At 48.0% G+C, this 56,061-nt stretch carries 61 protein-coding genes (2 of these 61 only partly in view); 14 read left to right on the top strand and 47 right to left on the bottom strand.

The window, feature by feature from the left end:
* The 3 genes in view from GWK09_RS12435 to GWK09_RS12425 are tightly spaced (at most 3 nt apart) and all read left to right on the top strand, a layout consistent with a single transcriptional unit that may run on beyond the window.
* A protein-coding gene (locus GWK09_RS12435) for a 3-hydroxyacyl-ACP dehydratase FabZ family protein (RefSeq protein WP_163693788.1) crosses the window boundary here: on the top strand, positions 1-421 show its 3' portion. Its footprint begins 35 nt before the window's first position; the window shows 421 of its 456 coding nt (coding positions 36-456); the start codon falls outside the window, past its left edge; the stop codon is at positions 419-421.
* Positions 414-1,688: a beta-ketoacyl-[acyl-carrier-protein] synthase family protein gene (locus tag GWK09_RS12430; RefSeq protein ID WP_163693787.1), complete on the top strand. Its 1,275-nt coding sequence runs from the start codon at positions 414-416 to the stop codon at positions 1,686-1,688. The genes GWK09_RS12435 and GWK09_RS12430 overlap by 8 nt, the downstream gene beginning before the upstream one ends.
* A 3-nt stretch (positions 1,689-1,691) precedes the next feature.
* Complete coding sequence (locus GWK09_RS12425; RefSeq protein WP_163693786.1) at positions 1,692-1,940, top strand: acyl carrier protein; 249 nt, start codon at positions 1,692-1,694, stop codon at positions 1,938-1,940.
* 453 nt (positions 1,941-2,393) lie between these two features.
* Here GWK09_RS12425 and GWK09_RS12420 read toward each other — a convergent pair whose 3' ends face one another.
* From GWK09_RS12420 to GWK09_RS12410, 4 genes are all read right to left on the bottom strand, one after another.
* Positions 2,394-3,356 carry a TerC family protein gene (locus GWK09_RS12420; RefSeq protein WP_163693785.1) on the bottom strand — a complete coding sequence of 321 codons (963 nt, stop codon included), beginning with the start codon at positions 3,354-3,356 and terminating at the stop codon, positions 2,394-2,396.
* Between the two features lie 69 nt (positions 3,357-3,425).
* Entirely contained in the window at positions 3,426-4,628 is a 1,203-nt protein-coding gene (locus GWK09_RS12415) for a multidrug effflux MFS transporter (protein WP_163693784.1), read from the bottom strand.
* 34 nt (positions 4,629-4,662) lie between these two features.
* Complete coding sequence (locus tag GWK09_RS14975) at positions 4,663-4,800, bottom strand: hypothetical protein (RefSeq protein WP_204260446.1); 138 nt, start codon at positions 4,798-4,800, stop codon at positions 4,663-4,665.
* A gap of 9 nt (positions 4,801-4,809) precedes the next feature.
* Positions 4,810-5,748, bottom strand: a complete 939-nt coding sequence (locus GWK09_RS12410; protein ID WP_163693783.1) for a DUF6268 family outer membrane beta-barrel protein — start codon at positions 5,746-5,748, stop codon at positions 4,810-4,812.
* A gap of 114 nt (positions 5,749-5,862) precedes the next feature.
* On the opposite strand from GWK09_RS12410, the gene GWK09_RS12405 reads away from it, so the two are divergent.
* From GWK09_RS12405 to GWK09_RS12390, 4 genes are all read left to right on the top strand, one after another.
* A complete protein-coding gene (locus GWK09_RS12405; RefSeq protein ID WP_163693782.1) occupies positions 5,863-6,240 on the top strand; it encodes a DUF7009 family protein in 378 nt (125 codons plus the stop codon).
* Between the two features lie 9 nt (positions 6,241-6,249).
* Entirely contained in the window at positions 6,250-8,565 is a 2,316-nt protein-coding gene (locus GWK09_RS12400; protein WP_163693781.1) for an FdhF/YdeP family oxidoreductase, read from the top strand.
* Between the two features lie 70 nt (positions 8,566-8,635).
* Complete coding sequence (locus GWK09_RS12395; RefSeq protein ID WP_163693780.1) at positions 8,636-10,315, top strand: tetratricopeptide repeat protein; 1,680 nt, start codon at positions 8,636-8,638, stop codon at positions 10,313-10,315.
* A gap of 96 nt (positions 10,316-10,411) precedes the next feature.
* The gene (locus GWK09_RS12390; RefSeq protein ID WP_163693779.1) at positions 10,412-11,764 is read left to right on the top strand and encodes a transglutaminase-like domain-containing protein; all 1,353 of its coding nucleotides are present in this window, start codon (positions 10,412-10,414) and stop codon (positions 11,762-11,764) included.
* A gap of 9 nt (positions 11,765-11,773) precedes the next feature.
* Here the strand turns inward: GWK09_RS12390 and GWK09_RS12385 are convergent, their stop codons facing one another.
* The gene (locus GWK09_RS12385) at positions 11,774-12,034 is read right to left on the bottom strand and encodes a hypothetical protein (protein ID WP_163693778.1); all 261 of its coding nucleotides are present in this window, start codon (positions 12,032-12,034) and stop codon (positions 11,774-11,776) included.
* 196 nt (positions 12,035-12,230) lie between these two features.
* On the opposite strand from GWK09_RS12385, the gene GWK09_RS12380 reads away from it, so the two are divergent.
* Complete coding sequence (locus tag GWK09_RS12380) at positions 12,231-12,638, top strand: hypothetical protein (protein ID WP_163693777.1); 408 nt, start codon at positions 12,231-12,233, stop codon at positions 12,636-12,638.
* The gene (locus GWK09_RS12375) at positions 12,631-12,972 is read left to right on the top strand and encodes an SdpI family protein (RefSeq protein ID WP_163693776.1); all 342 of its coding nucleotides are present in this window, start codon (positions 12,631-12,633) and stop codon (positions 12,970-12,972) included. The genes GWK09_RS12380 and GWK09_RS12375 overlap by 8 nt, the downstream gene beginning before the upstream one ends.
* A 467-nt stretch (positions 12,973-13,439) precedes the next feature.
* On the opposite strand, the gene GWK09_RS12370 is transcribed toward GWK09_RS12375, so the two are convergent.
* The 12 genes from GWK09_RS12370 to GWK09_RS12315 all read right to left on the bottom strand — a co-directional run bounded on the left by GWK09_RS12370 (position 13,440) and on the right by GWK09_RS12315 (position 22,349).
* Positions 13,440-13,949, bottom strand: a complete 510-nt coding sequence (locus tag GWK09_RS12370; RefSeq protein ID WP_163693775.1) for a DUF7486 family protein — start codon at positions 13,947-13,949, stop codon at positions 13,440-13,442.
* 184 nt (positions 13,950-14,133) lie between these two features.
* A complete protein-coding gene (locus GWK09_RS12365) occupies positions 14,134-14,580 on the bottom strand; it encodes a toxin-antitoxin system YwqK family antitoxin (RefSeq protein WP_163693774.1) in 447 nt (148 codons plus the stop codon).
* Positions 14,577-15,542: a TolB-like translocation protein gene (locus GWK09_RS12360; RefSeq protein WP_163693773.1), complete on the bottom strand. Its 966-nt coding sequence runs from the start codon at positions 15,540-15,542 to the stop codon at positions 14,577-14,579. The genes GWK09_RS12365 and GWK09_RS12360 overlap by 4 nt, the downstream gene beginning before the upstream one ends.
* Complete coding sequence (locus GWK09_RS12355; RefSeq protein ID WP_163693772.1) at positions 15,523-16,155, bottom strand: GntR family transcriptional regulator; 633 nt, start codon at positions 16,153-16,155, stop codon at positions 15,523-15,525. The genes GWK09_RS12360 and GWK09_RS12355 overlap by 20 nt, the downstream gene beginning before the upstream one ends.
* 101 nt (positions 16,156-16,256) lie before the next feature.
* Positions 16,257-17,459, bottom strand: coding sequence for a PQQ-dependent sugar dehydrogenase (locus tag GWK09_RS12350; RefSeq protein ID WP_163693771.1), 1,203 nt, complete (start codon positions 17,457-17,459; stop codon positions 16,257-16,259).
* Between the two features lie 158 nt (positions 17,460-17,617).
* The gene (locus GWK09_RS12345) at positions 17,618-18,355 is read right to left on the bottom strand and encodes a hypothetical protein (RefSeq protein ID WP_163693770.1); all 738 of its coding nucleotides are present in this window, start codon (positions 18,353-18,355) and stop codon (positions 17,618-17,620) included.
* Between the two features lie 94 nt (positions 18,356-18,449).
* Positions 18,450-19,367: an EamA family transporter gene (locus tag GWK09_RS12340; protein WP_163693769.1), complete on the bottom strand. Its 918-nt coding sequence runs from the start codon at positions 19,365-19,367 to the stop codon at positions 18,450-18,452.
* Between the two features lie 76 nt (positions 19,368-19,443).
* Positions 19,444-19,956, bottom strand: a complete 513-nt coding sequence (locus tag GWK09_RS12335) for a hypothetical protein (RefSeq protein ID WP_163693768.1) — start codon at positions 19,954-19,956, stop codon at positions 19,444-19,446.
* 29 nt (positions 19,957-19,985) lie between these two features.
* Complete coding sequence (locus tag GWK09_RS12330; protein ID WP_163693767.1) at positions 19,986-20,501, bottom strand: DUF4251 domain-containing protein; 516 nt, start codon at positions 20,499-20,501, stop codon at positions 19,986-19,988.
* A 52-nt stretch (positions 20,502-20,553) separates the two neighbouring features.
* Positions 20,554-20,748, bottom strand: coding sequence for a lipopolysaccharide assembly protein LapA domain-containing protein (locus tag GWK09_RS12325; RefSeq protein ID WP_163693766.1), 195 nt, complete (start codon positions 20,746-20,748; stop codon positions 20,554-20,556).
* A 20-nt stretch (positions 20,749-20,768) separates the two neighbouring features.
* On the bottom strand, positions 20,769-21,596 hold the full coding sequence (locus GWK09_RS12320) for a GIN domain-containing protein (RefSeq protein WP_163693765.1): 828 nt from the start codon (positions 21,594-21,596) through the stop codon (positions 20,769-20,771).
* A 51-nt stretch (positions 21,597-21,647) separates the two neighbouring features.
* Positions 21,648-22,349, bottom strand: a complete 702-nt coding sequence (locus tag GWK09_RS12315; protein WP_163693764.1) for a hypothetical protein — start codon at positions 22,347-22,349, stop codon at positions 21,648-21,650.
* Between the two features lie 197 nt (positions 22,350-22,546).
* Here GWK09_RS12315 and GWK09_RS12310 point away from each other — a divergent pair, with 197 nt between their 5' ends.
* Complete coding sequence (locus tag GWK09_RS12310) at positions 22,547-24,739, top strand: amino acid permease (RefSeq protein WP_163693763.1); 2,193 nt, start codon at positions 22,547-22,549, stop codon at positions 24,737-24,739.
* On the opposite strand, the gene GWK09_RS15135 is transcribed toward GWK09_RS12310, so the two are convergent.
* The 12 genes from GWK09_RS15135 to GWK09_RS12250 form a co-directional block, all read right to left on the bottom strand.
* Positions 24,731-24,973: a helix-turn-helix domain-containing protein gene (locus tag GWK09_RS15135; RefSeq protein WP_394367581.1), complete on the bottom strand. Its 243-nt coding sequence runs from the start codon at positions 24,971-24,973 to the stop codon at positions 24,731-24,733. The genes GWK09_RS12310 and GWK09_RS15135 overlap by 9 nt on opposite strands.
* Complete coding sequence (locus GWK09_RS15045) at positions 24,868-25,539, bottom strand: hypothetical protein (RefSeq protein WP_239530928.1); 672 nt, start codon at positions 25,537-25,539, stop codon at positions 24,868-24,870. The genes GWK09_RS15135 and GWK09_RS15045 overlap by 106 nt, the downstream gene beginning before the upstream one ends.
* Positions 25,540-25,614: 75 nt before the next feature.
* Positions 25,615-27,465: an adenylate/guanylate cyclase domain-containing protein gene (locus tag GWK09_RS12295; protein ID WP_163693760.1), complete on the bottom strand. Its 1,851-nt coding sequence runs from the start codon at positions 27,463-27,465 to the stop codon at positions 25,615-25,617.
* A 41-nt stretch (positions 27,466-27,506) separates the two neighbouring features.
* Positions 27,507-27,974: a hypothetical protein gene (locus GWK09_RS12290; RefSeq protein ID WP_163693759.1), complete on the bottom strand. Its 468-nt coding sequence runs from the start codon at positions 27,972-27,974 to the stop codon at positions 27,507-27,509.
* 35 nt (positions 27,975-28,009) lie between these two features.
* A complete protein-coding gene (locus tag GWK09_RS12285; RefSeq protein WP_163693758.1) occupies positions 28,010-28,492 on the bottom strand; it encodes a hypothetical protein in 483 nt (160 codons plus the stop codon).
* A 271-nt stretch (positions 28,493-28,763) separates the two neighbouring features.
* Positions 28,764-29,219, bottom strand: a complete 456-nt coding sequence (locus GWK09_RS12280) for a cold-shock protein (protein WP_163693757.1) — start codon at positions 29,217-29,219, stop codon at positions 28,764-28,766.
* A 282-nt stretch (positions 29,220-29,501) separates the two neighbouring features.
* Positions 29,502-30,257: an SDR family NAD(P)-dependent oxidoreductase gene (locus GWK09_RS12275; RefSeq protein ID WP_163693756.1), complete on the bottom strand. Its 756-nt coding sequence runs from the start codon at positions 30,255-30,257 to the stop codon at positions 29,502-29,504.
* 158 nt (positions 30,258-30,415) lie between these two features.
* Complete coding sequence (locus GWK09_RS12270) at positions 30,416-30,982, bottom strand: hypothetical protein (protein WP_163693755.1); 567 nt, start codon at positions 30,980-30,982, stop codon at positions 30,416-30,418.
* A gap of 234 nt (positions 30,983-31,216) precedes the next feature.
* Positions 31,217-32,110: a DUF4382 domain-containing protein gene (locus GWK09_RS12265; RefSeq protein ID WP_163693754.1), complete on the bottom strand. Its 894-nt coding sequence runs from the start codon at positions 32,108-32,110 to the stop codon at positions 31,217-31,219.
* A 145-nt stretch (positions 32,111-32,255) separates the two neighbouring features.
* The gene (locus tag GWK09_RS12260) at positions 32,256-32,672 is read right to left on the bottom strand and encodes an OsmC family protein (protein ID WP_163693753.1); all 417 of its coding nucleotides are present in this window, start codon (positions 32,670-32,672) and stop codon (positions 32,256-32,258) included.
* A gap of 31 nt (positions 32,673-32,703) precedes the next feature.
* Positions 32,704-33,537, bottom strand: a complete 834-nt coding sequence (locus GWK09_RS12255; protein WP_163693752.1) for a dienelactone hydrolase family protein — start codon at positions 33,535-33,537, stop codon at positions 32,704-32,706.
* A gap of 54 nt (positions 33,538-33,591) precedes the next feature.
* The gene (locus GWK09_RS12250; protein ID WP_163693751.1) at positions 33,592-34,710 is read right to left on the bottom strand and encodes an alkene reductase; all 1,119 of its coding nucleotides are present in this window, start codon (positions 34,708-34,710) and stop codon (positions 33,592-33,594) included.
* Positions 34,711-34,887: 177 nt separating this feature from the next.
* On the opposite strand from GWK09_RS12250, the gene GWK09_RS12245 reads away from it, so the two are divergent.
* Entirely contained in the window at positions 34,888-35,478 is a 591-nt protein-coding gene (locus GWK09_RS12245) for a fasciclin domain-containing protein (RefSeq protein WP_163693750.1), read from the top strand.
* Positions 35,479-35,523: 45 nt separating this feature from the next.
* Here GWK09_RS12245 and GWK09_RS12240 read toward each other — a convergent pair whose 3' ends face one another.
* Complete coding sequence (locus GWK09_RS12240; protein WP_163693749.1) at positions 35,524-36,774, bottom strand: NAD(P)/FAD-dependent oxidoreductase; 1,251 nt, start codon at positions 36,772-36,774, stop codon at positions 35,524-35,526.
* Positions 36,775-36,892: 118 nt separating this feature from the next.
* Between GWK09_RS12240 and GWK09_RS12235 the strand changes: the two genes are divergently transcribed.
* Positions 36,893-37,255 carry a DoxX family protein gene (locus GWK09_RS12235; RefSeq protein ID WP_163693748.1) on the top strand — a complete coding sequence of 121 codons (363 nt, stop codon included), beginning with the start codon at positions 36,893-36,895 and terminating at the stop codon, positions 37,253-37,255.
* On the opposite strand, the gene GWK09_RS12230 is transcribed toward GWK09_RS12235, so the two are convergent.
* The 15 genes from GWK09_RS12230 to GWK09_RS12160 all read right to left on the bottom strand — a co-directional run bounded on the left by GWK09_RS12230 (position 37,252) and on the right by GWK09_RS12160 (position 52,555).
* A complete protein-coding gene (locus tag GWK09_RS12230) occupies positions 37,252-37,617 on the bottom strand; it encodes a DoxX family protein (RefSeq protein WP_163693747.1) in 366 nt (121 codons plus the stop codon). The genes GWK09_RS12235 and GWK09_RS12230 overlap by 4 nt on opposite strands.
* A gap of 62 nt (positions 37,618-37,679) precedes the next feature.
* Entirely contained in the window at positions 37,680-39,155 is a 1,476-nt protein-coding gene (locus tag GWK09_RS12225) for a membrane dipeptidase (RefSeq protein ID WP_163693746.1), read from the bottom strand.
* Positions 39,156-39,208: 53 nt separating this feature from the next.
* Positions 39,209-41,320 (bottom strand): elongation factor G, encoded by a 2,112-nt coding sequence (locus GWK09_RS12220; RefSeq protein ID WP_163693745.1) that lies wholly within the window; start codon positions 41,318-41,320, stop codon positions 39,209-39,211.
* Positions 41,321-41,584: 264 nt separating this feature from the next.
* The gene (locus GWK09_RS12215) at positions 41,585-42,199 is read right to left on the bottom strand and encodes a protein-L-isoaspartate(D-aspartate) O-methyltransferase (protein WP_239530927.1); all 615 of its coding nucleotides are present in this window, start codon (positions 42,197-42,199) and stop codon (positions 41,585-41,587) included.
* A 143-nt stretch (positions 42,200-42,342) separates the two neighbouring features.
* Positions 42,343-44,220: a CocE/NonD family hydrolase gene (locus GWK09_RS12210; protein WP_163693743.1), complete on the bottom strand. Its 1,878-nt coding sequence runs from the start codon at positions 44,218-44,220 to the stop codon at positions 42,343-42,345.
* 143 nt (positions 44,221-44,363) lie between these two features.
* Entirely contained in the window at positions 44,364-44,957 is a 594-nt protein-coding gene (locus GWK09_RS12205) for a hypothetical protein (RefSeq protein WP_163693742.1), read from the bottom strand.
* Positions 44,958-44,962: 5 nt separating this feature from the next.
* Positions 44,963-45,451 (bottom strand): RNA polymerase sigma factor, encoded by a 489-nt coding sequence (locus GWK09_RS12200; RefSeq protein ID WP_163693741.1) that lies wholly within the window; start codon positions 45,449-45,451, stop codon positions 44,963-44,965.
* Positions 45,452-45,594: 143 nt separating this feature from the next.
* Entirely contained in the window at positions 45,595-46,686 is a 1,092-nt protein-coding gene (locus tag GWK09_RS12195; RefSeq protein WP_163693740.1) for an amidohydrolase family protein, read from the bottom strand.
* Positions 46,683-47,288 (bottom strand): nucleotidyltransferase family protein, encoded by a 606-nt coding sequence (locus tag GWK09_RS12190; RefSeq protein ID WP_163693739.1) that lies wholly within the window; start codon positions 47,286-47,288, stop codon positions 46,683-46,685. Before GWK09_RS12190 ends, GWK09_RS12195 begins: the two co-directional genes overlap by 4 nt.
* A complete protein-coding gene (locus GWK09_RS12185) occupies positions 47,285-48,304 on the bottom strand; it encodes an XdhC family protein (protein ID WP_163693738.1) in 1,020 nt (339 codons plus the stop codon). The genes GWK09_RS12190 and GWK09_RS12185 overlap by 4 nt, the downstream gene beginning before the upstream one ends.
* Positions 48,301-49,503 carry a molybdopterin molybdotransferase MoeA gene (locus GWK09_RS12180; protein ID WP_163693737.1) on the bottom strand — a complete coding sequence of 401 codons (1,203 nt, stop codon included), beginning with the start codon at positions 49,501-49,503 and terminating at the stop codon, positions 48,301-48,303. Before GWK09_RS12180 ends, GWK09_RS12185 begins: the two co-directional genes overlap by 4 nt.
* A gap of 75 nt (positions 49,504-49,578) precedes the next feature.
* Positions 49,579-50,676, bottom strand: coding sequence for a HesA/MoeB/ThiF family protein (locus GWK09_RS12175; RefSeq protein WP_163693736.1), 1,098 nt, complete (start codon positions 50,674-50,676; stop codon positions 49,579-49,581).
* On the bottom strand, positions 50,673-51,293 hold the full coding sequence (gene mobA, locus GWK09_RS12170) for a molybdenum cofactor guanylyltransferase (RefSeq protein WP_163693735.1): 621 nt from the start codon (positions 51,291-51,293) through the stop codon (positions 50,673-50,675). The genes GWK09_RS12175 and mobA overlap by 4 nt, the downstream gene beginning before the upstream one ends.
* 17 nt (positions 51,294-51,310) lie before the next feature.
* Positions 51,311-52,294: a GTP 3',8-cyclase MoaA gene (gene moaA, locus GWK09_RS12165; protein WP_163693734.1), complete on the bottom strand. Its 984-nt coding sequence runs from the start codon at positions 52,292-52,294 to the stop codon at positions 51,311-51,313.
* A 15-nt stretch (positions 52,295-52,309) separates the two neighbouring features.
* Complete coding sequence (locus GWK09_RS12160; RefSeq protein WP_163693733.1) at positions 52,310-52,555, bottom strand: MoaD/ThiS family protein; 246 nt, start codon at positions 52,553-52,555, stop codon at positions 52,310-52,312.
* A gap of 215 nt (positions 52,556-52,770) precedes the next feature.
* Here GWK09_RS12160 and GWK09_RS12155 point away from each other — a divergent pair, with 215 nt between their 5' ends.
* Entirely contained in the window at positions 52,771-53,868 is a 1,098-nt protein-coding gene (locus tag GWK09_RS12155) for a vWA domain-containing protein (RefSeq protein WP_163693732.1), read from the top strand.
* 176 nt (positions 53,869-54,044) lie between these two features.
* Positions 54,045-54,212, top strand: coding sequence for a hypothetical protein (locus tag GWK09_RS12150; protein ID WP_163693731.1), 168 nt, complete (start codon positions 54,045-54,047; stop codon positions 54,210-54,212).
* 22 nt (positions 54,213-54,234) lie between these two features.
* On the opposite strand, the gene GWK09_RS12145 is transcribed toward GWK09_RS12150, so the two are convergent.
* Both GWK09_RS12145 and GWK09_RS12140 read right to left on the bottom strand, forming a co-directional pair.
* Positions 54,235-55,740 carry a M14 family metallopeptidase gene (locus GWK09_RS12145; RefSeq protein ID WP_163693730.1) on the bottom strand — a complete coding sequence of 502 codons (1,506 nt, stop codon included), beginning with the start codon at positions 55,738-55,740 and terminating at the stop codon, positions 54,235-54,237.
* Position 55,741: 1 nt separating this feature from the next.
* Positions 55,742-56,061 carry the end of an N-acetylmuramoyl-L-alanine amidase gene (locus tag GWK09_RS12140; RefSeq protein ID WP_163693729.1) on the bottom strand. It continues 355 nt past the right edge of the window, so the window shows 320 of its 675 coding nt (coding positions 356-675); the start codon falls outside the window, past its right edge; its stop codon occupies positions 55,742-55,744.

Here is a 56,061-nt window from a genome sequence, read left to right as displayed (position 1 = left end):
CTATGCATATCCCTTCCTCTTCGTGGATAAAATCCTGAGCATGGACGAAGAGGGGTGTGAAGGCACCTATGTTTTTAAGAAGGATCTCCCGTTCTATCAGGGCCACTTTAAGGAGAACCCGGTAACACCGGGTGTTATCCTCACAGAATGCTGCGCGCAGATCGGACTGGTGTGTCTCGGACTCTTCCTTTGCAGAGATGGAGACCCCCATACCATGAAAAAAATGATGGTCGCCCTGACGAGTACGGAAATGGAATTCCTTAAACCCGTCTTTCCCGGTGAAAGGGTCAGGGTGCATTCCGAAAAGGTCTATTTTCGGTTTAATAAATTAAAGTGCAAGGTTGCCATGTTCAATGAGAAGGACGAATTGATTTGTAAGGGGCTGATCGCGGGGATGCTTAAAACAGGATCCGATGAGTAAGCGTGTGGTCATTACAGGCTTGGGCGTATGTGCTCCGAATGGAGTTGACCTGAGGTCCTTTACCCGTTCCCTGAGGGAAGGTAAGAGCGGCATCGCATTTCAATCAGAACTTAAGAAATTAAATTTTGGTTGTCAAATTGCTGGCAAACCAACGGTTGAAACAAATTATTTAAATAATTACTTCACGTCTTTAGAGCAAAGGGGACTCAATTCAAGCGGCTTGGTCTATGGGGTGATCTCCGGGATGGACGCCTGGAGGGATGCCGGATTGGAGGCGACCTCGGCGGAAGAAACCGACTGGGAAAGCGGGATCATTTTTGGTACCGGGATCCTGGGGGTAGACAAGTTCAGAGAGGCCATACACCTGGTGGACGAAGGGAATACAAGGCGACTGGGCAGTACTACCGTCATTCAGACCATGGCCAGCGGCATTAGCGCTTTTCTGGGGGGTAAACTGGGGCTCGGGAATCAGGTGACCACCAATTCCTCGGCTTGCACTACAGGGACCGAGGGTGTACTTATGGCTTATGAGCGAATCGCTTCCGGAAAGGCCAGAAGAATGCTGGCAGGGAGTTGCAGTGATAGCGGCCCATACGTCTGGGGAGGATTTGACGCCATGAGAATCCTTCCCCGAAATTTTAATGAGGATCCCGAACGAGGGAGTCGACCTATGAGCCAAAGCGCTGCGGGATTTGTTCCGGGGAGCGGGGCAGGAGCCCTTGTACTGGAAAGCCTGGAGAGCGCCCAGGAACGCAAGGCCCACATTTATGCGGAGGTCCTCGGAGGTGCGGTGAATTGCGGAGGTCAGCGCAGTGGAGGCACCATGACGGCACCCAATGATATCGCAGTGCAGCGCTGTATCAGGGAAGCCCTGGACCACAGTGGGATTGCAGCCGGGGAAATCGACAGTATCAATGGCCATTTGACGGCCACTGCTAAGGATCCTGTGGAGATCGATAACTGGTGTAAAGCCCTGGGTCTCCAGGGAGGAGATTTTCCATATATAAATTCTTTTAAGAGCACGGTAGGTCATTGCCTGGCAGCTGCAGGTTCCATTGAATGTGTGGGTACCGTCCTTCAATTTGCAGAAGGCATGGTATTCGGAAATGTCAATTGTGAGGACATACACCCCGATATCCTACAGCAGATACACCGCACAAAAATTCCACAGGAGACCCTGAAATACGCTCCTAAAGTGATCGCTAAGGCCAGTTTTGGTTTTGGGGATGTGAATGCTTGTATTATTTTTAAGGAATACAAACCCTGAACCATGACCAAAGAAGAGCGATACACAAAATTACAAGAGATCATCAAGCCGTACCTTCCCGAGGACAGCAGGTTGGAAGCCATAAAACCAGAAAGCCACCTTATCAATGAGCTGAACATAAACTCAGCCAATCTCGTGGACATCGTACTGGATGTGGAGGACGCCTTTGATATCACCCTGGAGAACGAGGACATGGACGAGATGCAAACCGTTGGTGACGCCATGAAAATCATTGAATCGAAACTGAAATAACCGATTCCTGCGCGTCCTAGTCCTTTCTTCGCCAAAATTCCTTTTTCGGCAGGTGTCGAATCCGTTAAAATTTCGTATCTTATAGGGTAGAGTCATCTAACTTGTCCTAAAAGTCATGAATGCCCCGGATACCACCTATAAAAAGGGCAGAGAAAACCCTTCAAGACTACATCTGCACTACCTTGAAAGGCAGCAACGGGATCTTATGGCACTATCCCGACAGTTGAATTCCTACCAATGTGTTCCGAAAACTGAGATCCTCCATGAACAAATGGAAAGGATAAGGACCGCTTTAAATCGGCTCGTGAAAGAAAATGCATCCCTGATAAATTCTTTCCGGGAATCCAGCGAAAGCGCGCAGCAACATTTTGATTCGTGCGAAACCCAGTTCCAAAAAATGCTTCGATTGGAAAGAGAGGTCCTGACGTATATCGGCAAGGCCCGTGTACACGGTTAGTCCAGGCTCTGTGGATCCGTATTGATTTTTTCGGGAATTAAGAGGGAAGTAATAATTCCGGATGCCAGGGAGACTACGATCACCAGCAGGGATATCCATTCCTCTACATGCACGAATTCCGAGCCAAGCATTTTCAAACCCACAAAACCCAGAATGACCACCAGGCTGTAATTGATGAAACGGAATTTGGACAGCATCCTGGAAACCAGAAAATACATGGACCTCAAACCCAGGATGGCCATGATGTTGGAGCTGAAAACGATAAAAGGATCGGCAGTAATAGCAAGAATGGCCGGAATACTGTCAAGGGCAAATAGGATATCCGTCAATTCGATAACGATCAGGGCCACGAAGAGGGGTGTAGCGGCCTTAATCCCCATTCTCTTTATAAAGAAATGCCGACCGTTCATATGGTTCGTCAGGGGATAGATCTTTCTGAGGTATTTGAAGACCAGAGAACGCTTAGGATCGAATTTAATGGAATCCGACTTGAGCATTTTAAAGGCAGTGTAAAGCAGGAATACTCCGAAGACATAAATGGCCCAATCAAACTGGTTGATCAGAGCAACCCCGAAGATGATCATCAATGCCCTGAAGATGATAGCCCCCAGGATCCCCCAGAAAAGGACCCGATGCTGATACATGGGCGGGATAGAAAAGGCCGAAAAGATGACCGCGATCACGAAGACGTTGTCGATGCTCAGTGAGAGTTCTATGAGATACCCGGTGATATAGTTCAGTACGGCTTTGTTAGGGGTCATCCCCGTAGGATTTGCCATCAGACCCTCGGAGAACAACCAGTAGATAACACCACTGAAGCTAAGGGCCACAGTTACCCAGAGGGCGGTCCAAAGGCTTGCTTCCTTACTGCGAATGACATGGTCCCTCTTGTTGAAAACGCCGAGGTCCATGGCTAAAAAGACTACAATTAGGGAGATAAATGCAACCCAGATCAGCATTCCAACTTCATTAGGAGTCAAAGATAAGAATCCTGTTAAGATTGTTTCAAAAGAAGGGGTCCAATTTCTCTATGTTCCAAATCTTTTGGAGAGATGGAAATATCCCAGTAGGAGATAGGCGATGGTCCCGCAAACCAGAAAACCCAAAAAAATGGGTTGGATGGAGTCCTTGACAAAACTGCCTATAAAAGCACTGATAGGCACCGCCATGACCGTAGCTATGCATCCGGTGATGGCCGACCCAATCCCGGCAATATGGCCCACAGGCTCCATGGCCAGGGCCCTGAGGTTTCCGAATACAAAACCGACCGCAAAGAACTGCATGCCAAAAAAACCTAGTGCCACCCACCAGACCGGATTAGTGCCCCCAAAGAAAAGCAGGAGATAGAGCAGGGGTACAAGGATGTAGAACCCTAGGGCAACCGTTACCAGGCGTAGCATCCCGAATCGGAGTACGAGAGTGCCATTGAGGAGGGTAGCCGTGCCAATAGTGATGGCTAGACAGGCGAAGATGTAGGGAAAGGACTCCTTCATGAGATACTGGTTTTCAAACACCTGTTGTGCCGTGCTCAGGTAAACCAGGAATGAACCTGTGATGAACCCCCAGATAAAGGTAAAGACCATGGTCTGACGGTAATTCAGCAATTCCTTATATCCTTTAATGAAGACATTAAATCGAAAGGAGTTTCGCTTCTCCGGGACCAGGGTCTCAGGCTGCCGCTTCCAGAACCAGATGGCCACCAGGATCCCAAAAATGACCTGGACATGGAAAATTGCTTCCCAACCCATTAAATCGAGGATCCATTTACCTAAGGTAGGGGCCACGATGGGGACAAGGATGAATACCACGACCACAAAAGACAGGATCCTGGCCATCTGGTCGCCACTGTAGCGGTCGCGTATCATGGCCACGCTGATCGTCCTTGGGGCGGATAAGGCAATTCCCTGGAGGATCCTCCCTGCGATCATGGTCTCAAAATTTTCTGAGAACACACAGAGAAAACTCGCAAAGACAAAGAGTCCGAATCCTACATACACCACGGGTTTCCTTCCCACACTGTCCGAAACGGGACCAAAGAGCAGAGGTCCCACACCAAGTCCGAGGAAAAACAGAGTAATGAGCAACTGGTTCTGGGCAAGACTTGTCGTTCCTATATCCTGCCCTATGATATCGAGAGCGGGCAATAAGGCATCCAGTGCCAGGGCAGCAATGGACATCAGGGCTGCCATGAGCCCCACGAATTCCAGTTGGGACTTCCTTTGGATTTTCATCCGCCAAAAGTAGGGCTTTCCGGCAGATTATCTCTCAGAATACCTGGAAGACATATCCCAGCAGCCAGTAGAGGATGAGGAAAACGAAGATCGTACCGATACAGCCACAGCGGCCACCGCCGATCTTCTTAGCCCCGTAACCGGCGAGAATGGCTCGAATGAGATTTTTCATAGATATGGATTATGGTTGCTGTTTGTTCGACTTAAAATGAAAACGGTAAACCATTTCCATCTTGAACTGGAAACTGTCACGTATATCCTGGTTGAGGATCTCCCTATTGTCTCCAAAGAAGATCCCGACCAGGGACAGGCCTATCTTATCATCGTTTTCATACACCTTAAAATTACGAAAGAAAGCATATCCCAGTTTCGCCCTCAGCAGAATATTCCGGGTAACGGCAAGTTGTGCGTAGGTGTACAAGTCATTGGAAACCCGGGTCACATAGTGATCCTGGAATCCAGGGTTCTGTATGCTGAAGGAGGAACCTAGTCCGTCAAAACGGAGGCCTGCGGAGGTGCGTTGGCCAAGCCCAAAATTTAGGTCGATCCGTGCCGGTGCAAAGACATCGGCTTCAAACCGGTTGTTCGGACTTTTGTAATACACCCCCAGAATGGGTACGAGCAGCAGGCCGAACTCCTCTTTGTTTACGTAAAACCCGTAGGAATATTTCAATCGCTCATGCTTTTTGAAGGACAGCAGGGCGACAGCCCCTATCTGGTTTCCCTTACGGAATCCACTGGTGAAATCGGAGGCCACCTTGGGGATAAGGAGAAAGGTGCCTGTCCATTTCTCGGAGAAAACCCGGTTGATCCCCAGCCTTAAATTAATGGAATAAAGCTCCGTCGCAGGTTGGGGGGAGGGAATGAGCTCTACATCGATCTTGTTGCTTCCCAGACCGAAAATTAGGGCTGTTTCCTCATCGAGGACTAAAGGGAGGTCTACATTCAGGCTCCATTCCTGAATGGAGGTATCCCTGTCTTCATCCAGCACATTGCTATTGAAGGAAGTGGTGTATGAAAACGAGGCCAGGTCTAGATATTCCTGTGCAGAAGCGTAGGGGCAAAATCCCAGCCCCAGGAAGAGGAGGGAGATGCACCTGCTTAAGCTGATCCGTTTCATCGGCGCCAAGATACTTCTTTTGAAGTAGTGGGGTGCAAATAAAAATAAACGTTTTCCAGACTTGTTGTAAATTAGGATACTCCCTAATTGGGATGAAACTAAAAGTGTACGGTCATGAAGATCAGGATAAAAGGGGATTCCATCCGCTTCCGACTCACAAAATCAGAGGTAGAAGCGCTCTGTAACTCAGGTGAATATCGGGAAGAGACCCATTTTAAGTCGAACTCCTTTACCTATGCGGTAAAAAAATCTCCCACCTCCGGAATGAGTGCAGGCTATGCAGATAATTCCATTACCCTGTACGTGTGTGATCGACTGCTGGAAGGGTGGGCGGAAAACGACACCGTTGGCTTCGAAGAGGTGGAGCGCATCGGTGACCGGTCTTCACTTCATCTTTTACTGGAAAAGGATTTTGTTTGCCTCGACCATCGCCTGGAGGACCAGTCCGATAATTATCCGAATCCCAAATTACAAAAAGAAGGTCTCACCTAAATCCGGTAAATGTCAAAGCAGGAAACACCCAACATGAGAAATGTGTCCCACCGGGGGCCCGATGAATTTTCAGAGCTGAAGATAGGCGAACCGGTGCGCATTGCAGCGGGTACGCAGGGTGTGTATCAGGCCTTAAAGCACAGCTTTAAAGAAATGGGCGTATTACGATCCATACCAGCTCTTTTTAAAATGAACCAAAAAAATGGTTTCGATTGTCCCAGCTGTGCCTGGCCCGATCCCGAACACCCTTCCCCCATAGCAGAATACTGCGAGAACGGGGCCAAGGCCCTGGCCGATGAGGCCACTACTTCCCATATTGGGGCCGATTTCTTCAGGAAATATTCCGTGGAGGAATTGTCCCGGTTTACGGATTACCAGATCAACGCCTTTGGAAGGTTGACAGAACCGTTGATACTCCGCGAGAACAGTATCCATTACGAGCCTGTTACCTGGGAAGAGTCTTACGATCTGATCGCGGAATATCTGATGAGTCTCCGACATCCGGATGAAGCCATTTTTTATACCTCAGGGAGGTCTAGTAATGAGGCCGCTTTCCTGTACGGGATGTTCGCAAGGGCTCTGGGAACCAATAATTTGCCGGACTGTTCCAATATGTGTCACGAGTCGAGCGGTGTAGCCCTTTCCGAGACACTGGGTATTGGGAAAGGTTCTGTAAAACTGGAGGACCTGTATGAGGCCGAGGTGATCCTTATCGCCGGACAGAACCCAGGTACCAATCACCCCCGCATGTTAAGTGCCCTGGAAAAATGCAAGGCCCACGGAGGAAAGATCGTCAGCATCAACCCCCTGCTTGAAAGCGGACTCGTCAATTTCAGGAATCCCCAGTCGGTCAAGGGTATGCTGGGTGGAGGCACGCAACTCGCCGATGTGCACCTGCCGGTAATGATCAATCAGGACATACCGCTGGTAAAGGCGATTATGAAAAAACTGGCCGCCCTGGATAAAGAGACCGGTGATGTCTTTGACCACGACTTTATCCGCGATTACACAGACGGGTACGCAGAGTTGATGGAAGATCTGGACCGGTATGATCTGGCTGAACTCATCGGGCAGACCGGAGTAGGAGAAGAGGCCATAGACGAGGTGGTAAGCTATCTGGCCGGGGCAGAAAAGATCATCGTATGCTGGGCCATGGGGCTTACACAACACAAGAATTCAGTAGCCACTATAAAAGAATACGTGAACCTCCTGCTGTTAAAAGGGGCTATTGGAAAACCGAACAGCGGTACCTGTCCGGTTCGCGGACACAGCAACGTGCAGGGTGACCGGAGTGTGGGGATCATGCATTATGTGAATAAAGGGTTGAATGAGCGGATAGAGAAACACCTTGGCTTTACCCCTCCGGCCCATTCCGGAGTGGATGTCGTCGGCGCTATGCAAGCCATGCATGACGGAAAGGCTAAGGTCTTTATGTGCCTGGGCGGGAACTTCCTTATGGCAGCGTCGGATACGGATTATACGGCCGAAGCGATCAGGAACTGTGAACTCACGGTGCAGGTCAGCACCAAACTCAACCGCACCCATCTGGTGACCGGGAAAACCGCCCTCATACTGCCTACACTTGGCAGATCGGAAAAGGATGTCAGGGACGGGGTAGAACGGGAGGTGACCACGGAGAACAGCATGGGAAGGGTGAGGGCCTCCAAAGGGGTCCTGAAACCGGCTTCCGCTTCTTTGAAAAGCGAGATCGAGATCGTGGCGGGAATCGCCAATGCCTATTTTAGAGAAGGACATCCAGTCAATTGGAAAGCCATGGGAGAGGATTACGGCCTGGTACGGGAAAAGATAGACCTGGTGGCCAAGGGGTTCGAAAAAACCTCGGAGAGGGCCAAGGGTACAGGATACTACCTCCCCAACAACGCCCGGGAAAGGGATTTCAGCAAATTACCCAATGGCAGGGCAAAGATCACGGTTAACCCCCTGCCGGACCATCACCTGGCAATGGATGAATTCATGTTGATGACCGTCCGTTCCCACGACCAGTTCAACACCACGGTCTATGGGATGGACGACCGTTACCGCGGGATCTACAACGAGCGCAGGGTCCTGTTCATGAATCCGGGGGACATGCAGGAGATCGGTTTGAAAAAAGAGGACGTGGTGGATCTGACCAGTGAATATGACGGGATACTCAGGAAGGCCTACAAGTTTAAAGTCGTGCCCTATGACATTCCTTCTCGCAACCTGGCCGCGTATTTTCCTGAGACCAACCCACTCGTCCCTCATAACCACTTTGCCGAGAAGAGCCGCACGCCCATCAGCAAGTCGATCCGGGTTCGGATAGAGAAAAGGACGGACATTTAGATGCGCTGAACTGTAACAATTTGCAGGATCCTGTATCTTATTGATTAAGACAACCTAAAGAATTGATCAGATGAAGATCCCTGCCGTTTCTTTTAAGAACCTCATTTTCGTATTTGCTTTATTACTCCCTGCCTTCGGTTCATTTGCCCAAATGGGCATAACGACAGAGCAGTACAGGGAAGACCTTTTGTTCCTTCAAAAGACCGTGCACGAAGCGTATCCATTCCTGTTTAAAAAGACCACTGCTGCCGATTTTGACAAGGAAGTAACCGCCCTCTATGAAGCCATACCTGATTTGGAAGATCACGAAGTGTTGGTGGGTCTGACCAGGCTGGTGGCTTCCTTCGAATACGGACATACGGTACTGGGATACTGGGAGAATGTGATCCCCATCCATCAGCTACCAATTGTCCTGTATCATTTTGATGACGGCGTCTACCTGCAGGGGGTCCATAAGGACTATGCCGGGGCACTTGGCACCCGCCTACTCGCCATAGAGGATATGCCCATAGAGGAAGTTTTGAAACGAATGCGGCCCGTGGTCCCGGCTGAAAATGACCAGTTTGTAAAGGCCTACGGCATACATTACCTGACCTTTCCTGAATTCCTGCACGCCCAGGGAGTCCTTAAAGAAATGAACACCACCGTAAAGGTCACCATTGAAAAAGATGGAAAACAAATTAAACAGGAGATCAGGGCAGTCCCCATGAAGCGCTTTCCACGGCAATACGGCATGGTCGTTCCGGATGGTGACTGGCTCGAATCACGCGATCAGAGTGCCACCCCTCTCTATCTTAAGAACCTCGACAAAATCTATTATTACGAATACCTGCCTGAACAAAAAGCTGTCTATGTACGCCAAAGCCAGATACAGGATGATTCCCTCCAGTCCATACCCGAGTTTTACAAGGAGGTGTTCGACTTTATCGATCGGAATGAAGTGGATAAGATGATCCTGGATGTAAGGCTTAACGGAGGAGGGAACAATTACAAGAACAAACCTGTGGTCACCGGGGTGATCGCCAACAAAAAGATCAACCAGCCCGGCAAATTCTTTGTGATCCTTGGTAGGCGGACCTTCTCGGCCTGCCAGAACCTGGTCAATGAACTGCACAACTACACCAATGCTATCTTCGTGGGGGAGCCAACCGCTGAAAATATCAACTTCTATGGGGATAACCAACCGGTGATACTTCCCAATACCCAGCTGAAGGCATATCTGTCTTTTGCCTGGTGGCAGGACAAACCCCAGTGGGAGAACAAACCGGCCCTGTATCCCCAGATCGCCACCGGACTCACCTTTGAGCAGTACCGTACTAACCAGGACCCGGCCCTGGAAGCCGTGCTTTCCTTCAAAGGGGATACTTTTATTACAGATCCTATGGGATACTTTACTGAATTATTTACCAGCGGACAGGCCGAGAAGATCTTGCCTGAAGCTCAGAGAATGCTCAAAGATCCTGTGTATGCCTTTTTTGATTTTGAAAGGGAGTTTAACCAGGCAGGCTATAACCTGTTGGGGCAGGAATCTTTCCAGGAAGCTATTTATGTCTTCCAGCTTAATACTACACTTTTCCCGGAATCTGCCAATGCCTGGGACAGCCTGGCGGAAGCCAACTGGAAGTCCGGGAACCTCGAAAAAGCCCGGGAGTTTTATTCCAAGGCAATTTCCCTGGATCCGGCTGGCCCGGTAGGGGAGAACGCACGTGCCATGCTCGAAGAAATGGTTAAACCCACGAAAAAGGATTGATTACGATATGAACTGACCTCTCAGGGGATGCTTATCAGCACTTGGGGAAACTGTGGATTTATTGTATTTTCACAGGTGCGAAAATTCCACGAGCCCATGAACTATTTCAAAGCCCTGATGTTTCTGATACTCACCTTGTCTATAGGATGCAAATCAGATAATAAAGAAAAGGACAGCGATCTGGCCTCCATGGATGTTCCTTTGGTGGTTACGGCCGATATAGAGGAAGGCATTAAGGCCAACATCGCCCAAAAAGTAGAAGAGGGGGGAGGGTACTTTCATTTGCAGACCGAGGAAGAGGAATTACGCCTCCAACTGGTTAGGGTACATACGGAATATTTGTCCAACTTAGGCCCCAGGCGGCATTTTGCCTGTGTGGATCTGGCCGATGTAAGTGGGGATGTCTATGACGTGGATTTCTTTCTGGAAGGCGATCCGGGCAATATGCAGGTCACCGAGACCACCCTCCACAAGCTCAATGGCAAACCCTTTTATACCTGGAAGCAACGCAAGGATAAGACCTGGTATCGCCTCCCATTGGAAACCGCATCCAACGATCTGCTCGGGATCATAGAAGGGGAGGACCGATTTCAATTCAGGTATGAGGTGACCTTACCTGAAATAACAGAGAATGCAAAGATCTGGATCCCGATCCCACAATCAGATACATGGCAAACCATTGGTAATGTTAAGATTAACGCTCCTGTAGTGTATCAGTACGCGAAGGAATCAACATACGGGAACAAGGTGGCTTTTATGGCCCTGACACCGGCGGAAAGCGGGGAGAAGATCGTACTGGAATACAACGTGGTGCGAAAGGAGAAGAACCCCTATGAGGATGATTCTTTTGTGGCCGACTATCTGAACCCCAGTCTGCTGATGCCGGTAGGGGATCGTTTTCAGGTGCTGGCCGATTCCATTATCGGGGTGCGCGGAGCAGAGGGTGAGATCATGAAGGCCCGGGCTTTATACGATTATATTATTGACAATATGAAATACATCAAGGCGGGGACCTATGGGACGGGGGATGCAAATTACGCCTGTGATGCCTTAACGGGCAACTGTACGGAGTTCCACTCTTTGTTTATTTCCCTGGCCCGTTCGGCCGGCATCCCTGCCAGGTTTGCGGTTGGAGCCGGTATTCCGTCAGATAGAAATGAAGGAGGGATAGATGGGTACCATTGCTGGGCAGAATTCTATGCAGAAGGCAAATGGTGGCCCGTGGATATCAGCGAAGCCAATAAGTATACCGCCCTGGCTACCTATTACTTTGGCCGTCACCCGGCCAACAGGGTTGAGTTTACAAAGGGACGCGACCTGGTGCTGGATCCTGGCCCTTCGGGCGGTTCCATCAATTTTATGGCTTATCCGGTCATGGAAATAGGAAATACACCCGCCTTTCCGAAAACGTTTTTCTCCTTCCAGAGAAGCGCAGATCCAGACAACTAAAAGAAACGATTAGTTCCCTACGCTATCCTTTTTTGTAGGATGTTCTTCCCCGGTTGGATGCTCGTCACCGGAGGGGTGTTCTTCACCAGCTGGGTGTTCATCTGCTTCTTCTGTAGGATGTTCTTCTCCTTCAGGGTGTTCTGCCTCAGCCTGTTCGGTCTCTTCCTTTTTCTTGGTATCCCTGCAGGAAGTCAGTGTTCCGGCAGTCAGGAAGGCAAACAGGGTAAGCACTAAGGTTAGCGATCTTAGGATGTTGAGTGTTCGTATCATGGCAACTGATTTTTGTGTTTTCTAAAAAGTCCCTTAAAGATACCACATTTTTCTTCAGGATGTAGTTTCATGCATTAGGGAAGGAGCAAGGGGAGGGGTAATGCGCAAAAATGGAGGTAATTTTCGGGATAATAGGCGGTTACACAACCAAAACATAAGGCCCAAGGTTAAACTACTTGTATGGTCATTTTACGCAATGATTTCAATCCAAATTTGTGTTGTTTACTTTCACTCAGCAATTGCTAAATTTGGTGTTGAAGAATGGAGAAATGGCACGGCAGTTTATTACTGGGCAACACATAATATTTTTGGGGTCAATACTTCTTTTATATCTGCCGTAAGGGATTTGTTGGCTATGAAGTTAGTTGTAATGCTTCTAACTTGGGGTGCTTTATTTTTAGAAATATTATTTTTTGGTTGGATTTTTATTCGGTCAAATAAATGGAATTGGTTGCTTTTTTTATTAATGGGCTTCTCTTTTCACTTTTTGATTATTTTTTTTCACGGTCTTTTTAGTTTTTTCTTTTCAATGCTAGGAGCGATAATTTTATATTATATACCGAAACATAAAAATTTTAATCTTAAATTCTCTTGTCATGAGTGATTATCATGCTTTGTTGGCCACTAATATATTCTTGGCTCTTTTAATTATAGCATTGCCATTGCTTTTGACGTATTATCCCCCAAAGAACATAAACTTCTTTTATGGGTATAGGACTAAATCATCCCTTAAGAGTAAAAAAAATTGGGATATTGCAAATCGTATTTATCCTAAAGAATTGCTAAAATATAGTATCTATACGATATTATTACAAGGAATTTCTTTTATAATTTGGGATGAGAAAATTGCAATTATTGTTGGTTGTGTTTTATGGATTTTTGCAATTTTTATTCCAATTTACACAACAGAAAAATCTCTTAAAAAGGAAGAGGCTTAAAAAGTATAGACTAAGTTAATTCATTTCTTTTGTTATTAGAAGGTGTGAAGAAATGCTGGCTGGCTAGGGCGTGAATTTGTGGCAGACACAAAGAGCGATTGGCCTCGGCTTTGTGTTAGGGCGTGAAACGTCCAAATGGCAAAGCTATTTAGACAAAACAACGGGCACGTTAAAGCATATTTTACTCATCGCGATTTATTAGTTTAAAGGTATTAGTGAATACTGCACATTTCTTCTTGAATGTTTTTATTTTATATAGTAAAACTAGTATGACTTTTAAGTAAAACAAGTGTTCCGGTAAAACGGCTTTGACATAATCGCGAACGATATGATCCGCTCTCGCGGAGTTCATATCTGCAATTATATCAAATACGTTGTATACGCCGTATTTACATAATACTAATTGTTCTATAATTTATATTATGTCAAATAATATAAATAAGACCATCCGAACTCCCACCCTCTGATCATTTGATGGATTTCACATGGGCAAAGATAGATACCCCATTAATGATAGCCTCCACGGGGCTATCTGTCATCTTTATGCCTTTGACGTGATTGAACTTCGTATCGGGTGACATGGCGATGATATCATAAAAACTCTGGTCTTCGGCGATAGCTCTGAGATGGACCACGTTCCCGGTCTTGCTTACCCCTTTTACAGGCAGGATCTTTCCATCTGTAGTAATGGCTTTGATATCGATCAGATTTCCCTCCGAATCTATAGCCTTTAGTGGATAATACCGCTCGTTGTTCTTAATGATCAATTTCACCGGTAAGCGCTCCCCATGGATAAAGGCCTTTACGTCCAGAATATTGACGTCATCCGAATTCTGTATAGCCCTGATGTCGTGCCTGTTGCCATCCTTGTCGATCGCCTTTACATCCAGGAGGGTCTCAAAGATCTTATAGGCCTTGATCTCCCAGAAGATCTCCTTGACCGGTTCTTCTTTGTCCTCTGCTGCCGGTTTCAACATTACAGGGTCCTGCGCGCTTCCCGTGAAAGCAGACACAAATAGAACAAGCGCTGATACAGCGAATGTTCTTGTAGCATATGTAAGTCTCATATATAAAGCAAATAGGAATATTATGCTTTAAAATTAACCTGAGACCGTTGGGTAAACTATGACAAAGATCAGTATCCTACCTGCTTGGTGCCTATCAGGGATAAGTTATTGTTCTCAGCAGTTTTCCCTGAAGATCGTAGAATTTCCACAGCCCTACTTTCCGTCTCCAGTGGGCATACATTCCCTCGGCCTTGAGTTTTCCATTCTCATGGTATTGCCGGATGGGTCCTTCTACACGGTTGTCCCTGTAGGTTCCTATTTCCTTCAGGTTGCCGTTCTCGTAATAATTCACCCAGGTACCATTCCCGATCCCGTTCTTATATTCCTGTATAGACAGGTACTTTCCGTTGGGGTACTTTCCGTACAAAACCCCAGTAAAAGGTACTGTGTCCTTTTGTTTGTAATACACCCCACCCACAGTATAGGGTTTTTGATAGGTTGCACTCATGGAGACCATTTCCCTGTTCAGGGTGTCGATCTGGGCAGTAACTTCAGCAAGGCCACAGATCACTGCCGCGCTTAAAAAGACTATTTTTTTCATTGAGAGAAAAGATTTTCAAGGTTTAATGAGGAGGTACTTACAAAATAAATCTTTCCTGTCCCTTCCCTGGCCACCTCCTCAGGAGAGAGCTGGCCGAAAAAGAAAAATTTTCCGTCTGAGGTCATGCCAAAAGGCGTTTCGTTTCCGGCACTGTTCACCAGGGGCCCCAGATTTTTTGAAGGGAGCCAGTTCCCCTCTGTGTCCTTTTTAGATACAAATATGTCATCTCCTCCCAACCCGTCTTCCCTCCCGTATACCTGAAAGAAAAGATACATTCCAGCCGGGGAGAGTTTGGGGGCGTATTCCCAGCTGTCTTCCCCGTTTATAGTGGCGGGAAGTTTCTCCGGCTCGGAGAAAGATCCGTTTTTAAGGGTAGTATGGTAGAGGTCGAGCCCCTCCTCCCCTCGCCTCATAGTACAGAGATAGAAGGTCTCCCCGTCTGCGGTATTAAAGTGGTTTTCATTTTGCAGAGGCCAGGTTTCTCCCTCGGCTTGCACCTTGTTGATGGTGCTGTCCAGGGGTACCGGTGTGGTCCAGGACCCGTTTACAAGCGTGGTCTTCCAGACATTGGTGTCAAAGTTTCCCAGATTTGGTCGGCCAGGTATGGGGCGTTCACTGCCGAAATACAGGGTCTTCCCATCTGGGGTCAGGTTGGGATATTCATCCCGGTCTGTGGAGAAAGATACAATCTCGGGCATGCTCCATCCATCGTCCGCATACGTAGAGGAGTAGATCCGCTGTTTCTCCTCCCCTACACGCCTTGTAAAATAGACGGTTTTGTTATCCTGGGTAAAGATCAGGTCGAATTCTGCATGTTCCGTAGAGATCAGTCCCGGCATGAATTCAAGCGGTGTGGTTACGGCAACCTTGCTGATATGATCGCTAGAGGATTTGTCAGATTTCCCGTTATCACAGGATAGCAACCCCACCAGGGCGAGGCTGCTAAGAAGATGTGTTCTCATAGGGTGCGTATTGTAAGATCTGCAGCCAGTTCTCTTTCAGGATCCTGCAGGCTTCGTGAATGTTTTTTTGTTCCAGGCAATGGATGATCTGGTCGTGGTGATCCGAGGAATGCTCGTAAAAACCATGGGCATCCATAAACCCCTTTTCGTAAAAGAAGATCCGTATCTTAAGGTCTTCCAGGATGCGTTGGGCGGTAGTGTTCTTATAGGCAGACGCAAGCAGCTCATGAAAATGCATATCGGCATTGATCCTGTCCATGGCAGTCCTGGTATCCTTAAAAACGACTTGTTGCTTTTTAAGCTGCTCCAGCAAACCGGGGCTGAACTGACCGTTCTCAAGGGCCAGGCATTCCAGATGTGCCACAAGTTCATATACCTCCCTCACATCAGAAGGATGGATCTCAGGAATGATGAACCCCCTGTTGGGGATGGCTTCAATGATGCCCGATTGTTGAAGCTGGGTAAGCGCTTCGCGTATCGGCGTAACACTTACATCCAGTTCCCTGGATAATCGAGCCAGGGAAATGGCATCCCCGGCAGAAAGTTCCCCCGATTTCATCCGGTCCAGGAGGATATTCCTTACCTGGTCCCTGAAATTGATCTTTTCTATCATACCGCTAATATACTATATCGTATACGATATATGATAATAATATATGTTAAAGTTTGGTATTATACTTTTTATGGGAGTCTGGTAGAAGAAAAATCTTGGGATTACTCGATCAACGTCCCCATACCATCATAGGTTACCCTGTATATGGCATCCCCGTAATCATCGGAGATCAACAGGGAACCGTCTTCGAGAAACAACAGATCTACGGGTCGACCGAACTGCTCCTGAGTGGCTTCATCCAACCAGCCTTCGATAAATGTTTCGTAGCTGGTTGCTTGCTGGTTCTCATCCAGTTTTACCATGGAGATCCGGTAACCCGATTTCTTAGACCGGTTCCAGGAGCCGTGCTCCGCGATGAGTGCTACGTTGTCGTATTCCCTGGGGAACATGGTACCCGGGCTGAATTTGACGGCCAGAGGGGCCACATGGGCACCCAGGGGCTGTACCGGGGCTACAAAGTCCGAACAGGGTCTCAGGCCACCGAATTCCGGATCGCTGATCGTTCCCCCATGACAAAAAGGATATCCGAAATGCTGACCCGCCTCCGTGACGCGGTTGAGTTCGCAGGGCGGGATGTCATCCCCCATCAAATCGCGGCCATTGTCTGTGAAGAACATCTCGCCGGTCTTGGGATGCCAGGTGAACCCAACGGTATTCCTGACTCCCTGGGCGTAGATCTCCCGGTTACTCCCATCGGGATCCATCCTGGTAATGGTGGCATAGCGGGCATCCACGGATGTAGAGTCACAAATATTGCAGGGAGCCCCAACCGGCACGTAGAGCTTGTCATCCGGGCCAAAAGCGATGTATTTCCACCCGTGGTGGAAGGCTTTGGGATAATCATCGTATACGACCACGGGATTGGGCGGATTTCCCAATCGGGTTTCTATGCTGTCATACCTCAGGAGTCGGCCTACCTCCGCAACATAAAGTGACCCATTTCGAAATGCGATCCCGTTGGGTACGGACAAGGTAGAATCCAGGATGGTTACATGGTCTGCCTTAAAATCCTTGTCCAGGTCCTGTATGGCATATACCGTCTTGTCATTTCGGGTCCCCACAAAGAGGGTTCCCCCCTCTCCCATCGCCATGGACCGTGCCCCATCTATACTGTCGGCATACACTTCGATCTTAAATCCTTGTGGAAATTTAAGCCGATCCAGGGGAAGGTTGGATGGCGCCTCGTCGTATTGCACGACTTCCTCAGCAACAGCATCCTTCTGTCTTTCTTCCCCACACGAGAAGAGGAACAATAAAACGAAAGAGATCAGGCTAAAAACGACAGAGAAGGATCGAATCTTCATAAGGAATACTTTCTTTTTGTTTGGACCGTCAAACATAGCAAACAATCCGCAAGATCCGGAAGGTCAAATCTTAAAAAAAATACAATTCCTGGAGGTATCAAAAAAAAGATCCTGTCCGGCAAGAACAGGATCTTTTAAAGATTTATAGCAAATAGGACCTATCTGGAACGGGCTTCAGAATCGGTTGTCGATTCCTGGTTGTAGTCATCGATCATCCTCAGAAAAGCTGCTTCAAATTCTTTGTTCACATACTTGCCCATTTTAAAGCCATCTGAAAATTGGTTTCTCAGGCCGTACTGATTGTTGTCGTAATTCTCCTTTACCCTGGGATTGTCCCCTATATAGTTTAGCAGGTTGATCTGGACCACGTTCGTAGGGTTCTTCTTGTCTTTCAGGACGAGGAGCTGAAAATTGTCCTGTATATAGTTGACCAGATTCGCCCTGTCCTCAAAGAATACGTCGGCCAGCTCCTGGTTGATCTTCCCGGTGGTCCGGCTATACAACTTGTACACATTGATCGGACCTTCGGCTACCTGTTCCAGGGTCATGCGCTTCGGGATCATCTTGATAGCCTTTCCTGTGAGGTCGGCATACCAAACGGTTTTAAACTCCCGTCCGTCTTCGAGGCTGAAACCTTCAAAATGTTTGGGTTCCATCTTTTGTTTCATTTTTCCTTTCATCTTCCCGGTTTTCATATACTTATCGAAGTCCTTGGGCTCCATATAGGTAATGCCTTGCTGGAAGCGCTGGGGAAACTCAAAATCGATCTCGATATAAACCTCTTTGGCCTTCCCTTTGTTAAGGTGCAGAACGCCTTTGTGAAAATTGCCCTGTGCAAAGGTGGCCACAGCGATAAAGAAAAACAATAGCCCCAGGATAGCTCGGTATTTTGTCATAATAAATAATCTGTTTGGTTCACAACAAGAGTAGAACGAACCATTATCTTAAATATTGTCAGTCAGGCAATTAGTAGAAAAACCCTCAACAGGCCTATTTGCGGAAACGCGAAAGCAGAATTCCCTTTTTGCTCGTATTGATAAAATAGACCCCGGTAAGCAGGATACAGGCCGCCACAATGGATTGGGTGGTGATAGACTCGTTCAAAAAGTAGGCGCCCAGTATCATAGCGACAATGGGATTCACATACGTATTGGTAGAAACCTTCTCGGGCGATATGTGTTTGAGAAGAAAATTAAAGGATGTAAAGGCCACAATGCTACCGAACAGGATCAAGAGCAACATGGCCCAGTGGGTAATGGGTTGCCAGTTAACAGGATTGCTCCAGGGTTCCCCGAAGGCAATACTAATGATCCCTAGCATGATCCCACCTGTAAACATCTGGTATCCCGTACTGACAAAGTAATTTGAAGGAAATTCCGCCCCCTGCACAAACAGGCTGCCATACCCCCAGGCCAGCATGGCCAGGAAGATAAGGACAATGCCCAGCCAGGCGTTCTCCTGTTCGATCACAATATCCTGGTTGATCAGCAGATAGATCCCTATTACCCCGAGGACTACGCCGACCATCGACATGGGTTGTATGCGCTTTCCCTGAAATATCCACATCATCAGGAGCACAATCAAAGGTTGGGCGGAGATCTCCAGGGCGGCAAAATTGCTGTCGACGTATTTCAGGGCCCAGACCACTACCCCGTTCCCGAAACTGAGGAACAAAAAGCCGGCGAGGATGCTATTCCCAAGCTGTTTTTTGGTAATCTTCAGGGATTTTCCCATCAGGGCAGCGATCAGGAAGATAAGGATACCTGCCGAGACAAATCGGATCCCGGCCAGCAGAAAGGGGGGCAATTCTGCCACTGCGATCTTGTTGAGGAGGTAGGTAGAACCCCATATCACGTAGATGGCAAAAAAGGCGGCAAAGATAAGGGGGACTTGCTTTTTGTTTTCCATAGACGGGTCCTCAACAGCCTGCAATAGTAATATTTTTTAACTATAGATTAGTACGATTGATGCCTGAAATTTACCCTTACGGCCTTTGTCTGAACCAGATATAGGTCCTGTTGGGGATCCACTCCTCACCCTGTATGGTATAGGAAGTGCTCACTTCACGGTCCATAAAGATCTCGGTTCGGTGTCCGGCTTCATAACTATTTCCATCAGGCAGTACAAAGGTTTGCCGCATACTGGTATGCGTACTGTCTACCTGCTGAAGAAACCCTTCGCCCTTGACCCCCCAGGGAGAAACCTGAATGACACGCATTTGTTTTCTCTCGGCATCCCAAAATTGAAAGAATTGCCAGTAGGCCTGGGTCCTTTCCCCTTTTTTTATACCGTAAAGAACCCCAAGCAAACTTCTCTTTCCCTTTCCCCAGGTCCATTCCACCGCATAGCTGTCGTCCGTCTCATTTTCATTCATATAGGCGGAGTTATCTGCCACCCAGACCCCAACGCTGCGGCTCATCTCCTCTCCTACCCATTCTGGTATTTGTGCAGACAAAGGGCTGGTAAACACAATAAAAAGAAAGATCAATTTCTTCATGATAGGTTATTTTAGCCTTGTATGGCGGGTTAATGTTCCGATTCAGCGACGGGGATCATCTCACCGCTGTACCTGATGGATGATCTGTGGCTGCTGTTGACGTTGATGTCGGCCTTGCCTGAAGGAAACAGAAAAAGTTTGAAGACCAGTGTCTCGATCCGGTCCCTTACCTCAATTTCCACGACCATGCGTTCTCTTTTCTCTTCCTTTTTCCATTTGTAGGAGAGCGGGATTCCTTCGAATGCAATTCCCACATCCCTGGCTCCATATCCACCTCCTATCTGCCTTTCACCAAAATACGGCAGTGCGATCATCACACTGTCCCCCTCCACCCTGAAGTAGTTGGCATTGCCCATAAGGTTGATACTGTTGGCATTGCTCCCTGGCAGAAGGAGGCCTGAATTTACCACCTGAGTGATCCCCTGGGTCATCAGGGGAAAGGCCCAGTTGGCCTCAATACGATAAGACCGCGTGGTCAGTTTCTCTTCCAGTTTTAGCAGAGGATCCCCTGCCGATGTACGCTTAGAGGAAACAGCACAGGACATAATTAATGTAATAGTTATAAAATATAGATATATCTTATTGTAATTAAGCATTTTAAGAAATATTTTTCTTTAGAGAAACGAGAATCCCCACCAGCACGCCTATCCCAAAGCTCCCGAGAATGATCAGTACTTTCGACATGGATATTTTCCAGAACAAAAAATCAACATCGGTGACCTCCGAGTTCTGCAGGGAGAAAATGATGATCACCGCGGCGAATAAAATAGCCATCACAGTTTTAAATCTCATAGGGTTCCATTTAAAGTTCCTTACCTTTTTATGATTTTGGATTTATCGGTTAGCCCTTTTACATCCACCTCCGGGTTGCCGTACACATACACATTACTGCTGCCCTGGGCATCGACCTCCAGATTTTTAGTCGCATGAACATACACGTCTGCATTATTGGAGGTATACAGATCTACTGATCCGACTTTCATGTCCCTTCCATCCAGTTTGGAGGATTTTTTCAGGTTGTAGGCTGCATAGTCGGCCTGCCCATCAATTTTGAGTTCCGCGGTGTTGTTCACAGTAACCCTCAGGTTCTCAGTCTTTACTTCAGCCTTCATATCGGTCCTGTCATTCATGACAATCGTAGTGTTCTCCGCTTCTATGTCCAACCTGCCCCCTGCATTTCGGTGCAGGGTAATGGTCACGTCCGTGGATTCGATCTTTAGGTCGAAGCGACTCGAATTATAAGCGGCCAGGTAACAGCGATTCGCTTTGATGGCATCCTTGGCTGTGACCTTGGCATCATTCTTTAAAATAAAATGCTCTACGGACGATACGCTCAGATAAATATCCAGTTTTTTGCTGCTGGTGATTTCCTGAGTGGTATATACCCTGAGGACACTGTCCAGCACAAAGAACTCAATCACATCCACCAGATTGGAATCTGTTTCAAGGATATAGCCATTTCTCGATCCAGGATTCAGGTGGATCTCCAGTCCGTCATCTACTTCCAGAGAATTGAAATTCCCATCGATGTCCTGCTTTACCTGAATTACCTCTTTGTTTCCTTTGATCTTAGGCTTTTTTTGGGCAGAAAGGATAAAGAGGGGGATGATAATAAAACCAAGTAATATGACCTTATTCATGAGTATAAGAGTTAGTATCCCTTAAAAGTTACAACAATAATTCGCGCAATGCTATTCCAGTTGACCATCTGCCCAGGCGGTAGCATCAAACTCATTCACCCCTTTGAGGTCCTCTACCCAGTTCCAGGAGGTATAGACCGTTACTGTCACCGATCTCGATTTTTCATCAAAATCGTCTGTCCCGAACTGCCAGAGTATGTGATCAGCCTCAGGGAATCGGTTTGCTTCCAGGTTCTCATCGAAGAGGCGGTTCATGATATTGCTTTCATCCATCCCGCTATTCAGGACCCGGCAAAGGAATGAAGCCGTGAGTTTCTTTAAATTGCCCATTGCCTCAGGGCTCATTGCGGTGAGTCTGATGGTGAGTCTTGCGATATCCGGGGAAGGGAAATTTCTGGGAAAGGTCCAGTAGAGCATACACCCCACATGGAATAACTCCTCATGCAGGCTCAGGTCCGAGTACTCGATCCACAAAGGGTCTTCCTGCATCTCGTTGCCGAGGTTCTTGCGTTGCCCCTTATTGAGTTTCTCTCCCATCCTGAATTCCAGCACTTTCTCAACGGCCTCCTCCTTCTCAAAATCCGAAAGGGCCAGAGAGGCCATTTCCTTCAGTTCCGCCTCGGGAATATCCTCCGCCCCTTCGTATTCCAAATGGGTCAGTAATCCTCTGAATTGTTTATCGTCCCAGGCTCCGGGAATTTCGTGTACTTCTTTCAGTGCCAGGATCTCAACACGGTATTTGAATTTTGTCATTTCAGTTGGTTTAAAGAATGGGGTGAGAACCCCATAAAACGGATTAATTCCCTATCAAAAGTATGCAGAATTCGCTTTATTCAGGAATTATTATACGGTTTGCTCCGCCATTATTTTGTGATAATTTTCTCATTTCCTCCTTTCAGGAAAGGGATTATTTCTATCTTTCATAGGACAACCAAACCCGCGGGGATTTTATGGAGACCCAAGAAGTCAAACTCAAGAAATTCGGGACTTTTGGAGGGGTATTCACCCCTACCCTTTTGACCATTCTGGGTGTGATCATGTATCTAAGGCTCGGATGGGTGGTCGGCAACGCCGGTTTGCTCGGCACCTGGCTGATCATACTGTTTTCCTTTGGTATCACCCTGTGTACAGCCCTCTCCATGTCTGCGATCACTACCAACATCAGGATCGGGGCCGGAGGTGCTTATGCCATCGTTTCCCAGGCATTGGGATTGGAAGTAGGTGGTAGCCTCGGGATTCCCCGTTATGTCTCACAGGGGCTCGCAGTGACCATGTATATATTTGGATTCCGGGAAGGCTGGCTGGGGATCTTTCCCGCTCACAACCCCTTTCTGGTAGATGTGCTGGTCTTTGGAATGCTCTTCGGGATCGCCTACGTAAGCGCCAACCTGGCAATCAAGACACAATACATTATTATGGGGGTAATTATCCTCTCCTTTATTTCCATTGTCTGGGCAGCCTATGGAGGCTCCATGGTAGTGAGCAACGAGGAGGCCCTGAGATTCGGGACATTCAAGGGTTCTGCAGAAAATGCGTTTAGCGGAAGTGATTTCTGGATGGTCTTTGCGGTCTTTTTCCCGGCGGCTACTGGGATCATGGCCGGCGCCAATATGTCGGGGGAATTGAAAGAACCCAAGAAAAGCATCCCTGTCGGCACACTTTGGGCCATCGGTGTCAGCTTTATGATCTACATGGGCCTGGCCTACTGGCTGGCCCGAAGCGCCAACGAGGCAGAATTGCTGGGCGATTATTACATCATCGTCGACAAGGCGGCTTCGGGTCCTCTTATCATAGCCGGTATCCTTGGAGCCACCTTTTCCTCGGCCCTGGCCTCCATTGTGGGTTCATCGCGCATCCTTTTTGCCATGGGAGAACACAAGGTCCTCCCTTATTCCAAATTCCTCTCCGGGCAGAGTGCCAATGGACAGCCACGAAATGCGATGATCATCACAGGGCTATTGATCTTTGCGACCATGTTGTTGCGCAACATCAATGCGGTAGCCCCTCTGGTGACCCTCTTTTTTCTGATAACCTATGCCATGATCAACATAGTGGTCATCATAGAACAAAATCTGGGTCTGATCAGTTATCGGCCCGTCTTCAAGATCCCCCGATGGGTTCCTTGGGTCGGACTCATCTCTTCTGTATTTGCCATGTTCATCATCAACCCAACCGTAAGTTTGCTCTCGGTGATGATCGTATTCGCCGTGTACTGGTATCTGTCGCGTCAGAACCTGGAAACTCCTTTTGAAGATGTGCGTTCAGGACTCTTTGTCTCTTTTGCCGAATGGGCAGCGAAACACACCTGGGGAATGAAAAAAATGCAACAGCGGGCCTGGAAACCCAATCTGATGGTGCCGGTACGAGACATCAACGGGGTGAAAGGCATCTTTGAGTTTCTCAGGAATATCGCCAAACCCAAAGGTTCTATTAAACTCCTGGGGATAGAGCCATTTTCTGAAAAGAGTACCCTTTCCCTGAAACTGGAACAGCTCTCCGAGTCTTTCAGGACCAAGGGAGTATTTTCTTCCTGGACCGTCATACACACGGAAGAATTTACCAAGGGGATCAATTATGCCAGTCAGGCTTTGCAAGGGGCATTCTTCAAACCCAATGTCGTTTTCCTGAACCTCCAGGAACACGACGATTATGAGAAGGAGGTGCGTCCTATCATCCGGGAGTCTATCCGGCTGGAGATCGGTGTACTTCTCTATGTAGCCCATCCCACTGCCCTATTAGGGGAGAGGAACATCATCAATGTTTGGATCAGTGACCGGCAAAAGAACTGGAGTATTGGGTGGGACATTGGGAATCTGGACCTGTCATTGCTAATCGCCTATAAACTCAAGACCAATTGGAACGCTAGGATCAGGCTGATCACTGTGATCAGCGACCCGGGTGAAGAGGCCAATGCCAGGAACTTCCTCGAATCCCTGATCAACCTTGCAAGGCTGCCCAGTACGCTTACAGAGGTGCGTATCGGCAAGTTCAGGGAGATTGTGGAAGATGGGCCATCCGCAGATCTCAATATCTTTGGAATGGAGGAAAACCTCAGTTTCCACTTCGTTAAGGAAATGGTCTTCAAAACAAACAGTTCCTGCCTGTTCGTGAAAGATTCCGGGCACGAAAGTATACTAGCCTGAAAGTTGGGCGTATTTGGAGGGAAGGATCCCAAAAGCCTCCCTGAAACTCCTCGTGAAATGGGTGCTGTTTTTAAAGCCGTGGTCTTTTGCGATGTTTCCTATCCTGTCTTTAGAATCATGAAGGGACCTTAGGGCTTTTCTGAGGCGATAGTCCTTGAGAAATGCATAGGGTGTCTTTCCGGTAAGTTTTTTGACTTTTCTCGTGCATTGGGTGAGACTGTACCCGGTGGCCATTGCCATTTTCTCCCTCTTGAATACCAAGTTTGCCCAGTTTTTTTCACATACTCCATCAATGACCTGAAAAACAGTTTCTCCTTATCTGATAGGACGTAGATCAGATCTTCGTCTATTTCAGCATGTTTATTTTCCTTCCTGTAAGCTTTTCGCAAATCCCTGGTAATGATAAAATCGAATCTCATGAATTCACAAAGCCGGGTGAGTTCCTCAAAAAACAACATTGAGGCAGATCCTATGGCAAAGCCTGAAGGCACAGGAGCCAATGCCATATGCAGCCTGCGATGGTCCTTGGTGATCTTCGGCGTGACATATTTGAAATCGTCATGGATCTTATGGGCAGCAAAGATGGCAGAGGATGCGCTGGGGAAGACCGCCCTGCAGGATGCATCATCTACATAGAGCACTACCCCCTTGCCCTGTTGTATAGTCTTCGAAAGGCTATTCTGAAACTTCTGGTTGAAAAGATCGAACTGATTGGCATCCAAAAGTCTTAAGGAATCGCCGGTCTCCAGGACGAGGGCAACCGATCGCTTAGGGTTGTATAGAAGGGGATCCGAAACCACGGTGTTTTCTTTCTAAAATACAAAATATTAACGAGTATAAAGAAGGAGATACTGTCCAAGTATTTGTTGGGTTTCCTATGAAGAAATTATGTCGGCCGACCTTTTCACTTCTTTTACGGATACCCTGGGCCCCAGCACGAAGAACATCTTCATCATGCCTTTATTCTTCACCTGAATTTCTCCTCTGTATTCGCAATCAAAGTGGTCCTTGATCAAGGTATAGGTGTTTTCCCCAATGTTGATCCTGCCCTTTTCTGACATACGCTCCAATCTGGCAGCCACATTGACCGTGTCGCCCCAGATATCATAGGAAAACTTATTGTGTCCCACTACCCCTGCCACAACCGGTCCTGTGTTGATCCCTACCCTCATTTCGAATCTGGGTGTGCCTTCCTCCCCTTTCGTTTTCATCTTTTCCACATATTCAACGATCTCGAACGCAGCACACACCATTTTTAAGGCGTGGTCTTCGAGGGGTTCGGGAACTCCCCCTGCACACATATAGGCATCCCCTATGGTCTTGATCTTCTCCAGGCCGTATTTTTCAATGATATCGTCAAAGGCCGTAAAATAGGTCCCCAGGGAATTCACAAGCTGCTCGGGGTCTGTCCTTTCAGAATGGGTGGTGAACGACAGGAAATCCGTAAACAGGACTGTGACAGATTCCAGTTTATCGGCCTTGACTGCCCCGTGCTTTTTGAGCTCGTTCGCTGTTTTTTCCGGTAAAATGTTCAACAGTAATTTTTCGGACTTCTCTTTTTCCTGTTCGATAATGGCATTGGTCCTTTTTATATACACATTCCTGCGGTAGAGGCCTACGGCTAGCAATATAAACAGGAAGGAGGCTATTCCCGTTGAGATCGCGATGATGTTCTGGGTTTTCCTGCGCTGGTTGGCAAGGTCTAGTTCAACTTGTTTTTGCGCCAATTGTATGTCTGCCATTTGCTGTACGGCCTTGATATTCTGCACGCTGTCTCTGAAGGAAACATAGTTGCGATAATACTTAAGGGCGGCTCCCGTATACCCTGTCCGTTCGTAGAATTCGGACAGTTTCAGGTAGGCATCGCTGATTTCCGCTTTCAATCCATATCGCTTCGCCAGGGTCAGGCTCTGCAGGGCATACTCGAAGGCGTTGTCCCAGTCGCCTTTATCCGCATAGATATCGGAGATATAGGTCAGGTAGACCGCAATGGGATAATAGATGCCGAGCTCTTCCATGATGGCGATGGCAGCTGTCATTTTCTCCTCAGCCAGTTCATTCTGGCCCAACAGGGCGTATGCAAGACCCGTATTCCCCGTGTTATAGGCGAGGCCTTCTCGGTAGTTGATCTTTGAAAACAATTCGCCCGATTCCTTAAAAAGTAGCAAGGCCGAATCGGGTTTGGACATGAGCAGGTATTCATCTCCAAGGTTTTCTATTGCTTTAGCGTAGTTTGTTATGTCCTGTTCTGACTTGAGGATCTGAATGGCATCCTGGTAATACCGAATCGTGTTATCGGTACTTCCCATGCTGGAGTACGCCCCTGCGATAGCTATGAAGACTCTGCCCAGTTGTTTCTGGTCTTTGACTTCCTTGGCAATGACCACAGCTTCAAAATAGTTTTCGAGCGCCAGTCCGAGGTCCCCTTTAAGCTTGTATGCATTTCCCAACTGGAGGTAGCCCTGGAAGATTAAATTCAGGGAATCGGCCTCTTTTGCCTGTTCCAGGAGAAGCTCCCCATAGTGAATGATTTCATCAGGGTCGGACAGGCTGTAGGTGATATCCCGTAATAAAATGATCTCGGATTCCTGGGAGAATTCCCCGGCTTCATATATTTCCAGCAGGCTGTCTGAAACAGCCTTGTTCTGACTGAATCCCAGGTTCAGACATAAGCAGAGAAACAGCAATATCCGGTACGTTTTTGCTATGTCTCTTATACTCTTCATTCTCATTTTCTTCCCATTTACCACAGGACCCTTCCCGGGTCTTACTGCAAGATCTGAATCCTGGAAGTGATCACTTCCTCCTTCGACTGGTCATCGAGAGCGAAGTGGATCTTATACACGTATGGGGCATTCCCACCCCTGATCACGGTAGCCTGGAGGGCGCTATTGCCCGTGATAAGGTCTTTGCTGAAAATTCTGGGACCACTCAGGTATTGAATACGGGTGATCCGGACATCCCCCTCATCCTCACTGGAAGTTATGGCCTTCCACCTGATCTGGTCACCCACTCTTGCCTTTAATACGAAGTGAGCGGGCGGGGACTTGGCGCCATTTAAGCTAAGGGTAAGGGAAGAGGAAGGGTTCTGATCTCGGGGGTCCAATTCAAGGACAACGGTATGCAGATCCTGGGCCAGGGCGACCTCTCCTGCCAGTAAAGCTATTGCCGCTGCGAACCAAAATTTTGCTTTCATAAAACCTTCGGGAACTTCCATGGGAATAACCGTGCGCATACTCTCAATTACGATGTATTCGAGTTATAAAAGGCCTATTCTACCCTGATCTTAGGATCCAGGATATAACGGCCGAATCCCTTCACTTTAAAGTCGATCGCGTAGGTGTAATCCATGTCCCGGGGTGTTTTTCTCCGTACTTTGGCCTCTACTTTTTCCCTTCCATTGTTAATTCTTCCCGGGATGTTCATGGTATCGAAAATGTTCATTCCACTCCGATATCCGATCTTTTTGATCTTGACATCTTCCCCGTCCTGGGTGATCCCTTCCCAGATGACATCCGCGCCCACAGGCACTTGAATCGTAAAGTTTTTGGGGTTCCCATCGTCTACAATTACTACGGATGAAGGATTGGCACTCAAGGTACATCCCCCGGGGGCATCGTTGTCATTACCCAGATTGGCTGTATCAACAGTCAGCGTGATCGTCACGGTTTGTGTTACCTGTCCGTAAGACAGCGTAATGGCCATAAATAAAATGGCCGAAGTCAGCGTTCGAAAGAAAAGAATTCGTTTCATAATCTTGGTTTTTTAGTTGGTTAAAACAGGAGTCGAACAGACGTACCCCTTCCTTGGTCTTTTCTAAGATACTGAATTATATCCACTTAATCTATCCAATACCGCTATGGATAGGTTCGTGGAAAGAGTGATTGGAGGGGTTTAATGAAATCAAATGAAACCTGTCTGCTTGGTTAAAGCAGGTTCCAAAGGTTTAATGTCGATAAAGTTGAATAGTCAATGATCGCGGAGATCACTGGAAGACCGGATGGGTTCCGCTTCTGAAAAGGCTTCAGGCCTGTTTCACACGGACGGCATTCATCCCCTTCATTCCCTTCTCAAGTTCGAAGGAAACACTGTCATTCTCAGCTATTTCGTCAATGAGACCACTTACGTGGGTGAAGTATTTTTCGTTGTTCTCCGTGTCTATGATAAAACCAAAACCCTTAGAGTTATCGAAGAAGGATACTTTGCCTTTTCTGACCGGATCGAAGGGTTCCCGGTCTCCTTCCTCCTTCTTCGGGATTCCCAGGACGATGTCTTCGGCTTCCACCTGAATTTTTTTGGAGGGGTCCGGCGGGGTATCCACGAGGTTACCCAGGTGATCAACGTAGGCAAATGGGATTCCCTGGGGGTTGTTGTTCGACTCTAGCTTACGCGCTTCTTTTTTCTTCCGCTTTTCTTCCTGCTTTTTGATGCGTTTTTTTTCCCTTTCACTTTTGCTGTATGTCTGTTGAGATCTTCCCATATGCCGATTTTAAGCGCTGAAGGTAGGGAGTATCTTTGCAATTCACAAAGATCTTGGGCTGTTTCAGGCTCAACAACAAAAAAGAGTGCTATTATGCACTCTTTTCGGGTTGGTTTGGTTGGTTATTCGCGGAAAATACGATGTCCTTATATCGGTTTTACATTGGCAAAGAAAGTAATTACAGTTTTTCTGCGGATGGTTTCAAGGACGAAAAGGGATAAAAACTGTCCGAACGCCTCCTATGAGTTATCGGGCTGACTCAATAGCCCTTTTGGAACAATCCTAATGGATATAGCTACCGGCATTGATATCAATAGTGGTACCTGTAGCATGGTCCATTGCGCCGCTGGCCATAAAGCTTACAAGTGGAGCGATGTCTGTGGCTTCGGTAAGTTCATTGAGGGAGAGTTCTTCCAAAACCCGGGCTTCACCGTACTCTCCAATGAACTGTTCTGCCATGGCCGTTCGGGTGAAGCCAGGGGCAATGACGAATGCCTTGATATTGTATTTCCCAAAAGATCGGGCCACACTTCTGGCCAAAGAGGTCAGGCCGCCTTTGGATGCTGCATACGCCAGGTATTCCTCCGTTTCTCCCCGGAAGGCCGCCCTGCTGCCGATATAGATGATCCTGCCTTCCTGTTTTTTCTTAAAATAATCCAAGGCCACCTTCGTCAGCAAGCCTGCGGCATCGAGGTTAATGGCCAGGGTCTGTTTCCAAATGCGATACCACTCCCCCACTTCCATTTCCGTGGGATGGGGGATAAATACTCCGGCATTGAGGACCAGTGTTTGAAGGGACCCGAGGGAATGCAATACTTCATTGAAGAGACCGGTTACCTCCTCCCTATTCGCCAGGTCTGCCTTATGGACACAAACCTTATCATTTCCATATCGGGTAGAGAGGGTTTCGGCCCCTGCTTTTCCAGAGTTATAATGTACGCCGACTCTCGCACCATGCTGCAGCAAATGATCGGCTATGGCGAACCCTATGCCCCGGGAAGCCCCTGTGACCAGTATGTTTTGACCTTGTAATTTCATGTCCGGCAATTTGAATGGTTCCATTCTCCCGGGAAAAGTACTCATTATTTGCCACACTTGTACCAGCTATGGGCTCGGGAATGGGGGCATTAAAAGAAATGGGGCCAAGACCCCATTTCGAGATCAAAAAGATCCCTCAGATCGTCCTTACCTCCGGCTCAATAGGTAAGTGTTCCCTCTCCATGATTGGAAAATGTGCCATTTTCGTAATCAAATTCAAAAAAGAGGGTAATAAAGCCCGTAGCATTTTCAAACCGGCCTGTTCCGTCGTAGATCATAAAATCGATCGATTGTACCTCCGGGTTGTTTCCGACTACCACGGAATAGACCTGGTCACCATTGGCGGCCGTCTGGGTAGCGTAGATGTATTCTACAGGGCCTTGTTCGTTAAAGCAATAGGAAAGAGTAATGGTGAACCTGCCAAGATGAGTGGCATTTCCCACGCCCTCAATAGTAGACCTTCCAAAGCCTTCCCCAAAATCGCAGGCTTCCATTCGAATGGTCCCTGTGGTCCTTACTTTAAAATTTTTCTCCACGCTCATGGCGTTGGAATTCTTATATACCGAATTGGGGTTAGATTCCTTGGTGTATTTGAACAGAGAGCTTACGATCTCACGGCTGTTCAACAACGCCTGCTGATCGACGGTTTCGTCTGTGGTCGATTGGGTATCGCAAGAGGATAATAATCCTGCGAGGATCAGGGTGATAAAAATGTTCAATTTCATGACAAATAATTTAAGAGATAGGGTACTTTCTGCAATTAGGCATGGGAACGAGAACGCGCGATCCGGCCTAAGATATCGTTTAAAGACTGAGCTGTGTAACATGAACAATCTGAGGTCTTTAAGTTCGTTTTATTATCTGGGAAATACAATGATTTCGATCATATGGAGGATCAGCCACAAAAGAAAATGCGGGCCGAAAAGGCCCGCATTTATGACTAAAATCAGTTTTTGTAATTATTCTGAGGGAATCAGTTCAAAATCTACCGAAGTATAATTCCCTGCACTGATTTGCACGCTTTCAACGGTTTGGGATTCGAATCCTGTGAGTTCTACCATGACCTGATACATACCGGGATCCAGACCCATTACTACATATCCTCCGTTTTCCCCGCTAAAAGTGGTAGTGACCACTTCTCCTTCTCGCATCACCGTTATCTGTGCGCCATCTAGGGGAAGGAGGTCCTCCCCTTCCAAGGTCGATACCCCACCTTGTAAGGTGCCGGCCGTGGTAAGGTTGCTGACCTTGATCACGGGCTTGAAATTAAATCCATTAAAGTTATCCGAAAAGATCTTGCCTCTGGGCACAAATGAACTGCACACATCAAAATCGAACAACAGGTCTGCGGACAGCCCCGTGGTTACCACCAGAGGGGGTTTGATAAAGATCTTTACTCCAGACGACTCACCGCTGGGGAAATTCAACTGGAAAGTAGTGTTATCCTCGTCATTCAGGACGATATTAGCATCTCTCACATAAACGCGAAACAGGTCGTACACTCCTGCAGGAATATCGATGTCCACAAGGGTTTCGGTAACCCCGTTGGTAAGATCGAGCAGGTTCACAGTGATCTCCTCTTCCATCAGGACGATAAATGAGCCTGAATCGTCATCCGTCCCGGCCTTGTCAGTGTTTCCGTCATGGTCCTCATCGTTCTCGTCTTCACCCTTGTAGCGGGCTTCGACCTTAAAGATGGTGACATTTGCCTCTGCGACCATGTCATGGGGAAAAGGGGCATCTGTCAACTGGATGGTAAGGGAACCCATACCTGCGGGAGCAGGCTCCGATTTGGAGCAGCCCAGGACCACTAGTAACGCCAATAATAAATTATAGATACTTTTTGTTTTCATAGAATTTCTGTTTTAGGGACCTCTAAACTATTTTATCTGTTGCTGATACCAGAATGAAATCCCCTTTTTTCGATGAATTGCAGAACTATGAACACATAAAAAAATGGACCCTGAGGTCCATTTTACTACATTTTTAAAATTCACCTTACACCAAACTGGCGTTCAGATTGATCTTGGCCTTAAGCAATTGTGAGATGGGACAGGTTTTCTTGGCCTCCTCTGCGATTTCCGAGAATTTGTCCTTACCGATCCCGGTTACCTTTCCTTTAAGGTCGAGTGTGATCTCGGTGACATTGCCGTCCTCAAATAATACCGAAGCGTCCACATTTAATTCGTCAGGTGTAAAACCGGCATCTCCGAGCAAAAAACTCAGTTTCATAGCAAAACACCCGGCATGAGCCGCACCCACCAATTCTTCAGGGTTGGTCCCTACCCCATCCTCAAACCTCGTTTTAAAGGAATACTGGGTCTTGTTCAAAACGGTACTGGCGGTAGTTACCTGGCCTTTGCCATCTTTCCCACCACCGAACCATTGCGCATTAGCTTTTCTTGTAAATTTCATTTTATCTAATTGATTTTAATTATATTAATAACTATTTATTAAACGTTTCATTTAATAATTCCTGTAGCTCCTTCCAGGACTCTTTATCGGCCTTTTCCTGGTAGGCCAGGGGGAGATTAAACTTTTGTCCAAGAGAATCAGCATCTTTGCTGGTAAAGGCGTGCTGAGCACCCTCGTATGCAATATACTCATATTCAGCCCCGGATTCATCCATGGCCCTTTTAAATGCCTCTACGGATTCCTCGGAAACAAAGGGATCTGCTGCTCCGTTGCACACCAAAATTCTGGCTTTGATGTTCTCATTGGGCATAATGGGCAATTGCACTCCACTGTGAAAGGCAGCGACCGCATCCAGGTCTTCCCCTGCGTTGGCCATGGTCAGAACCACACTTCCTCCAAAACAATAGCCGATGGCTGCGATCCGGGTGGAATCAACCGTCTGCTGGGATTTGAGAAGTTTCAAGGCAGCGTGAAACCGCGCTTTAGCCTCATCGATATTTCTCATCACCATCCCTGAAAATTTACCAGCATCATCCGGATGTTTCGCCTGCTTTCCATCCCCGTACATATCCACTGCAAGGGCCGTGTAGCCCAACTCAGCGAGCATCCTCGCTCTTTCCCTCGTGTAATCATTATGGCCCCACCACTCGTGCACCACCAGAATCCCGGGCCGCTTTCCTTCAAACGCCTTATCATAGGCGAGATATCCCTTCATCGTGGTAGAATCCGTGGAATAGGTCACCTCCTCGCCTACCTGTGTAGATTCAGCCGGGCCAGCCTCTTCGTTGGCCTGTTTTTTATCTGTTTTACAGGCAACCATGAATACGGTTAAGAGAACAATGGTCAAAAAAGAAATCTTTTTCATAAACTCAATTTTTAAAGGTTGTGTTACGCGCATACTAAAATACGAAGAAGGGGATTAATCCTGGGTGCTGGCCTCTGCAGTTTTTTTCTTATAATCGAGATACCCTTCTTTCCCTGGAGTATAAAAAGTGTCCTGGTCCCAATCCGTGAGAGGCACATCCTGTTCAAAACGCTCCACCAGATCCGGATTGGAGATATAAGGCTTCCCGAATGCCACAAGGTCTGCAAGGCCTTCTTCAAGTATGGCATTTCCGGATGCGCGATCAAAACCGTTATTGATCATCAGCACGCCTTTGTAAAGAGGACGATAGTGCTTAGCGATTTCCGGCTCGGCATGTGGAATATCGGATACGTCCGTAAAAGGCTCGGAGAGATGCAGATAAGCCAGGTTGTACTCATTGAGTTTATCAACGATGTAATCGAAGGTAGGAATGGTTTCCTCATCGAGAGTCATGCCAAAAGAACCGTGGAGGGATGGGTTGAGCCTGATACCGATCCTGTTCTCCGGGATCTCTTTTTTTACGGCATCCAGGACATCGAAAAGAAAGCGTGCCCGTTTCTCTCTGGTTCCCCCATAGGCATCTGTCCTGCGGTTACTTGTCCTGTTGAAGAACTGATGGAAGAGGTAACCATTGGAGGCGTGGATCTCTACCCCGTCAAAGCCGGCTTCAACCGCATTTTTCGCTGCCAATCGAAAATCGGCTATCGTTTGCTGGATCTCCTCCAAGGACATCTCCTTGGGAGTTACGGTTTCCTTAAAGCCCTCAGGAGTATAGGATTTCTCATGGGGATTGATGGCCGACGGTGCCAGGGGATGCTCTCCATTGTGGAAATCCGGATGCGACATCCTGCCCACATGCCATAGTTGTACAAAAATACGTCCTCCGGCCTCGTGCACTTTTTTTGTGACTTCCTTCCAGCCTTCCACCTGGACCCGGGAATGAATACCGGGAGTATTGATATAGCCCACTGCCCTTTCAGAAACCTGGGAGCCTTCGGTGATGATCAGACCCGCAGAAGCTCTCTGGGCGTAATACCGGCCCTGAAGATCCGCTGTGGCCTTATTCTCATCATTGGCTGCCCTGCTGCGCGTCATCGGAGCCATGACGACCCTGTTCGGCAATGAAATTGGACCCATTTGAAGTGGTTGAAGTAAGTGCTGTCTTTTTTCCATATTGTTTTAGCTATGTTTTTAGTGATTTCTTAAAAAGAAAAGAAAATTTGTGAATAAAGGGTCATGAAACTTCTACTTTAGTTTATGTTTAACTTTTAGGAAATATATTTAAACAAATACTAGGAACTCTGCGTTCTTCTTATCCCTATCTTCACTGCTAACTTAAAAACTATTGCGATGAAAGTATTACATGTATTATTACTAACGGGCCTGATGCTCGCATCCTGCGGGCAATCCAACAAGGAAAAAGAAAGTGCGGAAGAAGCCGTTGAAACGGAAATGTCTGAAGCCTATGGCTCTCAGGAGGAGGAAGTGGCCCTAGAAACCATTGTAGGGGTGGCCAGTGGAAATGAGAGTTTCAGCACCCTGGTTGTCGCAGTGCAGGCAGCGGATCTGGTCGGAACCCTTAGCAGTGAAGGGCCTTTTACCGTTTTTGCCCCGACCAATGAGAGTTTTGCAAAACTTCCCGAAGGTACGGTTGAAAGCCTGCTTCAATCTGAGAATAAGTCGGCTCTGATCAACTTGCTCACCTACCACGTGGTAGCCGGTAAATTTCCGGCATCCGCTGTCATAGAGGCTATTAATAGTAATGGCGGATCCTTTGTTGTAGAAACTGTGCAGGGAGACAAGATCACCCTGTCCCTGGAGGGAGAAAGCGTAAAACTCGTTGATGCCAAAGGAAATGCAAGTCTGGTCATTATGGCTGATGTGCCTGCGTCCAATGGGGTCATTCACGCAATCGACGCTGTAATTATGCCGGCTGGATAAGAGTTACTGACTCATTGTATGGAAAACCGCCTCATAGGCGGTTTTTTATTTTACGGAACTCAGTTGTCTAATTATGGCCTGGGCGGCCTTTTCCCCACTGAGGAGGGCAGCATTGGATGAGCCGTACAACAGGTAGTCACCGGCGAGGAAGATCGTATTCCCAATCTTACCCATATCTTCATCCCAGGAAGCTTTTAAGGAATTGATGCGTGGAAGGGCCTTATTAATCCGGTACTTCTTTAGGAACCGGGGGTTCTCAACACGGCAAACCGCCTTCAGCTCTTCTTTTATTTTTTCTATCAAGACACCCTCCTCGAGGTCGTGATCCCTGACCACAGTGACGGAAAGCAATTCTTTTTTCCCCCTGCTAGTAGTCGATATACTCGTAGGATAAAACAGGTTGTTGATCAGGGACCCTTCCTTTGCGACCAAGCCAATTAGCGGCTTGGGAATGCTCCTCTTTTCCGTTTCAAAATACAGGGTGTCGCATCCATGCCAGCGCACAGGGACCTGCCTAGCACTGGGGATCAGACTTTGATCATCCGTAGCGATCAGCACCAGATCTGTCACAATTTCCTTTCCGTCCTTTAATGTGATCTTTCCTTCCTCTATTTTCTTTACAGGGGTATTGTAGTGAATCACCGTTTTTTGAAGCTTTTGCAATAACTGTTCGGGCAGAGCCGACATCCCGCCCTTTGGGATCACAGCATTCCCCTGGCCGAACATTTTGAAAACGAAGCAGAACATCCTGCTAGAGGTAGAGAGGTCGGGCTCCAGAAAAATGCCAGAGAAAAAGGGTTTAAAAAAATTACGCAGGAGTTTTTGGGAAAACCCTCTTTTATTCAGGAAATCAAGGGTGGACATTTCCGGTAATTCAAAGATCGCCTCAATGCTCGTCGATTGCAGTTCCCTGTGCAGCTTCCACATCAGGTACATATCGCGCAGGCTTGCAATGCCCGACTCCACGGTGGGAAGCAGGAAAGGAAAATACCGGCTTGGATCCCCAAGAGTATACTCCCTGCCCTCACTGTATATGATTGCTCCCGGCAAAAGCCTTTGCAAATCCAAAGTGCTGTAATCAAAATATTCCTTCGCCTTCGGATAGGCGTCCAGCATCACCTGGAATCCGTGGTCTAGCTGATAGCCCTCCACCAGGTCTGTTTTCACCCTTCCTCCTACCTCCGAGGTCGCCTCATAGATTACCGGGCTGAAGCCTGCTTTTTCGAGGTTTATTGCAGCAGCGAGACCGCTGAGTCCGGCCCCTACAATAGAGATCTTCGCATTGTTTTTTAACATGTTCCAAAAATAGGAAATTCCAGACTCCTGTCACTTATGTAATGTCATACGCTTCGCCCAGGCATCGTTCAGAAAAGGGTATCTTTAACCTTCTGTTTCAATCTTTTTACCAAAATAAATGAAACTCCTCGATCTACTCAGCTTCTTTCTGGTCTTCTCTTTCCTGTTTTTCGGGATGAGTTGCCTGTTTGCTCCCAGGATGAAGCGGGAATTCGAGCGCTACGGCCTGCAAGATCAGAGACGCCTAACCGGAGTGCTACAATTGGCCGGAAGTGCCGGGCTTCTCGCAGGGTTGATGTACAGCCCACTTCTTGCCTTGTTCGCCTTGGCGGGGCTGACACTCCTGATGCTTCTCGGGGTGGGTGTCCGCCTGAAAATAAGTGACCCCTGGCCAGCTCTTTTGCCGGCACTGTTCTATGCCACAGCCTGTGCCTACCTTTTCTTCAGTCTCCTGGAAGAGACGCAGGCAGGCGGAGCCTAACCGTAGAAAATAATGATGATGCACATGGCCAGAAATAATGAGGCCGGAAAAGATTTGATAATGGGATCGTTAATCTTAAAATGCATGGAGACTGAGCCTGCCAGAAGAAGGGCGAGTCCGGAAGCTGCCGCTAACTTCAGGTCGGGGTACCAGATCGCGGTGATCAACATAATTGCCAGGACGACTTTAAGGGTGCCCACTACGTAGCAAAACCAGGCCGGAAGACCGTACGCTTTGAATTCCTCCAGAATGGTCTTTGCGTCACCACCCCTCCAGCGTGTTGGTTTGTTGTATTGGATCAACCAAACATTTAAAATGCTCAGCCCTACTATGCCCTGGAGCACCTTGATAATAATTTCCATAGCTTATATGATTTCCAGGTAAGTTAGCAAAAATCGGCGTATCCGCTGAATCCGGTTGCTATTTAATGATTATCGCCCGGAAAGGATTGCCTGAAAAATTTCGAAAGAAAGTTATTCCCGTTGGCAGAAAAGATACGCTGAACGATTTCATCAGCTTCGATCTTGTTTTCGGGAACCTTCAATTTGGCATCCTTCATGTAATTAAATGCATGCCTCTCGAGAAAATCAGACAGGAAGGGCAGTTCTTCAGCCGTCCAGAATCCATTCAGTGAATCTATGATGCCGTCAAAATCAGAGCCTATCGCCATGCAATCCCAGGCGAAGAGCCCTTCGGCATCCAGGACGGTCAGGATGTGCCTGACCTGATTCCAGAGCAATTCGGAGCGGTAGTGCATGATCTTGTGGCGGAGGATTGATTTCTTGGTAGCCTTCAGGGTATCCTTGCTGGCGATCCGCCTTTCGTCTAGCTGAAGACCGATCAGGCCACCGGATTTTACGAGACGGATGAGTTCCTCGTCATAAAAGTTAATGGAGACCTGGTTTAGGGGGGTAGCAGAGGCCGGATGAGCCATTACCGGATCCGAATGGGATCTCAGGCCGTTACAAGCACCGTGACTGATAATGATCGGGATGTTCTGCTCCTTCCAGGGTGACTTCTCCAGAAATTGGTAATACTCCTGCCTTGCCCTGGCACTCATATGCTTGATATCCGGAATGATTCGTTTCCCTCCGGAGGAATCCAGCATGCGTTCCAGGACCTTCCATCCTAAAGCGGTAAATCCTGTCTCGAGACCTTCTTTCTGATCGGTAAATTTTGTGATCACTCCAGAGAGGCTGGGAGCATGTCCACAGAGGTGATTCCAGAAATGATGGGCCACCGTAACAAAAAAAGGCGGATACTCCCAGGATCTGATTTGATCCAGGTTTTGCAAGACCTCCGCTTCCCCAGGCTCCTTGTTGAGTCCGGTGTTGAGAACATGAAGACCCTCTATGCTGATGATAACCGCAATGGTTCTTATGCGGGAAGAATCCTCTTCCCTGCGGATCTCCAGGATCTCATCCCAGTTGCGTACGAGTTTGTAGCGCACCCGGTTTCCGCTAATCCTGAACTCCTTCCCATCCAGCTGCCTGTAATATTCGTACTGAAGCAGTAGATCCGGAAAATATTCCTGAAACGCCTGAATATGATCCACGCGTTTTGCCCCAATTCCCAGGGCAAAATTGGATGCCAGGTCCAGTATGACCTCGTTCTTCAGTCGGTTGCGCACGAACCATTTTTCCAATGGATAGAGAGAAACGCATACTACCTCCACACCCCCAAGGGTAAGGGCTGTAAAATTAGACTGGGAAAATTTGGTCAGGCCACTGAGATAATTCAGTGCCTTATCGAACAAGGAAGGCGGATCGTAATGCCAGATACTCCTTTTGCGCCTGCGATCCCCACTGTTTTGTCCAACGGGTTTTGTATTGAAACTCTTTCCAAAGGGTTTCAAAGAAGGATGACAGTGAAAATCTATGTAGCCATTGGAATTCACCATGCTATCTGCGTTCAAAAGCCGGTCAGCCTGATTCTATGTGGTCAGGCGCCTCCTTATTTATCGTAGGACCCTACCAGGTTTTCCTGAATGTGGTTTGGCACGGCCTTAAAGGATGAAAATACAGCTCTGAAGGTGGCCTTTCCCTGTGTCAGGGACCTCAAATCGGTGGAATACCTGTAGAGTTCTGCTTCGGGTACGGCGCATTTCAGGATCTGGAAATGATCGATACTGTCAATGCCCTGAATGATGGATCGCCTAGATTGCAGGTCGGTCATCACACTGCCCACGGTTTCTTCCGGCACCCTGACGGTAACTTCCTGCACAGGTTCCAGCAGTTTGGGATTCGCATTCATAAAGGCTTCCTTAAAAGCATGCGCCCCGGCAATCTTAAAGGCGATATCGTTGGAATCTACAGGGTGCATCTTACCATCGTATACCATTACACGGACATCCCTGATAAAGGAGCCTGTCAAAGGTCCTGATTCCATTACTTCCAGGATCCCCTTCCTGATGGAGGGCAGGAAGCGGGTATCGATGACCCCTCCTACGATACAGTTGTAGAAGACGAGCTTACCACCCCAGGGGAGGTCTATTTCCTCCTTGCCTCTGATATTGAATCCAACCGGTTCAGGCATGCCTTCACTCCAGGGCTCTATTTTGAGGTGTACCTCCGCAAATTGTCCCGCCCCTCCGGATTGCTTTTTGTGCCTGTAGCTGGATGATGACGACCGTTGGATGGTCTCCCGGTAAGCGATCTTCGGCGCCTCAAATTCTGCTTCGATGCCATAGTGATTCTTCAGGCTCCAGTCGATCGTCGCCAGGTGAAGTTCCCCCTGACATCCCAGGATCATCTGCCTTAATTCGGAGGAATATTCTACCACGGCGGTGGGATCCTGACTGTGGATTTTCTTGAGCGCTTCGCTCAGTTTTTCCTCTTCCTGTTTTTTACTCGCGGATACGGCCCGACGGGTGCGAGGTTCCGGGTAGTCTATGGGTTTGATGGTCACGGGCGAATCACCATCATAGAGGGTGTCATTGGTTTCCGTATACTTTAATTTCAGACTGGCCCCGATATCGCCAACGGTAAGTTTATTTACGGGCTCCCTGTTCTTCCCGTCCATTATAAAGAGCTGGTTCAGCACTTCGGTTTCGCCTGTACGGGAATTGACCAGTTTGTCATTGATCTTCACTTCCCCGGATTTCACCTTGAAGAAAGTAATCTGTCCCAGGCTGGGCTGAAAAACGGTCTTAAATACGAAAAGGGCGGTAGGCGCCTCTTTTTTCCTTTCAATCGTCTTGCCTTCCACGGATTGTTCCTGCTTCAGGTCTGCCGCGGCCGGAGCCACATTGTCGATGAACCCCATGAGTCGGCCACTACCCATATCATTCAGGGCCGAAACACAGAATACAGGAAACAATTCATGGTTCAGCATTCCCGCTTTGATCCCCATCCTCATTTCATCTTCATTGAGGGTTCCTTTGTCGAAGAAAAGTTCCATGAGTGCCTCATCATTCTCCGCTGCTTTTTCCACGAGTTCATTGTGCAGCCTATTGGCGCGTTCTTGCTGATCCTCTGGGATCGGCAATTTTTCGGGTTTACCGCCCTCCGGGCCGAACTTATAGCACTTCATTTTCAATACATCGATGATGCATTGGGCCCCATCGATCTTCATCGGGTACTGTACCAGCACTGCGTTGTTCCCCACCAGGTTCTTAATACTTTTGAAACTGTGGTCGAAATTCGCATTTAAATGGTCGATCTGGTTCACAACGAAGACCGTTGGTTTTTGATAGCGGTCTATGTAATCCCAGATGATCTCAGTACCGATCTCCACCCCGTTCTGGGCGTTAATCACGGTAAGAATGGTGTCGGCTACGCGAATGGATGAAATGATCTCCCCTACGAAATCGTCCAGGCCGGGGGTATCGATGATATTGATCTTGTAATTCCGCCATTCGGTATGCAATGGGGTGGCGAATACAGAGGTCCCTCTTTCGTGTTCCACGTCGTGGTAATCCGAGACCGTGTTCTTGTTCTCTACGGAACCCCTTCTGTTGATCAGTCCTGCCTCAAAGAGCATAGTTTCAGACAAGGTGGTCTTCCCACTCTGGTGGGCTCCCACAAAAACGACATTTTTGATGTGCTTATCGTCGAATATTTTCATAGTGCTGAGTATTTAGGTCGTAATTAAAATCGATTTTCAAAGGCTGTCCATAGAACATAGGAATGTGTCCTGAAGACGGCCGGACAGGAAGCCGAAAGTCTGCAGAACACAACTCTAGCTCCCATGAAAAAATACACCTTGTAATTTACTATTTTTTCCGTTTAAAAACTACAAATAATAGCCCATATTACCGGGTAATAATAGTTTCAAACCCAGAAAAAGGAATAGAGTGATGCAGGGATCCGCAAGGGGTAAGAGCCTCCCCTAGTTCCTCACGAAAGGAACAAAACGGACCTCCATCAAAGACCTAGTCTTGATGCGGCCTTTGCTCTTGGTCAGACGGATGAGTTGCCTCACCCCTCTATGAGGGCCTAAAGGGATTATCATAATACCGTCCTCCGCCAGTTGTTCGACCAATACAGGAGGGATGCTTTCCGCACCGGCCGTCACAATAATGGCGTCGAAAGGGGCTTTCTCCTTCCATCCGAAATACCCGTCCCCTATCCGGACCTGTACATTCTCCAGGTTCAGTTCCCTTAAGATCCTGGAGGCTTTGTTAGCCAGTGATGGGACGATCTCTACAGTAAAGACAGTGTCCGCGATATGGGCAAGTACCGCAGCCTGATACCCGGAACCCGTGCCTATCTCCAGTACCCTGTCTGTGGGTTTTAGCCTTAGCGCCTGTGTCATAAAAGCTACCATATAGGGCTGGGAAATGGTCTGTCCCTCCCCTATGGGTAAAGGCCTGTCCTCATAGGCAAAAGGTCTTTGCGAAAGAGGAACAAAGACTTCCCTGGGAATCACAGACATGGCTTCGAGCGTGGCTTTGTTTGTGATATCACGTCCCCTAAGCTGTTCATTGACCATGCGCTGTCTCATCTCCATCGCACTTGGTTGTCCGATTAAAGAATGGGTTCCTAAAAGGATTAACAGGAGTATCAGGCTGTTTTTTAAGGAGGATGACATGCTTTTTGTTTTTACAAGGACCTGCATTCCTCTGTTCCCAGGTCTGATTTATAAGCTTACTTCCTTATCATAGGAAGCCTGATCTGGGATGGATATTGGTCCGAATGGTGAATGGTGTTGGTTGCGATAACCCCCTCTTTCTCATCGAAATTGTTCCCCCCTGTATTGAGGTTTCTGGCAAAACGGGGGAAATTACTGCTGGAAACCTCTATGCGGATTCGGTGTCCTTTTTCGAAAAAATTACTGGTAGCCAAAGGAGTGAGATCCACCCGGTACACCTTGCCCTTTTCCATGAACACCTCCTTATCATAGCCTTCCCTGTACCTCACCCGCTGAATGGTCTCGTCCAGGTTATACGCCCTTCCATCCGGATATACATCGATCAGCTTCAGAGTGAGGTCCGTATCCTTCACATCGCTGGAGAGATAGAGGGTCGACTCAATAAATCCGGTGATTTCCACCCCTTCCTTCAATACATCCGATGTGTATACCAGGATGTCGTTCCTCGTTTCCATTACCTGCTGGTCATAGGCCCCTCCCTTAACGGCATTTCCGGTACAACACACATTGCCCCCATAAGATGGAACGGGGTTCATGGGGTCGTACACAAAGGTGTCCGGTTTTTGGCCTTTAGAGGGTTTTTTTGTGCTGAGGCTGCCATCCCCGTAAAGGCTGTTGGCACTTCCCCCACTGTGGAGGTAATAGGTCTGCATCCGGGCCTCTGCCGGAGGCCAGGTATCCGAGGCATTCCATCGGTTGCTGCCCATGGTATAGTATTGCACCCGGGGCATCTGCTCCTTAAAATCATTGTTTTCACCCTTCAACCAAAGATCGAACCAGGCATAGATCTGCTCGTCATAATTAAGTCTTGCATCGCCTACGGAACGTTCTCCTACAATCGTATTCTCAGTGGCGCGGGTATAGGCGCAATGCAGTGTAGGGGCGATGACCAGGTACTGGTTATCCCTTGTTTCAGGATCTTTTGCATTATTTCGAACGTGATTGTACAGAGCCAGGTTAGGGCTAATAGATACATCGTACCAGCTGGCAAACCAGAAGGCGGGGATATCGATTTCCATGTCGTCATGGTAAAGACCCCCTTCAAACCAGGCCGGGTCATTGGGTTTTCGCCTGACCATCTTTTCGAAGATTTCTTTTTTCCCCGGGATGTTTTTAATGAAATCCTGAATAGGCAAATGCTTCAGGGCCTCTGCCATATCTACAGGCGGATTTTCCGGGGCGAGGTCATAAAACCTGGAGATCCTGATCAGGTCTTCCTGTGTGGCACCCGGAGGGATCCGGGGCTTGAATATATCGTGTTCCACTCCGTACAGCCAGGCAAAAAAGAGCATTTGCTCTGCTCCACCCCTGTACCAGTTTCCCTGTTCATAGTATTCGCCCACACGACCTACTCCAGCTCCGAAAGCCTGGGGAACCATCGTCCCAAGGGCAGGATGGTCCAGGGCCGCGACCGCCATTTGCCATTCCGCTGTGGAAGAACAACCCAGCAGGCCGATTTTCCCGTTAGACCAGGACTGTTGACTCATCCATGAAAATGCGTCATACCCATCGGTTAGAGGAACACCCAGGATGTCCCACTCCCCTTCCGAATAATACCTGCCGCGTTCATTCTGAACCACATAAGCATACCCTCTTTCAACAGCTTCAAGGGCTCGTTCAGCCGTTCTGGTCCGTTGCTCCCCATCGCCCCAGGAGTTAAAATTATAAGGAGTCCTCGAGAATATAATGGGAACTTTCCTGTCTCCCTTAGGCCTGTATATATCGGTGGCCAGCCTGATACCGTCTCTCATGGGCATCATGACCTTCTGTTCCACAACGGCCACCTCTTCCAGCCTGTCAAAGACCGAATCCTGAGAATGTAACCCTGTCTGGGTGAGAAACAAGAATAGGAATAGTACGCTCAGTTTTTTCATTGTTAAATCGAATTAAGTTCTCCTTAAATTTAGATAAAATATTCTGCAGGCCTCCTATGAGCTAAACAAATCGCTTATTTTTCAGAAATAACAAAGCCTCCCATATGAGGAGGCTTTGCAATTATGGTTTTTCCTTTCATTTTCTATTCCATTTGCCTGAGAAGATCCTCGGCAGAATCTGTAAGGCTCTTGTAGCACCCGTATCCCCACCGGGCAAAGAAGAAGAGGAAAACCGACATAACAGGTACATAGAGGAACCAGGCTGTACTTTCCTGAAAAAGATCTTTTCCGCTGCTGATCTTACTGGCAACAGGCAACATGGTCAGCATGAGGACCACACTGAGGTAGATGCCGAGCCTCTGCAGGAAAAGCAGTTGGTTTTTAGCCTTCACATAACCCACGATCGTTTCTGAAACAGCCTTGTCTGAGATTTGGATCGTTTGAACACGATACAGGGAACGGAGTGTGAGAACGGGAAGCACAAAGAGGATGAGAATGGTTAGTACTCCGCAAAGTTGTAGATACCAGGTATCCAATTCAGAAAATTGGGTCATGATGAAAACGCCGGCCAGAATACAAATAATGCCACCGATGGTCTCAAACACCGAGACCCTTTGAAATTTGTTCGAATATTTTTGTTGTGTCATTTCCATGATCAATGTTTTAGTGAGTTTCTTTTGATTTTCGAGTTCACGGTCCATCTCAGACCAAAGTGATTCCAAGTCTTTGATTTCCATAATGATTATTGATTAGTCATCTTTGATTTCAGTTTTTCCTTTATACGCGAGATCCTGGTCCCGACATTGGTTGCTGAAAGGCCTGTTATCTCTGCTATTTCCTCGTATTTTTTTCCTTCCAGCAACAAAAGGATGATCCCTTTCTCCAAAATATTCAGGTTTTGTATCTCACTGTGAAGGAGTTTTACACGCTCTTCCAGGATTTCCGAAGAATGATCTGCGACCAGCTGTGGCAGGACTTCCAGACCTACTTCCCTCCCTCTCCTCTTTCGCTTATTCAGTTGGCCGATGGCCGTATTCAGTGCGATGCGATACATCCAGGTGCTGATCTTTGCCTCAGCCCGAAATGATTCGAAGGACTTCCACAACTGGAATACGATCTCCTGGTACAGATCATTGCGATCCTGTTTCTGTTCCGTATACAGGGCCGCTACTTTATAGATCAACCCCTGGTTCTCTTTGATTATTCGTACGAATTCTTCCTGTTCGGGCATGCCTTGCTGCAGCTGTTTGGGGGATTAGTATCTCAATCACGTAAAAGATCACATTTTGTCGTGATTTTTTTTGAAAGAAGGTTCCCTCCGCCTGGCTGATGGAGGTTCGCCTTGTGCACTCCGCCCATCCCTGGTGAAGATCCTCAGTATGACGGGAAAAGGGAAGAATCTATGGAAGGGATAAGTTTGATCGCGTTCTTGTAGTACACCTTATTGAGGACCTCGTCTGGCAGGTCGAGACCGTACATGGCCCAGAAGGCATGGTATTTCTTGTAATAGGGGAAATATTCGTCATCACTTTCAAGGACGCGGAAATAGGTGGGGAACTCCTCCGGCTGCCAGCTGTCCTTCCCGAAGAGGATCCTGTCCTGATACTTCGTGAAAAAAGCCCTTGCGTTCCTGGGCTGCCTTCCCAATTCGGCTATGATCGCTCCAATGCCCACGTACATGTTTGGGATCTCCTCGAGCAATTGGGCCAATTTACCGAGGTTGTTGGCATACCATCCCATATGCGCATTGATGAAAAGGGTATTGGGATGTTTCCGGAACATGTTGTGTTGTTCCTGTATGATCTGTTCCCAGGGGGCAGGGTCTGTATCGCTCCGCTTGCGGTTCGGTCTTGTTTTTAATTCCAGCCAGCGCTCGTTCTTTTCATCCATCGGGTCCCAGAACGACCTGGGGTCTGCGGAATGGATCAGGACGGGGATCTTCAGTTCCCCGCATTTTTCCCAAATGGGATCCAGCCTGGGGTCGTCCACAGGGATGCGATTTCCGGACACATCCCGGTTGCGCAACCCCAGGCTCTTGTATATCTTGAGGCCCCGAGCTCCGTTCTTCACATCCTCTTCCAATTGCCTGGTCGCATTTTCAGCCCAGCCGGGATTCCCAACCCCATCAAAATCAACGTTGGCGAATACCACGAACCGATTGGGATAATGGGTGTTTATGTTCTCGATCATCATTTTCAGGTTTTCCCCTGACCCCCCGCTGAGGTTCACCATAACGGCCATGTTCATTCGGTCCATGGGCTCCACCAGTTCTGAAAGGTCCTGCCCCGCCATCCTGAACTGATGGCTGTGTATATCGACAAATGGGAATCTGGCCCTTGGTACCTCCTCCCCGGGTACTACCAGGGTGGAAGTCGGATTGTATTCTTCAAAACCCATTTCCGGGGTTTGCTGGGCTGTGGCCGTTGCCAGGAGGCAAAAACTCAATAGGGTAAGGTTGTTCTTCATGAATCGGGTTTTTGATGGGTCTTTGTTAAAGATAAATAGTCCTGGGGAGTATCCAAATCGGCCACCTTATCGACGGCTGGAATTCCCAAAGCCTCCTCAGCATGGGCGGCGATCAGTTTTCCTCCACCATGGTCTCCCGTCAGCCGGGCCAGATCCGGAAAAAATCGACGTGGAAAAACCGCGGGAACTCCGAGTTTCCCCACGTATTCTGTACAGACGATCCGCTTTTCCTCTTTTTTGAAAAGGGCCATAAGGTTTTCGAGATGTTCCTTTCCGATCAGCGGCTGGTCTGCCAGCATGATGAGGACGGCATCCGGAACAGGATGCAGGGAGCTTACATGGGATATGCCCCTTCTGATGGTGGCACCGATGCCTTCTGCCCATTCTTCATTAATAATCACCTCGAATCCATCGATCTCCAGGGATTCGCAAATGGTGTCGGCCCCGGCGCCCAGGACCACGAAGACCTGGTCCGATTGACAGGATATGGCAGTCTCAATAGCGTGACCTAACAGGGTAGAATTTCCCCAGGGCAGAAGCTGTTTGGGTCGACCCATTCGCCTGGAAGCACCCGCAGCCAGCAGGAGGATGGTAATCTTCATGAGGAGGTTGTGTGTATGGATCCTTGTTTATCCTTCAATTTCTGGGGAGTCCGGCCCCTGTGCACCAGGAGGATCTCACTCAGGATGGAAACGGCGATCTCCTGAGGGGTCACAGCGCCTATATCTATCCCGGCCGGGCCGTGGAGGCTTTCCAGAAAATCGAGTTCTACCTCCGGTGCCTGCTCGAGGAGGTCGTTGAGCAATTCTTCCCGTCTTTTGTAAGGTCCTAATACCCCTGTGTAGAATTGTGTTCCTTTGTACAGCCTCAATAAAAATTGCAGGTCCTTGGAATAACTGTGATTCATCAGCACCACCGCTGTTTGAGTATCAACAGCACTTATCGGGAATTCTTCCGGTATAACAGGCAGGAATTCTTCGGCTCCGGGAAAGTGGTCCTTTCCCTTCTCTTCCATGGGATTGACGACCACTGCGACTTCCATACCCATCTGTGAGGCCAGGTGGCACAGGATGACTGCGTCGTGTTCTGAACCAATAATATGAAGTCTAATAGAGGGCGGCAGTGTCTGGGTAAAACTCAGAAGAGCCGCATCCGGCGAACGATCCTGGAAAAAACAATAGGTCTTCCCACCGAGTTCCAAAATGCTACCGAAACCTATTTCTTCCTGTTCTGCCCTTTTAAAATAGGACGTGATTTTAAAACTGTCCCGCCGGGTGAGATTCTCTCTGAAGGCGGTGATCAGGTCTGGACCGGGTGAAAAAGGTTCTATCAGGATATACAACACCCCTTCGCAGCCCAAACGGTATCTTCCATCATAGATCATCACCCGTGGGATTCCGGAACTAAATACACTTTCTGACTGCCTGAGGATCTCTTTTTCCACACATCCTCCGCTTACGGCTCCCTCCATTCTCCCGTTTTCGTGGATCAGCATCCTGACGCCGGGTTTCCGATATGAAGAGCCATCCAGCGCCACCACCGTAGCCATGACCGTTTTTAGGCCGGCTTTTGAAGCGACCTCAAAGCTCCTGATGATATTTTTCAGTTCATGGGTCATCTCTTGTGATTTTTAACAGGTATGAAAGGAACGATCTCCCCCTTTTTATAAGACGCCTTTCGGGGATCCAATTGCACGAATCCTTCGATCTCTGAGAGGTGAGCCAGATCGCCCGACCCGCTGCTATTCAGTATTTCTCCGAGGAGTATCCCCTCTTCGATCATGAGGTTAGCACCTATAAAAATAGTCAGGTCCGACGGATTCTCTATTTTTTTCCGCAATTGCACGAACATGGGTTCGTAACCGAGCCCCAGGTTCTTAAAGTACCACGGTATAAAATACAGATAAAAATTGAGGAAGGTGGAGACCGGATTGCCCGGAAATGAAAAGACCAGGGTCGCTCGATTTCGGTTTTTCCCGAACCAGAAGGGTTTGCCAGGCCTTTGGGCAACCCTGTGGAATATCTTTTCCACCCCCAATTCCTCCAGTACCTGGGGGAGATAATCGAATTTGCCCTTGGATACACCACCGCTGAGGATAAGCACGTCCATCTCATCGATCAGATAGGCCAGTTTCTGCCTCATCAGGTCCAGATCGTCATCGAGGTGCAGGTGCAAAGGCTTGATGCCTTCCTCCTGTAAAGCGCCGTACAGGCTGTATGTATTAGACCTTCTGATCTGGTGCAACAAGGGCGTTTGATCTATTTCCACAAGTTCATTCCCCGTGGAGATCAATGCGATCCTCGGAGTTTTGTGCACATGTACACGGTTCTTGCCAACAGTGGCCAGAACACCCATCTCTGCGGCCAGGACCCTGATGTTTTTTGGGAGTATTCGTTCCCCTTTGCGATGATCACTGCCCCTAAGGTGTATGTTTTGACCCTGTTCCGGGATCTTTTTCAGGGTGGCGATGTCCCCATCAACCTCCAGGTGTTCGTACATGACCACGGTGTCTGTTTCATAGGGAACCACAGCACCGGTCATGATCTCAATACATCCTTCCGGTTCCTCCAGCGGTATGACCGGCTTACCTGCCGGAAGAACCCCTGTGATTTCAAAGGATAATCTACCGTTTTCTATAGCCTCATAGGCCAGGGCGATCCCGTCTTTGGTGGCCCGGTTAAATGGAGGGAAATCCCGGTCGGCATGAATCTCTTCGGCCAGTACGCGATTGTAAGCCTCTGTAAGAGGGACGACCTCCGTACCGAACTCTAGATGCTGCTCCAAGACCAGCGAAAGGGCTTCTTTATATGTGATCATGACCTGCTAGGAAGATTCGAATCAAAATATAGCCAAAGTACGGGAAACCTCCCAGGGCTTTGCAAACTTTAAATATTATACGGACCCGGCCTCGCCAAATATGCCGAAATGCTTTTGCCAGGCCTCCATGCCTCCTTCCACGGAGTAAACCCGTAGATTTCCCCTGGCATCCAGGAGATTCCTGGCTGCGGTTAAACTCCTGGAACCGGATCGGCAGATACAATACACGGTCTTTTGAAGGGGTAATTTCTCGCCGTACTTCTCCAGATCCTCTAGTGGGATATGTGTGGCCTCTTCCAAACCATCTTCCCGGTACTCTTCGGCCGTGCGGACATCCAGCAGCATTATTCCCTCCGGGTTCTCAGTGAGTTCCTTTTTCAGTCTTTCCACTCCCACGGTGGGAACACGGGCGCAATCCGGAGTTTCGTAGATTGACTCCAGAGCCTTACGGGTTTTGTTGGCAGGAATGGCAGGAAATGTAATTTGGCGCAGGCTCTGATCAATCCCATGGTAGATCAATAGCTTGCCTTTTAGAATTCCAGGCATTTCAGTCAGGACCTTGACGACCTCCATGGCCTGCAATGATCCTATAATCCCGGGGATCACACCCAGTACCCCATTTGCATTACAGTCCTTAATGCTTCCCGGTTCCGGGGGTGTTGGGAACAGGCATCGGTAGGTAGGGCCATCCTGATAGTTAAATACGCTAACCTGCCCTTCGAAACCATGGATAGCGCCTGAAACAAAGGGTATACCGAGGATCACACAGGCATCATTGATCAGGTATCTGGTGGCAAAATTATCGGAGGCATCCACCACAAGGTCATAGTCCGATACGATCTCAAGGGCGTTGGAAGGAGTCAGAAAAGTATCATGGCCATGGAACAGAATTTCGGAATTCATCTCCCTGAGTTTTTTGAGCACCACCTCAATTTTGGGTTTTGCCACGTCCTTTTCCCCATAAAGTACCTGTCGCTGCAGGTTGGAAAGCTCCACCACATCCTGTTCCACTACACCCAATACCCCTACACCCATTGCGCTGAGATACTGCAGGACAGGAATACCTAGTCCCCCAGCCCCTATGACCAGTACACGGGCTTTTTGCAGCATTTCCTGCCTTTCAGGGCCGAAATCTTTCAGAGAAGTCTGTCTTATGTATCGGTTTTGCTTCATTTTGAATCCAGAGACTCTTTGATCCGGATATAATCCTCCTGGGAATTTGCGTTGGAGAGGGCAGCATCATCTTCCGGAAAGACAAGCGATGTATCAGAACTGAGTAAAAACTTGCGCGGGCAGCTGGAAGTTGCCTTTTTCAAGTATCCCGGGACCTTGCGAAGTGCTCCCGGTTCCCATATGGCCGCAAGGGGTTCCGGAAGGCCGGTAGCCCTGGTCGCCAGGGCCGTGGCATCTCTTTCAGGATGCCTTGAAATGCACAGTTTCTCAAGGGTCTCCAGGTCGATCAGCGGCAGGTCGCAGGCCAGAACCAACCAGGCTGCATCCGGAAACGCGTGATGAGCACTGAGAATTCCGTTGAAAGGACCCGGGTATTCATCCCTGTCCAGGATCACTTCCACACCGGGGGCAAGATCTTCCTGTTGATCCTTTCTCAAACTGAGGAAGGTACGGTCACAAACGCTTTGAGCCAGATCGAATAAAATTTCCCATTGAGACCTTCCGTGATAAGAGATCAAAGCTTTATCCCGACCCATGCGGCTGCTTTTGCCACCCGCGAGGATCAACCCGTACAGGACGGGAGGCTTGTGATCTTTATTATGGCTTTTTTCCAACATTCGATCGCATTCACATATTATCCCCCAATGGAGGTCATTGAGTTCTCGAAGACTCCCTTGTGTTCTTCCTGGGCCTCGAAGCCCGTCTTCGCACGCTTGCCGATGACTTCAACAATGGATTTCTTTAACCCGGAAACCGGATCATTACCCCTGAGAATCTCCCTTACATTCATTTTAGGCTTGCCGTACAGACAGGTGATCACATCCCCTGTCGCCGTGATCCTCAGTCGATTGCAACTTCCGCAAAAGGTCCTGCTAAAAGATGGGATGATACCGAAGGATCCTGCATGCCCAGGGATCTTATAATTAAGAGAGGTAGAGGTCTCGGGCGATTCTAATGGCTCGTAATCCGGATAGAAAGTACCTATATATTTGAGGATCTCCCTGTAATTCCATTTGATGGTCTGAAAATTCCGGCTTCCCCCGTTAAATGGCATTTCTTCCAAAAAACGAACCGATACGGGGTATTCTTCCTGTAATTTTAAGATTGGGATGATGTCCTGTTCGTTCTGGTTTTCCAGTACGATGAAATTGATCCTCAGGTTAAACCCTTTGTCAATAAGGGTCATCAGGTTGCCATAGACGACATCGAACTGGTCTCGTCTGGTAATCTTCTCAAAAGTCTCCTTTCTGATCGCGTCCAAACTGAGATTTATATTGGTGATGCCCATGCTCTTTAATTCCTCGATATAAGGGCCGATCAGTGTGGCATTCGTGGTCATGGACAGTTCCCTGATATCGGTCAGGGAGGACAGGTAGCGAAGCAAAACCATCAGGTCTTTACGCACAAAGGGTTCTCCCCCTGTGAGTCTGATCTTGTCTATCCCCAGATCCACCAGGGTGCCAGCAAGCAATTTGAGTTCCTCCATACTGAGGAGATTGTCTTTTTTGGCAAAATGGATCCCTTCGGCCGGCATGCAGTAATGGCACCTGAGGTTGCAACGGTCCGTTACGGCCAGGCGCAGGTAATTAATTTTTCTTCCGTGATTGTCGATCAGCATACTGATGTATTCGTTTTAACCTCCGCTTACAGGGGGGATCAGGGCGATTTCGTCTTCTTGTCCGATCCCGGTTTCCCCCGTGGCATATTCATTATTCACCGCTATAGCCATAGAGGAAAGGCTTTTCAATTCCGGGTATTCCCCGATTATGAATTCCCTCAGGTCCTTTACATTTCGCAAGGCAGAAGCTGTTTTTTCGGACAATTCCAATTCGGCTTTTCCTGTGATGTCCCGGGTTATGCCAAATAGCAGAATCTTCATATTTGAACTTTCAATTTATAGACCTGTTTTCAAAAGTCTCTATAATCAACAAGGTATCAAAAATTATATTTTTCGTCACATCCTTTAACAATTACTTCTGTAAATATAGTGTCTGTATGCTCGTTCAGATCGTAATACGTATACCTCCAAAAAAAAGTATGCCCGCGTATATACTTAAAATTGTGAAGTCGCGTTTTGAGGGTGAACCTAAATGTATGAAAATGAAAACCCGCTTACATATCTTCGTTTTTTCCCTGGTAACTTCCTTGTTTCTCTCCTGCGGCAATGCAGATGATGACGTGAATTTTGACCTAAATCCCGATGGGGACCTCGGTATAGGCAAGCCGGTGGATGACTGCCTTAATCTGGGTGAGAATGATCTCGTCCTGTCGATTCAGGACAAGTTTACTACCCTTCCCGGAAAGGTTTCGATCTTCTTTCGAGTATCCGATGCTCAGGGGAATCCAGTCTCGGGGCTTACGGCGAACCAGTTCACCATTTACGAACAGGGGCGCAATGACGAGTGTTTTAACACCATCTCCACTTCGGAATCCTTTGCCCGCATCTCCCCCAACTCCCAGATATTCAGCAATAACACCTTGCTGGTGCTCGATCTCAGTAATAGTGTGCTAAGCAGTAGTCTCACCGAATTGAAATCAGCATCCCTGAGTTTTATCAACAATGTAATGCCCACAACCACCCAGGAAAGTTTCAAAATGGCGATCTACTGGTTCGACGGGGAGGACAAGTTGCACTTACTGCAACCCCTGACAGCTGTCAAGGACGAACTGACCCTGGCTGTGGAAGGGATCACACAGGACATAAGCAATGACCCGTCTACCGACCTGTACGGGGCCGTGATCAAATCGACCAATATTGCGGAAGACCTGCTCGACGATGCACGGGCCAATGCCACCATAAGCGCAGCCTCTATTGTGATCTTCACCGATGGTACGGACCAGGCCTCCCGCTATTCAGAGAGAGATGCCCTTCAAAAAGTTCAGAATGCGGATCTCAATATCTCCTTTTTTACGATCGGGTTAGGAGCCGAGATCGATGCAGAGGTCCTCGGGGAGATCGGTCGTACTTTCAGCGTTTTTGCCGGCAACAAAGAGCAACTGGAAGCTACGTTCAACGATATCTCTTTCAGGGTTTCGGAGCGGGCCAATAGCTATTATCTTTTCGAATACTGTACCCCGAAACGGGACGGTAGTGGCGTAAACAACCTCGCTATCCAGGTTACAGACGGTTCGAGACAGGGGTCTGTACAGACAGAATTCAATGCTACCGGTTTTACCGGCGGATGCCAGTAAAATAAGGCATTTTTGCGAATTTTAAGGAGGTCCGTAAGGTCCTCCTTTTTTTATGGGCATGGTCCAAAGTAGGGTTTTTGGCATCATCCTTGTTATATACATAGCAACCCGAATGTATATCGCGATTAACATACATCCTAAAAACGAAAGATTGTTTAACGTAAAAAAGAGAAATCATGGATGTTATCAACGAAATTATCAGTCAGAGTGCCCTAGGTTCCCTATCCAAAGGATATAAAAGCCTGGTACTGTCCGTTTTCACTTCAATAGTGCTGACCCTTTTCGTGATGTTAATTGCCATTATTGTCAACGGCAGCCAGTTGCATTTCAGTTTCGGATATTAAACTCCAGACTGTCAAAATGAGATCAACGGTAAATCATCGCGTTCTTGCGTCCCCATTGTTCAAGGAATTTCGGCTCAGCCTCAGAAAGGTCCAATAGGAAACCATTGATGACGGCGAACTTATAACCCCCATCCTTCTCCAAGAGAAAGGTGGGGTTTTTTCCTGCCTCCAATTCTGATTCAGGCATCTTGTACCCCGGTGCGGCCAGGTGTATCGGGATGGGTGAATAAAGCATATCGGCCGGGATGTCCTTTATCCTCACACAGGTAAATCCTTCCAAAAGTAAATCCCTTACTCGGCCTGGATCCTCAGTCAGTTCTCTCATATTCTCGAATACCTCCGGATATACCTTCCCCCAGACCAGGGTGTACCCGCTGGCGTCAAAGGTTTTGTAGCCGTAAAAGGTGGAGAGGTCGCCCTGATCGACAATCCGGCTGCTGAACCAATAATCTCTATTCCCTTCCTTGTCTACTTCCAGCTGATGGATACCTATGTCCAGGATATAGGGATTTCCCAGCAGATTGTAAGTGACCTCCGTCAATTTGAGATCGAACAGTTTCCTGTCATTTTCGGGGATCTGTTCATAGGATTCTATAGGGATGTCCCGGTAGTTTTCCGTGGCTATGGAATAGAGGGCTGAGAGGATAGAGACATAATTCAGTTTGCGGATCTCCTGTTTCTCCCGGTCATTGGCATACCCCCCTGATTCTATAAGGATGGTGCTCGTACCCCATTTCTGGATGTTGTCCCCAAAGGCCCTGGGCTCAAAATCATCATTATACCGGCCAACCTGGCCAGGGGCGTATTTCTGTATGATCCCGTTCATAAAGACAATCACCTTCATGGCATTACCGCGCCCTTCATTAATCTCCTTCTCATAATTATAGGCCGGGGCCAGGTATGAGATCGTCGCCGGTTTATCGGTTCGTTCGGCATTGTAATAGGTGCTCTGATCGTGCAGGTTAAAACCGAAATCGGCCTCCAGACTGTCGCGTACGCGTTTCAGGGTCCGGCCCTCCGGGGATTGCAGCCTGAGCGCATCCCGATTGATATCGATCCCGAGCCTGTTCTCCCTTTGGAAAACCTCGGCCCCGTCCGGGTTGAGCATAGGGAGGAAATGAAGCCGGAGATTACTGAGAATCTCTGTTTTCTCCTCCTGGAAATCATCACTTTTGAAAAAGTTCAGGATATCAAAGATCGCCTGGGTGGCAGTAGGCTCATTTCCGTGCATCTGTGACCAGAGGAATACGTCTTTCTGGCCCTCCCCCAGACTGATCAGATTTAGCGATCTTCCTTCGATAGACTCCCCCACCTTCTGAACCGATATCCCCGCATCTTCCTTGTGCACCCCGATAAGGTCCACAATATCCTTGTGCTTGATACGGCGTTTATCGAGCCTTGGCTCTTTGTAGGCCTCGTAGGTCTCGTAAAGGGAAGAGGTGATATCCTTTTCCTGCTTCACCTGGGGGGCTTTGTCCTTACATGCACCAAAGAGTACAAGAAGGGCGAGTATTTTTCCGTACTTCATATTATTCCTGTTCTGGTAAAGGTTTAAAATTCCATTTTCTCGTGGCTTTCCTGACCCTGGCCATGAATTCCTGACCCGGATCCTCCTTTTCAGTCCTGTAGGCGGGATCTTTTTCCAGCCATAGTTCATGGCCTTCAAAAAGGGTGTATTCATAATGGCCGATAAGGTATTCTATGTCGTATTTATTACTGAGATAATTTACCAGCCAGATATTCGATCTGAGTTGAGCTTCGGTCAGAGGTGTATCTGCCGTGCCACCCACGTTTTCGATACCCAGGGCACAGTGATTGAGACCGATCACATGCCGACCCATCACGGTCT

It is taken from the genome of Muriicola jejuensis, from assembly GCF_010671595.1.
GTDB classification, from domain to species: Bacteria; Bacteroidota; Bacteroidia; order Flavobacteriales; family Flavobacteriaceae; genus Muriicola; species Muriicola jejuensis.
Note: the sequence above shows the minus strand (reverse complement) of the source record. Positions and strands in the feature narration are given on the sequence as shown.

Bases quoted from the DNA above. Each gene is read 5' to 3' on its own strand.
- GWK09_RS12245 (WP_163693750.1), top strand. From the start codon at position 34,888: ATGAAAGTATTACATGTATTATTACTAACGGGCCTGATGCTCGCATCC.
- GWK09_RS12210 (WP_163693743.1), bottom strand. From the start codon at position 44,220: ATGAAAAAACTGAGCGTACTATTCCTATTCTTGTTTCTCACCCAGACA.
- moaA (WP_163693734.1), bottom strand. From the start codon at position 52,294: ATGCTGATCGACAATCACGGAAGAAAAATTAATTACCTGCGCCTGGCC.
- GWK09_RS14975 (WP_204260446.1), bottom strand. From the start codon at position 4,800: ATGAAAAATCTCATTCGAGCCATTCTCGCCGGTTACGGGGCTAAGAAG.
- GWK09_RS12175 (WP_163693736.1), bottom strand. From the start codon at position 50,676: ATGAAGCAAAACCGATACATAAGACAGACTTCTCTGAAAGATTTCGGC.
- GWK09_RS12415 (WP_163693784.1), bottom strand. From the start codon at position 4,628: ATGAAAATCCAAAGGAAGTCCCAACTGGAATTCGTGGGGCTCATGGCA.
- GWK09_RS12150 (WP_163693731.1), top strand. From the start codon at position 54,045: ATGGATGTTATCAACGAAATTATCAGTCAGAGTGCCCTAGGTTCCCTA.
- GWK09_RS12320 (WP_163693765.1), bottom strand. From the start codon at position 21,596: ATGAATAAGGTCATATTACTTGGTTTTATTATCATCCCCCTCTTTATC.
- GWK09_RS12255 (WP_163693752.1), bottom strand. From the start codon at position 33,537: ATGAAAAAGATTTCTTTTTTGACCATTGTTCTCTTAACCGTATTCATG.
- GWK09_RS15135 (WP_394367581.1), bottom strand. From the start codon at position 24,973: ATGGCCACCGGGTACAGTCTCACCCAATGCACGAGAAAAGTCAAAAAA.
- GWK09_RS12265 (WP_163693754.1), bottom strand. From the start codon at position 32,110: ATGAAAACAAAAAGTATCTATAATTTATTATTGGCGTTACTAGTGGTC.
- GWK09_RS12370 (WP_163693775.1), bottom strand. From the start codon at position 13,949: ATGTTGAAACCGGCAGCAGAGGACAAAGAAGAACCGGTCAAGGAGATC.
- GWK09_RS12420 (WP_163693785.1), bottom strand. From the start codon at position 3,356: ATGCTGATCTGGGTTGCATTTATCTCCCTAATTGTAGTCTTTTTAGCC.
- GWK09_RS12340 (WP_163693769.1), bottom strand. From the start codon at position 19,367: ATGGAAAACAAAAAGCAAGTCCCCCTTATCTTTGCCGCCTTTTTTGCC.
- GWK09_RS12290 (WP_163693759.1), bottom strand. From the start codon at position 27,974: ATGCGCACGGTTATTCCCATGGAAGTTCCCGAAGGTTTTATGAAAGCA.
- GWK09_RS12410 (WP_163693783.1), bottom strand. From the start codon at position 5,748: ATGAAACGGATCAGCTTAAGCAGGTGCATCTCCCTCCTCTTCCTGGGG.
- GWK09_RS12145 (WP_163693730.1), bottom strand. From the start codon at position 55,740: ATGAAGTACGGAAAAATACTCGCCCTTCTTGTACTCTTTGGTGCATGT.
- GWK09_RS12180 (WP_163693737.1), bottom strand. From the start codon at position 49,503: ATGATCACATATAAAGAAGCCCTTTCGCTGGTCTTGGAGCAGCATCTA.
- GWK09_RS12220 (WP_163693745.1), bottom strand. From the start codon at position 41,320: ATGAAAATATTCGACGATAAGCACATCAAAAATGTCGTTTTTGTGGGA.
- GWK09_RS12310 (WP_163693763.1), top strand. From the start codon at position 22,547: ATGGAGACCCAAGAAGTCAAACTCAAGAAATTCGGGACTTTTGGAGGG.
- GWK09_RS12330 (WP_163693767.1), bottom strand. From the start codon at position 20,501: ATGTCCTGTGCTGTTTCCTCTAAGCGTACATCGGCAGGGGATCCTCTG.
- GWK09_RS12295 (WP_163693760.1), bottom strand. From the start codon at position 27,465: ATGAAGAGTATAAGAGACATAGCAAAAACGTACCGGATATTGCTGTTT.
- GWK09_RS12380 (WP_163693777.1), top strand. From the start codon at position 12,231: ATGATTTCAATCCAAATTTGTGTTGTTTACTTTCACTCAGCAATTGCT.
- GWK09_RS12200 (WP_163693741.1), bottom strand. From the start codon at position 45,451: ATGCCCGAACAGGAAGAATTCGTACGAATAATCAAAGAGAACCAGGGG.
- GWK09_RS12355 (WP_163693772.1), bottom strand. From the start codon at position 16,155: ATGATAGAAAAGATCAATTTCAGGGACCAGGTAAGGAATATCCTCCTG.
- GWK09_RS12160 (WP_163693733.1), bottom strand. From the start codon at position 52,555: ATGAAGATTCTGCTATTTGGCATAACCCGGGACATCACAGGAAAAGCC.
- GWK09_RS12205 (WP_163693742.1), bottom strand. From the start codon at position 44,957: ATGGAAATCAAAGACTTGGAATCACTTTGGTCTGAGATGGACCGTGAA.
- GWK09_RS12230 (WP_163693747.1), bottom strand. From the start codon at position 37,617: ATGGAAATTATTATCAAGGTGCTCCAGGGCATAGTAGGGCTGAGCATT.
- GWK09_RS12185 (WP_163693738.1), bottom strand. From the start codon at position 48,304: ATGACCCATGAACTGAAAAATATCATCAGGAGCTTTGAGGTCGCTTCA.
- GWK09_RS12250 (WP_163693751.1), bottom strand. From the start codon at position 34,710: ATGGAAAAAAGACAGCACTTACTTCAACCACTTCAAATGGGTCCAATT.
- GWK09_RS12235 (WP_163693748.1), top strand. From the start codon at position 36,893: ATGAAACTCCTCGATCTACTCAGCTTCTTTCTGGTCTTCTCTTTCCTG.
- GWK09_RS12395 (WP_163693780.1), top strand. From the start codon at position 8,636: ATGAAGATCCCTGCCGTTTCTTTTAAGAACCTCATTTTCGTATTTGCT.
- GWK09_RS12280 (WP_163693757.1), bottom strand. From the start codon at position 29,219: ATGGGAAGATCTCAACAGACATACAGCAAAAGTGAAAGGGAAAAAAAA.
- GWK09_RS12325 (WP_163693766.1), bottom strand. From the start codon at position 20,748: ATGAGATTTAAAACTGTGATGGCTATTTTATTCGCCGCGGTGATCATC.
- GWK09_RS12390 (WP_163693779.1), top strand. From the start codon at position 10,412: ATGAACTATTTCAAAGCCCTGATGTTTCTGATACTCACCTTGTCTATA.
- GWK09_RS12400 (WP_163693781.1), top strand. From the start codon at position 6,250: ATGTCAAAGCAGGAAACACCCAACATGAGAAATGTGTCCCACCGGGGG.
- GWK09_RS12405 (WP_163693782.1), top strand. From the start codon at position 5,863: ATGAAGATCAGGATAAAAGGGGATTCCATCCGCTTCCGACTCACAAAA.
- GWK09_RS12360 (WP_163693773.1), bottom strand. From the start codon at position 15,542: ATGAGAACACATCTTCTTAGCAGCCTCGCCCTGGTGGGGTTGCTATCC.
- GWK09_RS12345 (WP_163693770.1), bottom strand. From the start codon at position 18,355: ATGACAAAATACCGAGCTATCCTGGGGCTATTGTTTTTCTTTATCGCT.
- GWK09_RS12315 (WP_163693764.1), bottom strand. From the start codon at position 22,349: ATGACAAAATTCAAATACCGTGTTGAGATCCTGGCACTGAAAGAAGTA.
- GWK09_RS12275 (WP_163693756.1), bottom strand. From the start codon at position 30,257: ATGAAATTACAAGGTCAAAACATACTGGTCACAGGGGCTTCCCGGGGC.
- GWK09_RS12385 (WP_163693778.1), bottom strand. From the start codon at position 12,034: ATGATACGAACACTCAACATCCTAAGATCGCTAACCTTAGTGCTTACC.
- GWK09_RS12260 (WP_163693753.1), bottom strand. From the start codon at position 32,672: ATGAAATTTACAAGAAAAGCTAATGCGCAATGGTTCGGTGGTGGGAAA.
- GWK09_RS12335 (WP_163693768.1), bottom strand. From the start codon at position 19,956: ATGAAGAAATTGATCTTTCTTTTTATTGTGTTTACCAGCCCTTTGTCT.
- GWK09_RS12190 (WP_163693739.1), bottom strand. From the start codon at position 47,288: ATGAAGATTACCATCCTCCTGCTGGCTGCGGGTGCTTCCAGGCGAATG.
- GWK09_RS12225 (WP_163693746.1), bottom strand. From the start codon at position 39,155: ATGGTGAATTCCAATGGCTACATAGATTTTCACTGTCATCCTTCTTTG.
- GWK09_RS12375 (WP_163693776.1), top strand. From the start codon at position 12,631: ATGAGTGATTATCATGCTTTGTTGGCCACTAATATATTCTTGGCTCTT.
- GWK09_RS12270 (WP_163693755.1), bottom strand. From the start codon at position 30,982: ATGAAATTGAACATTTTTATCACCCTGATCCTCGCAGGATTATTATCC.
- GWK09_RS12425 (WP_163693786.1), top strand. From the start codon at position 1,692: ATGACCAAAGAAGAGCGATACACAAAATTACAAGAGATCATCAAGCCG.
- GWK09_RS12240 (WP_163693749.1), bottom strand. From the start codon at position 36,774: ATGTTAAAAAACAATGCGAAGATCTCTATTGTAGGGGCCGGACTCAGC.
- GWK09_RS12215 (WP_239530927.1), bottom strand. From the start codon at position 42,199: ATGAGACAGCGCATGGTCAATGAACAGCTTAGGGGACGTGATATCACA.
- GWK09_RS12285 (WP_163693758.1), bottom strand. From the start codon at position 28,492: ATGAAACGAATTCTTTTCTTTCGAACGCTGACTTCGGCCATTTTATTT.
- GWK09_RS12430 (WP_163693787.1), top strand. From the start codon at position 414: ATGAGTAAGCGTGTGGTCATTACAGGCTTGGGCGTATGTGCTCCGAAT.
- mobA (WP_163693735.1), bottom strand. From the start codon at position 51,293: ATGTTGGAAAAAAGCCATAATAAAGATCACAAGCCTCCCGTCCTGTAC.
- GWK09_RS12195 (WP_163693740.1), bottom strand. From the start codon at position 46,686: ATGAAGAACAACCTTACCCTATTGAGTTTTTGCCTCCTGGCAACGGCC.
- GWK09_RS12365 (WP_163693774.1), bottom strand. From the start codon at position 14,580: ATGAAAAAAATAGTCTTTTTAAGCGCGGCAGTGATCTGTGGCCTTGCT.
- GWK09_RS12155 (WP_163693732.1), top strand. From the start codon at position 52,771: ATGAAAATGAAAACCCGCTTACATATCTTCGTTTTTTCCCTGGTAACT.
- GWK09_RS12350 (WP_163693771.1), bottom strand. From the start codon at position 17,459: ATGAAGATTCGATCCTTCTCTGTCGTTTTTAGCCTGATCTCTTTCGTT.